We start from the raw sequence: 57,671 nt of genomic DNA, 5'->3' as shown, positions 1-57,671 counted from the left end.
GTCGAGCAGGCCCGGCAGGGCCGGCCGCGGGCCGTCGCCCGGCTGATCACGCTGGTCGAGAACGCCGCCCCGCAGCTGCGGGAGGCCATGGCCGCGCTCGCGCCGTACACCGGCCAGGCGTACACCATCGGCCTGACCGGCTCGCCGGGAGTCGGCAAGTCCACCTCCACCTCGGCGCTGGTCTCCGCCTACCGACGGCTCGGCAAGCGGGTCGGCGTCCTGGCCGTCGACCCGTCCTCGCCGTTCTCCGGCGGCGCGCTCCTGGGCGACCGGGTCCGGATGCAGGACCACGCCACCGACCCTGAGGTGTTCATCCGCTCGATGGCCACCCGCGGCCACCTCGGCGGGCTCTCCTGGACGGCCCCGCAGGCGCTGCGAGTACTCGACGCGGCCGGCTGCGAGGTCATCCTCGTCGAGACCGTCGGGGTCGGGCAGTCCGAGGTCGAGATCGCCGCCCAAGCCGACACCACCGTGGTGCTCCTCGCCCCCGGAATGGGCGACGGCATCCAGGCCGCCAAGGCCGGGATCCTGGAGATCGGCGACGTCTTCGTCGTCAACAAGGCCGACCGGGACGGCGCCGACGCCACCGCCCGGGAACTCAACCACATGCTGGGCCTCGGCGAGGCCCGCGAGGCGGGCGACTGGCGCCCGCCGATCGTGAAGACCGTCGCCGCCCGCGGCGAGGGCGTGGACGAGGTGGTCGAGGCGCTCGAGAAGCACCGCGCCTGGCTCGAGGAACACGGCGAACTCGCGGTCCGGCGCCGCCGCCGGGCCGCCGAGGAGATCGAGGCCATCGCCCTGGCCGAACTGCGGGCCCGCATCGGCGACCTGCGCGGAGACCGACACCTGGCCGCCCTGGCCGAACGCGTCGCCAACGGCGAACTGGACCCGTACGGTGCAGCCGACGAACTCGTCGCGGGCCTGACCACGAGCTGAGTCGGTCCTTTCGCCGCGGTTTCACGTCGCCGCCCCGCCGGACGGGTCCGGCGGGGCGGCTGTGGTGCCTACGGGCGGCCGCGGAGGCCGCGGAGGTGTTCGGCGATGGGGGCGAGGGCCGCGAACATGGCGTCCAGCTGGTCCGGGGTGAAGCGGTCGATGAAGTGGGCCCGGACGCTGCGTACGTGGTCCGGGGCGACGCGCTGCATGGTTTCCCAGCCCTGCTCGGTGAGGTGGGCGTAGAGGCCGCGGCGGTCGCCGGGGCACTCCTGGCGGAGGACCAGGCCGGCGTTCTCCATGCGGGTGATCTGGTGGGAGAGGCGGCTCTTCGACTGCAGTGTGGCGGTCGCGAGGTCGGTCATCCGCATGCGGCGGTCGGGGGCCTCGGAGAGCACGACCAGGATCTCGTAGTCGTTGATCGCCAGGTTGTGGGGCTGGAGTTCGCGGCTGAGCTGGTAGTCGAGCAGCTTGGCGACCTCCAGATGGGCGCGCCACATCCGCTGCTCCCTGGCGGTCAGCCAGGGAGTCTCCTCCTCGGGCTGCGACGGAGGGTTGTCCGCAGTGTCGATTGTGTGCGTATCCATGGGATCCAGCATAGCCGATTTAGTTCAATCTTGTACAAGTTTACAGGCCGAAACGCCGACCGAGGTCGCCCAGGTTACCCAGACCCGGCATGTTGGGGTTGCCGCCGCCGTGGCCGGCCGTGCCCGGCTGGGACGGCACCCCGCCGACCGGGACGCCCGCCTCGGCGCCGACGTGGCCGACCGCCCGATCCGCCATCAGTTTCTCGCTGGACTGCAGCAGTACCTGCCCGGCGCCGATGAACTCGAACTGGTGCTCCTCGCCGGAGGCGCCGCCGATGCCGGTCAGCCGCCGGATGCCGCCGATCAGTCCGTGCATGTAGTCGTGGTCGTAGTGGTGGCACGGCGCCGGGCAGTCCGCCCAGCCGACCAGGGCCTGCGGGTCCACCCGGATCGGCGGCTCGACGAAGTGCACCGGCCCGTTGGAGGCGGCGACGAAGCGGCCGGTGCCGAGCAGGGTCAGGAAGCCCGGGATGATCGACTGCTTGAGCCGCAGCGTCGGGTCGAAGGCGAGCAGGTTGCCGGAGCGGACGGTCAGGTTGCCGTCCTCCAGGTCGTACGAATTGAGGTCGAACGCCCGGTCGGCCAGCAGCAGCTTGCCGCGGCCCTCGGCGACCACCCAGTCCGACGCGTGCATCGGCGAGTTGAAGTGCTGCCCGAGCATCCGGTCGACCATTCCGGCGCCGACGCCCTTGAAGGTGATGTCGCCGTAGTAGGCGATCATCTTGCCCTTCTGCAGGAAGTAGGACCCGTTCAGCTCAACCGAGAAGGCGTACGGGTTGACGTTGTCGTTGACCGGCAGGCTGTAAACGTCGTGCACCACCGGGCCGGCGCCGCCCTGGGTGGTCGGCAGCGGGGCGATCGGGCCGCCGAACTGCTCTTGGGCGTAAGGCTGTTGGGGTGGCTGCGGGGGCTGGTTCGGCTGCCCGGGCGGGGGCGGGGGCGTCGGGTACCCGCCCTGCTGCGGGTGGCCGCCCGGCGCCGGGTAGCCCTGCTGCGGGCCGTGGTTCGGCGGGGGAGGCGGCGGCATGACGAAGCCGGGCTGGGTGGGCTGGTCGTGCGGCGACGACCCGTACGGGGGCTGCGGCGGGTAGGACATCAGAGCTTCTCCTCGCTCGCCTGGACGTACACCGCGCCCTGCCCGGACAGCTCCAGCTGGAACGCCTCGCCCGAACCGCGGCCGATCATGTCGCGCCAGCCGAGCGCGGTGGACAGCTTGTTGCGCACGTCGCCGCGGTGCGCCACGTACGCCTGCGGGTCTACGTGCACCGACTGGCCGGGGACGATCGGCAGCTCGAAGACGCCGCCGTGGGCCATCACCGCGACGGAGCCGTTGCCCTCCAGCTTGGTGGTGAACAGGCCCTGCCCGGTGACCTGGCCGCGGACCATGCCCATCACGCCGCCCTGCGCGCCCATGAACATGGTGGACTGCCGCAGCGTGCCCTCGAAGGCGAGCAGCCGGTCCGCCTCGACGTACAAGGTGTCGCCGAACAGGTCGATCACGTGGACGTGGTGGCCGCCGTGGCCGAACATCACCCGGCCCTGGCCCTCGACGCTCATCAGCGGGGTGTCCTCGTTGGCCACCCGGCGGCCGATCATCGACATCACGCCGCCCTGCCCGCCGGTGATGTTCGGCGTGAAGCGGACGTCGCCGCTGTACGCGAGCATCGCGCCGCGCTGGCTGAACAGCCGCTGCCCGGGCACCACCTGGGCCTCGATCATCTTGCCGTTGATCTTCGTGAAGCCCATCAGACGTCACCACCGATGGTGATCTTCTCGGAGGGCTGGACGTACACCAGGCCGTCGCCGGTGAACTCGACCTGGACGGCCTCGCCGCCGCCCTCGCCGATCACCGTGGTCCAGCCCGCGCCCGATTTCAGGCTGCGGTGCAGGTTGCCGGTGTGCGCCACGTACGCGCCCGGGTCCACGCGCAGCGGCATGCTCTTGTCGACCCGCAGGATGATGGCGGGCCCGTTGGAGGTGAGGGCGGCCCAGCCGTGGCCCTCCACCTTGGTGGTGAAGAGGCCGTTGCCGGAGGACATGCCGTTCAGGCCGGTGAAGCTGGTGCCGGTGTGCAGCGTGGACTCGGTGCAGAGCAGGTTGTCCGCCTCGACGTACAGCGCTTCGCCGTTCAGCCTGACCAGGTTGATCTCGGTGGCCTTGTCGGCGAAGTAGCAGGTGCCCTGGCCCTTCACCTCCATGACGGTCATCTTCTCGCCGGTCAGCCGGCGCGCGACCATGCCGCGCAGGCCGTCCCCACCGCCGGTCAGCTTCTTGAAGGTCATCTGCCCGGTGTAGGCGACCATCGAGCCGTGTCTGGCCTTGACGGCGTCGCCGCCCAAGTCGACGGCGAGCACTCGCGATCCCTGGAGTCTGAACTGTGCCACGGCCGCAATCTAGCCGCTGCGGCCGTGGCCCGGGGAGGGTTCGGGGCCAAACCGGTACGGGGCTGCGACAAACGGGCCCGGTCAGCGCCGGGCGTGCGCCCCGTGCCGGTCAGCTCCGCGCGTGCGCCCCGTGCCCGGCGCGCGGGATCGTGCCGGCCGACTGCTCGACCTCCAGCAGCGAGGCCGAGTGGCGCTCCGCCTCGAAGGCCACCACGCCGCCGCGCAGCCCGAACAGGCGCTTGGAGAGCATGATCCAGAGGACCGCCGCGATGTTCAGCAGCAGGGTGCAGATCTTCACCGCGCTGACGTGGTGGCTCAGCTCGTAGCCCTCCAGCGGCAGGAAGGCCGCGGTGGCGACCACCGTCAGGTACTCGGCCCAGCGCTTGTTCAGCCAGAGGCCGACCGCCTCGACGATCTCGATCAGGGCGTACGCCAGCAGCGCGCCCGCGACGATCAGCAGGGTGCTCTTCTTGAAGTCGAAGGTCTTGCGGATCGTCTCGACGATCGGGGCGTGCTCGAGGTCCCAGTGGAAGTGGTCGGTGACCGGCCTGAAGACCGTCAGGTTCTGGTCGAAGACCCGGTGCACCGCGTCCTGGCTGTTGGAGAACTTCCACACGGCCCAGGCGATCACGATGATCAGCAGCCCGCGCAGCACCCGCTCGATGGCGAGGAAGCGCAGGATGAAGAGGTCCCGCAGCGCCTTGCCGCGCGGCACCAGCGGCGCGTTCCCGGCGGGGCCGGAGCCGTGCGGGGCGCCCAGTGCGAAGTCGCCGCAGCGCAGGCAGCGCCAGGCGTCGCCGAGGGCGGTGGCGGCGTGCAGCCGGGAGGCCAGCTCGGGCTCGGTGGGTGCGTAGGTGACGTGGCCGCGCTTGGCGCAGGTCCGGCGGTCCCAGTCGCGCTTGAACATGTGGTGACTACCCCCGTGGCGTGATGCTTCCGGCGCCCGGATCGGTGGGCGCGCGGGCAGCAGGATAGGGGTTCCCGGTGACGGGCGGTCGCGCTCGGTCGTGTTCCGGCACACAGCTGTGACAACGCGGCGGGGCCGCGGCGCCGGTGGGGGCGGGTGCGGTGGCGGCGGCGTGGGCGGGGCTGTGAGATCGGGCACGGAGTTCGCCCCCGGCCGGGGACTCGGACATGTGCTCGGTGATAATGACCGGAAGGCTTGTGAGTCGCTTCACAAGCGCGCCCACGCCTCCGACCCCCGTATTGAGGTATCCCACGTGAACAGCAGCGCCGTCCACCGCCTGCGCCTGGTCTCCGGCCCCGAAGGGGTCTCGTTCATCCTGCTGCTGATCTGCTCGGTGCTGAAGCGGACGACCTCCTTCGACGCCGTCCCGGTGATGGGCATGGTCCACGGGATCCTGTTCATCCTGTACGCGATCTTCTGGATCCAGGCCTGGCAGACGCAGAAGTGGGACGCCAAGCGCGGCATCCTGCTGTTCGTCCTCTCGGTGCTGCCCACCGGCGGCTTCTTCGCCGAGCGGATGCTCGGCCGCGAGGAGCGCGGAGAGCTGAAGCCCGCCACCGCCTGAGCCCAGCCTTGAGTCGCAGCCCTGAGCCGCAGCCGTGATCCGCAGTCGCGATCCGCAGTCGTGATCCGGGGCGCGGACGGTCGACAGGCTGCCACGGCCTCCTCTCCCAAAGGGCCGCGGCAGCCTGTCGCCGTTTCTTACCGGGGGTGGCTCGCGCCGGGGGCGGCTAGTTGACGTTCACGCCGCTCCAGGCTGCCGCGACCGCCTTGTACTCGGTGCTGGTCGCGCCGTACAGGTCGGTGGCGGCCTTCAGCGTCGCCGTGCGGGCGGCCTTGTAGTTGGTGGTGGAGGTCATGTAGACGGTCAGGGCGCGGTACCAGATGGCCGCCGCCTTGGTCCGGCCGATGCCGGTCACCGTCGAGCCGTTGGAGGTCGGGCTGTTGTAGCTGACCCCGTTGATCACCTTGGCGCCGCTGCCCTCTGAGAGCAGGTAGAAGAAGTGGTTGGCGACGCCTGAGGAGTAGTGGACGTCCTTGTTGCCGACGGTGGAGGACCAGTAGTCGGCCGAGGCGCCGTCCTTGGACGGCTTGTCCATGTAGCGCAGCGGGGTGCCGTTGCCGTTGATGTTGAGCTTCTCGCCGATCAGGTAGTCCGGCGGGTCGGAGGGCAGGTTGGCCGACCACTCGACCATGGTGCCGAAGATGTCCGAGGTGGCCTCGTTGAGGCCGCCGGACTCGCCCGAGTAGTTCAGGCCGGCGGTGGCGGAGGTGACGCCGTGGCTCATCTCGTGGCCGGAGACGTCGATGGCGGTCAGCGGGTGGGTGTTGCCGGAGCCGTCGCCGTACGTCATGCAGAAGCAGGAGTCGTCCCAGAACGCGTTGACGTAGTTGGTGCTGTAGTGGACCCGGCTGGCGGCGCCGACGCCGTTGTTCTTGATGCCGCTGCGGCCGAAGGTGTTCTTGTAGAAGTCCCAGGTGGCCGCGGCGCCGAACTGGGCGTCCACGGCGGCGGATTCGCGGTTGGACGGCGAGCCGTTGCCCCAGGAGTTCGTGGTGTTGGTGAACAGCGTGCCGCTGCCCGAGGTGCCGCCCTTGAGGTCGGTGGTGGACTGGTTGCCCCGGGTGGCGTCCTTGAGCTGGTAGTTCGAGCCGCTCTGGGTGGTGGTCAGCGTGACGGTGCCGACGTTGACGCCCTTGCCGGTGCCGGTCGCGGTCTGCACGTGCTCCTGGCTGGAGAGCACCTGGCCGGTGGCGGCGTCGGTGACGACCTCCTGGCGGCTCGGGGTGCCGTCCGCCCGCTCGCCCGTGACCGTCGTGCGGTGGGCCAGGCGCGGGGCGCCGTCGGTGGCCCAGACGACCAGCTCGGTCGCGTCGGCGCCGTCGACCCGGGTGAGCGCGGCCTCGTCCTCGTCGGCGGCGGTGCCGACCGTCGCGCGCACCGCGGCGGTGGCCCGCTCGGCGGCCTGGCCCGCAGCGAGGCCCGGGGTCAGGTCGGGCACGGACAGCCGGCCGGCGAAGGCGCGGTCGACCGAGCCCACCGAGCCGTCGGCCTTCTGGTGGACGACCAGGTCGCCGCCGATCACCGGCAGGCCGGCGTAGGTCCGCTCGTACCGAAGGTGGCGGGTGCCGTCCCGGTCCACCACCACGTCCTTGGGGACCAGCTTCTCCTGGCCGCCGAGGGCGAGGGCCTGGGCGACCGGGGCGCTCTGGCCGGCGGCCAGCGCGAGCAGCGCGGACTGCTGCTGCTCCGGTGCGGGGGCGGCGGCCTGGGCGGTGGGGACGGCGGCGATCTGGACGACGCCGGCCAGCAGGGCGGTGGCGGAGAGTACGGCTCCGACAGTCAGCTTTCGCTTCACGTACGGGGGTTCCTTCCACGAGACCCGCGGGTGCGTGCGGGTGCGCCGCGTACCGGGGCGCCGGGGTTGGCGCCGTGGGGCGGTAGGGCGCGGACGTGCCGGTCCCGTGCGGTTCCTGACGCTCCGCCGGAATGGGTGGGGGTGGCGGAGGTCGGACGGGACTTGGTCAGAAGCATGACAATTTCTGGCAGGGATGGACAGGCCGCGTCGGGGGATTGGCCAGGAACCGCCAGTCCCGGTACGGATGGTTCGGCTGCCGTCGGTTGCCCGGTATGGGCGGTTCGTCCTGCCTGGCGGAACCCCGCCAACCGGGCCGACGTGGCAGCTCAACGGCCCTGGCCCGGAACGGGCGGACGCCCGGGGCCTGCCCTCCGACGGGGCCCCGGGCGTCCGGATCGCTTGCGCGGTAGGTCAGTTGACGTTGACCGCGGTCCAGGTCGCGGCGACGGCGCTGTACTCGGCGCTGCTCGCGCCGTACAGGTCGGTCGCCGCCTTGAGGGTGGCGGTGCGAGCGGCCGCGTAGTCGGTGCTGGAGGTCATGTAGGTGGTCAGCGCCTTGTACCAGACCTGCGCTGCCTTGTCCCGGCCGATGCCGGCGAGGGTGGAGTTGTTGTAGGTCGGGCTGTTGTAGTTGACGCCGTTGATGGTCTTGGCGCCGCTGCCCTCGGCGAGCAGGTAGAAGAAGTGGTTGGCCACACCGGAGGAGTAGTGGACGTCCAGGTTGCCGACCGAGGACGACCAGTAGTCGGCCGAGGCGCCGTCCTTGGACGGCTGGTCCATGTAGCGCAGCGGCTTGCCGTCACCGTTGATGTTGATCAGCTCGCCGATCAGGTAGTCCGGCTTGTCGGCGGGCAGGTTGGCGTAGAACTCGACCATGGTGCCGAAGATGTCCGAGGTGGCCTCGTTGAGGCCGCCGGACTCGCCCGAGTAGTTCAGGCCGGCGGTGGCGGAGGTGACGCCGTGGCTCATCTCGTGGCCGGCCACGTCCAGCTCGGTCAGCGGGTGGGTGTTGCTGGTGCCGTCGCCGTAGGTCATGCAGAAGCAGGAGTCGTCCCAGAACGCGTTGACGTAGTTCTTGCCGTAGTGGACCCGGCTGGCGGCGCCGACGCCGTTGTTCTTGATGCCGCTGCGGCCGAAGGTGTTCTTGTAGAAGTCCCAGGTGGCCGCGGCGCCGAACTGGGCGTCCACGGCGGCCGACTCCGCGTTGGAGGCCAGACCGTTGCCGAAGCTGTCGGTCGAGTTGGCGACCAGGGTGCCGGAGCCGGAGGTCCTGCCCTTCAGGGTGTAGGTGGCCTGGCCGCCGCGCGAGGCGTCCTTCAGCTGGAAGCTGGTGCCGCTCTGGGTGGTGGTCAGCGGGACGGTGCCGACGAAGACGCCCTTGCCGGTGCCGGCGGCGGTCTGCACCTCCTCGTGGGTGGAGAGCACCTGGCCGCTCGCCGCGTCGGTGACCAGCAGCTGACGGCTCGGGGTGCCGTCGGCGCGCTCGCCCTCGACGGTGGTGCGGTACGCCAGGCGCGGGTTGCCGTCGGTGGCCCAGACCACCAGCTCGGCCTTGCCGGTCTGGTGCACCGCCGTCAGCGGCGCCTCGTCCGCGTCGGCGGTGATGCCGACGGTGGCCTGCACGGCGCCGGTCGCCTGGGCGGCGGCCTTGTCGGCGGGGATCTGCGGGGTGAGGCTCGGCGGGGCGATCGTCGCGCCGGTGGCCTTGTCGACGGAGGTGGTCGAGCCGTCCGCCTTCTGGTGCACGACGAGGTCGCCGCCCAGGACCGGGAGTCCGGCGAAGGTGCGCTCGTAACGGAAGTGACGGGTGCCGTCGGCGTCCACCAGGGCGTCCTTGGCGACGAGCTGCTCCTGGCCGCCCAGGGCCAGGGCGTGCGCCACCTTGCCGGCCTGGCTGTTCGCCAGGGCGATCAGGTCGGCGGTCCGGGAGTGCGGGGCCGGGTCCGCGATGGCCGCGGTACCGGCCTGGACAACGCCGGTGAGCAGGGCGGTGGCGGAGAGTACGGCGACTGCGGCGAGCTTTCGCTTCACGGACGAGTCCTTCCGGGAAACCGCGTGTGGGCGCGGTCGCGCCGCGTCCCGGGGGCCGGGGTCGGCACCTGAGGGGCAGGACGGGCACTGACGTGCAGGACCCCGAGCGGTCGAGCGGCTGGCCACCGGTGGGTGGGGGTGGTGGCTGCCGGACGGGGTTGGCGGAAAGCATGACAATCAAGCAAATCAAATGACAGGTCTTGCTCATGAATTGGCCAAGTCCCGCCAGGATGAAGGATTGTGAACGGATGGACGAAAGGGATGAATCACCCCGCCTTTCAGCGGGTTACGGTCCGAATCGAGGCCCACTGGCCCGCGGTTGACGCGATCGGCGGTCAACCCCGGTGTGCCGCACGCGTGTTGCCGCCAGTTCACGCTGGCGCAATGTCCTGGTATGGACCTGGCAGTCCGATTGGCGGGATCCCGCCACGTGTTGCGCTTGTCCACCATCAGGACGGCTGGTAGCACGCGTCCCATCCGCCGGTACGGTAAGGAGGTGGCCAAGCCCCTCGCTCTCGACTTCGACCCGATCGCCCGCGCCGACGAGCTGTGGACCCGCCGCTGGGGCGGAGTCCCCTCGATGGCGGCGATCACCTCGATCATGCGCGCCCACCAGATCCTGCTGTCCCGGGTGGACGCGGTGCTCAAGCCGTACGGGCTGACCTTCGCCCGCTACGAGGCGCTGGTGCTGCTGACCTTCAGTCGGACCGGTGAGCTCTCGCTCTCCAAGATCGGCGAGCGGCTCATGGTCCACCCGACCAGCGTGACCAACACCGTCGACCGCCTGGAGCGGGCCGGCCTGGTCGCCCGCCGCCCCAACCCGCTGGACGGGCGCGGTGTGCTGGCCGCGATCACCGAGCGCGGCCGCGGGGCGGTCGAGGAGGCCACCCGCGAGCTCATGGCGATGGAGTTCGGGCTGGAGGAGTACGGCCCCGAGCAGTGCCGCCAGGTGTTCGAGCTGCTCAAGCCGCTGCGGATCGCGGCCGGCGACTTCTCCGAGCCGGACGAGGGGGCTGCGAAGGAGCAGGCGTGAGGGCGGCTACCCTCGTGGGAGCGGTGCGCGGATCCGGGCGTACCGGCCGAAAATGCCGAGCGAGGCGAGGAAGAGTATGAAGGCGACCCCCCTGCTGGGCTGGTACCGGGCCCTGGCCATTGCGACCGGTGTGGCACTGCTGGTGTTCTGCGGCTTCATGGTCGCGAAGTACGGCTTCAGCACGGCCGAGGACGTGACCACCTACGTCGCGATGCTGCACGGCTACCTGTACATCGGGTACTTCGTGGTGACCTTCCTGCTCGGGCAGAAGCTGAAGTGGCCGCTCGGCCGACTGGTGCTGACCCTGGCGGCGGGCTGCATCCCGTTCCTCTCCTTCGTCTTCGAGCGCAAGGTGGCCGGCGAGGCCGCCGCGAAGCTGGCGGCGGGCACCGGCGCCCGCCAGCCGGCCGGCGTCTGAACCGGGAGCCCGCACGAGGGCCCCTCCCCCGGTCGGCGGTTTCTAGGGGCCCTCGGCGTTTCGCGGGGTGGGCCCTCGGTGCTCGTGGGCCTCGGCCGTTCGCGAGGCCCTCGGCGTTCGTGGGCCACCGGGGCGGTTTCCCGGTCTTTCGCGGCCGTCATCCGTCGACAAGTACTAGGACGTCCGAGTAAATTAGTAGGACGTCCTAATAGCTGTGCCGCCCCGTCGCCGTGGCGGCCGTACGGAGCGGAGTTCGGGCCATGGACGCCGAGGAGATCGAGCGCGGACGGCAGCGCTGGCAGCAGCGGTACGACAAGGCCCGCCGGCGGGACGCGGACTTCACCACGCTCTCCGGCGACGAGGTCGAGCCGGTCTACGGCCCGCCCGCCGGGCAGGCCTACGAGGGCTTCGAGCGGATCGGCTGGCCGGGCGAGTACCCGTACACCCGCGGCCTGCACCCGACCGGCTACCGGGGCCGCACCTGGACCATCCGCCAGTTCGCAGGCTTCGGCAACGCGCAGCAGACCAACGAGCGCTACCGGATGATCCTGGACGCGGGCGGCGGCGGCCTCTCGGTCGCCTTCGACATGCCCACCCTGATGGGCTACGACTCGGACGACCCCAAGTCGCTCGGCGAGGTCGGCCACTGCGGCGTGGCCATCGACTCGGCCGCCGACATGGAGGTGCTGTTCAAGGGCATCCCGCTCGGCGAGGTCACCACCTCGATGACGATCAGCGGCCCGGCCGTCCCGGTCTTCTGCATGTACCTGGTCGCCGCCGAGCGCCAGGGCGTCGACCCGGCGGTGCTCAACGGCACCCTGCAGACGGACATCTTCAAGGAGTACATCGCGCAGAAGGAGTGGCTCTTCGCCCCCGAGCCGCACCTGCGTCTGATCGGCGACCTGATGGCCTACTGCGCCGAGGGCATCCCCGCGTACAAGCCGCTGTCCGTCTCCGGGTACCACATCCGCGAGGCCGGGGCGACGGCCGCGCAGGAGCTGGCGTACACCCTCGCGGACGGCTTCGGCTACGTCGAGCTGGGCCTGTCCCGGGGCCTGGACGTGGACGTCTTCGCGCCCGGCCTGTCCTTCTTCTTCGACGCGCACCTGGACTTCTTCGAGGAGATCGCCAAGTTCCGCGCCGCGCGCCGGATCTGGGCCCGCTGGATGCGCGACCGCTTCGGCGCGAAGACCGACAAGGCGCAGTGGCTGCGGTTCCACACCCAGACCGCCGGCGTCTCGCTCACCGCGCAGCAGCCGTACAACAACGTGGTCCGCACCGCCGTCGAGGCGCTGGCCGCGGTGCTCGGCGGCACCAACTCGCTGCACACCAACGCCCTGGACGAGACCCTGGCGCTGCCCTCCGAGCAGGCCGCCGAGATCGCCCTGCGCACCCAGCAGGTGCTGATGGAGGAGACCGGCGTCGCCAACGTGGCCGACCCGCTGGGCGGTTCCTGGTACGTCGAGGCGCTGACCGACCGGATCGAGCAGCAGGCCGAGGCGATCTTCCAGCGGATCCTGGACAAGGGCCGCGAGGACCACGAGATCGGCCCGATCACCTCCGGCATCCTGCGCGGCATCGAGGAGGGCTGGTTCACCGGCGAGATCGCCGAGGCGGCTTTCCAGTACCAGCAGTCGGTGGAGAAGGGCGACAAGCGCGTGGTCGGCGTCAACTGCCACCCGGGCAGCGTCACCAAGGAGCTGGAGATCCTGCGGGTCAGCCACGAGGTCGAGCGCGAGCAGGTGCGCGTGCTGGGCGAGCGCAAGGCGGCCCGGGACGAGGCGGCCGTGCGGGCCGGGCTGGACGCCATGCTGGCGGCGGCGCGCTCCGGCGAGTCGATGATCCCGCCGATGCTGGACGCGGTGCGCGCCGAGGCGACGCTGGGCGAGATCTGCAACGCGCTGCGGTCGGAGTGGGGGACGTACCAGGAGAACGCGACGTTCTGACCGCGCTCACCGCCCCGAGCGCCCCGACCGCCTGGAGCACCTGGAGCGCCCCGGGCGCCCGGAGGTGAGTGGGCGAGGGGGCGAGCGGACGAGCCGCAGCCGCCCGTACGGAGTCGTCCGTACGGGCGGCTGCGTCGTGTTCTCAGCAGGTGGTGAGCGGTCCCAGCAGCAGGTCGGTGAAGCGGCGGGTCCAGTCGGGGGTGATCGGCTCGCCGCTGACCAGGACGCGGTGTTCGACGGTGCCCGCGATGGTGTCGAAGATGATGTCGACCTCCTCGCGGGCGGACTCGGCGTCGGTGTCCGCCTCGAGTTCGCCGCGCGCCTGTGCGGCCGCCCGGCCCTGGCGGACCAGCCGCTTCTGCGGGTCCACGATGGCCTCGCGGATCCGGCGGTGCAGCTGCCGGTCGCGGATGCCCTCGGCGAACAGCGCGAGCAGCGAGGCCTGGGTCTCGGGGCGGGCCAGCAGGTCGGCGAACTGGGCCACCACGGCCTCGATGTCGGCCCGCAGGCTGCCGAGGTCGGGCATCACCAGGTCGTCGAAGAGGGTGGCGACGGCGTCGACCACGAGCTCGTTCTTGGACGGCCAGCGGCGGTAGAGGGTGGTCTTGGCGACTCCGGCCCGGCTCGCCACGTGGCCCATGGTCATTCCGCCCCAGCCGAGTTCGGCGAGGGCCTCGCGGGTGGCGTCGAGGATCGCGCGGTCGGCGGCGGCACTGCGCGGGCGGCCCTTGGCGCGGGCGGCGCCGGCGGCCTCGGGGGCCGGGCTCGCCGGGGCCGTGCACGGGGGGACCGTGCTCTCCGGGCTCGGGTGGGGCTGGGGGGCCGGCACCGGGCCTCCTTGCGCTTTACTGGTAAGTAACTTGGGCGGGGCTGGTAACGGTAGCGACTGTTGGCCGATTCGGGCAGCCGGGCCACCCGGGAAAGTGGGGCAGCTCACGTCCCCGAACCGTCGGTGGGGCTTGCGGCCGGGGCACCGGATCCAGTTACGCTACGACTCGTAGCGAAAGAGTAGGAAGGCCAGTGACAACCAGGCGCCGCAACCGTGGGACGGGAGCGGCGCGGGCGCGGGTGGGGATCCGCGCCGAACGGTCCAGGCTACCGGGGGACGGGTACGACGCCCGGGAACCCGCGCCGCGCGGCCCGCGCGGAGCGACTTTCTCGGGGATGGTGCCCGCGAGCAGCGCGGACGGGGGAGGATAGTGCCATGCAGCCACGGAATTCGCGTCCCAACAGCTCCGCCCTGCGCGGCGCGGTCGACCTCGCCGCAGTGAAGGCGGCCGGCGAGGCCGCTCAGAAGGCCGAGCAGGCCAGGGCCGAGCGGGCCCGCCAGACGGCCGCCGCCGAAGCGGCCGGTGTCGCCCCCGCCCAGCCCGCGCACCCGCTCGTCATCGACGTCACCGAGGACACCTTCGAGACCGAGGTCGTCCAGCGCTCCACCGAGGTGCCGGTCGTCATCGACTTCTGGGCCGAGTGGTGCGGCCCCTGCAAGCAGCTCAGCCCGGTCCTGGAGGACCTGGCCGAGGAGTACGCCGGCCGCTTCGTGCTCGCCAAGATCGACGTGGACTCCAACCAGCTGCTCGCCCAGCAGTTCGGCATCCAGGGCATCCCGGCCGTGATGGCCGTGGTGGCCGGCCAGCTGGTGCCGCTGTTCCAGGGCGCGGAGAGCGCCGCCAACATCCGCAAGGTGCTGGACCAGCTGATCCTGGTCGCCGAGCAGCGCTTCGGCGTGGCCGGCGGCGCGGCCGCCCCGGGCGAGGCCCCGGCCGCCGCCCCGCAGCGCCCCGAGGACCCGGCGCTGGCCGCCGCGCACGACGCGCTGGACGCCGGCGACCTGGGCGGCGCCATCCAGGCGTACAAGAACGTGCTGACCGAGGAGCCGGGCAACACCGAGGCCAAGCTGGGCCTGGCCCAGGCCGAGCTGCTGCAGCGGATCGAGGGCCTGGACCTGCAGGCCGTCCGGGCGGCGGCCGCCGCCGACCCGAAGAACGTCGGGATCCAGCTCCAGGCGGCCGACCTGGACCTGGTCGGCGGCCACGTCGAGGACGCCTTCGGGCGTCTGGTGGACACCGTCGGGCGGACGGCCGGCGAGGACCGGGACATCGCCCGGCTGCGCCTGCTGGAGCTGTTCGAGGTGATCGGGTCGGACGACCCGCGGGTCACCGCGGCTCGTACGGCGCTGGCGCGCGTGCTGTTCTGAGCCCGGTTCGGACGCCGCGCGCGTCCGGTTCGGGCCTGGTTCGGGCCTGATGTCGACCCGGGTCGGGCGCGGTTTCGGCCGCCGGCTGGCACGGTGGATGACCTGCGGTGTCGCCAGGTGATTTGCCGACAATCCGGTCAACCGGACAGAGGTTTACCAAATCTTGATTTCACCCGTGGGTGGTCACCGTACGTGACCACCCACGGGTGTTTCGTTAGTGTTTCCGGCAAATTTCGCCGTCACGTTTCCTTCAAGGCGTCACACACGGTGCAAATCGGGCTCAGTTCATGATCGACGCCGCTCAATGTTGCATTACCCGTCAGTAAGGCACCCCTTGTGCTTCGCCCGGGATTCAAGCAGCATCGGCGTCGCCCGGTCCCAGACTCCACACCCTCCGACAGTCCGTCGGTGACGCGGAGCGCGGGATCCCCACCGGGCGATCCGCCGACCCCGGTCGGCGGTAGGGAGGGCAGGGGGGTATCCGCGGTCCCACGGCGGTTCCTGTCCTTCGACCGGCCGCGCGGCCCTGCGCGGTCGCTGGTTGTCGCTCGGGGGTGATCGCCGATGTCGTCGGTCCTGCCCGCCGCCCCACAAGGTCGGCCGGCGCTTGGCCGGGAGGGCCGCTGTACGCGGGCCACTCCCGCGTCCGCCGACGCCCAAGGCGCTCTCCGCTACCGAGGACGTAGCTCTCTCCCATCCCAGGCCCCCACCGGCGCGGGACGCGCCGCCGGGGAGCCGGAGATGTACGTCCTAGAAGGAGGACTCGCATGTCCAAGACCTACGGCAAGACCCGCTGGAAGCGCTTCGCCCTGGTGATGGTGCCGAGCGTCGCGGCCACCGCGATGGTCGGCGTCTCGATCGCCAACAGCGCGCTCGCCGCCTCGTTCAGCATTTCCGGCCAGCAGTTCAAGGTCAGCACCGACCAGCTGCACGGCACCAACTTCGCCCAGTTCGGCTCGGTCGACATCGAGGCGAACGGCAAGCCGCACCCGGTCGCGGTCTCGGCCTTCGACCACGCCGACATCACCAACCTGTGCCAGTCGGTGGTGACCGACCTGTCCGCGTTCGGACTGGGCAAGATCACCCTGCAGCTGCACGCCGGCACCGAGGCGGGCAAGCCGGTTCAGGCCGACAACCTGCTGATCGACCTGGAGCAGCTGAAGGCGGACGCGACCTTCACCGACATCAACATCGGCCAGGACGCCTCCACCCTCTCCGGCTCGGCCACCCAGGGCTGGACCCCGCACCCGGGCGTCACCAAGGCGGGCGGCGGCGCCGGCCTGCCGACCGGTGCGGTCGGTTTCGCCCAGGCCGCCAAGAAGGCGGACCTGAGCGGCGTTCAGCAGGTCGCCCGGGCCACCTCGGCCGGAACGTTCAAGCTGAACGGCCTGAACCTCGCGCTGAAGAGCGGCGACGGCGCGGGCAACGAGTGCTTCTGAGCCTCGCCTGACGGCATGGCCGCCCGGCGCGCCTGACGGCGTGCCGGGCGCAGTGCCCGATCGACGGGTCCACCCGGAGCCGGGGGCGGCGGACCACCGCCGTCCCCCGGCCCACCCCCAATTGTTCGTCCCTCGTAGCGACATCGAGGAGCTGCACCATGTCCAGCGCAACGGTCGAACCCCGGACCGGCCACCAGAACCCGATCGGGTGGCTCTGGCGGCACTTCCGTGATTTCCGCCGCACCAGGCCCTTCTGGGGCGGCCTGCTGGCCATGATCGCCGGCGTCCCGATCCTCTACTTCCCGTACGCGCACCTGACGTTCGGTGGCCTGACCATCGCGATGTCCACCACGGCCGGCGCCGGATCGCTGATCATCGGCGTCCTGATGATCATCCTCGGTCTGACCGCCTGGTTCCAGCCCGCCGTGCGGGTCTTCAGCGGCATCGCCACCATCCTGCTGACCCTGGTCTCGATCCCGGTGTCCAACCTGGCAGGCTTCGGGCTGTCGCTGCTGCCGGGCCTGATCGGCGGCGGGCTGATGGTCTCCTGGGCGCCGATGCCGGAGCCGAAGGCCGATTCGGCGGCCAGGGGCGGACGTCGCCGGGCCAAGGGCGCCGACGTTGCTACGTCGGGTAACGCGGTGGCGGAGAGTGTCGCCACCGAGCAGGCCGTCGAGCAGGCCGTCGAGGCGCCCGCAGCGGCGCCCGCCGAGACCGTGGCGGAGACCGCCGCCGAGGCGCCCGCAGCGGCGCCCGCCGAGACCGTGGCGGAGACCGCCGCCGAGGCGCCCACCGCCCAACTGCCCGCCCAGGGCGCGCCGCAGGAGCCGGCCGCCGAGGCCGCCGAGCCGACCGCCAAGCCCACCGTCCCGAAGCAGACCGGCGCTGCCGATCCGGAGGGGGCGCGGTGACCGGCCCGGCCGAGCAAGCCGACGGTACGGCCGTCCCGGCGCAACGCTCAGGCCGGCACGCGGCCCCGCGCACGCCCGTACGGGTCCGGCTGAGAGGCCGCGCGCTGGCGATGGCCGCGGTGCCGACCGCGCTGCTGATGGCCGCCGCCTACACGCCCAACCCGGCGCTGGCCGAGTCCGCGGCGGGCAAGCCGTGCGGCAACGCGCCGGTCGCCGTGCCGGACGTCGCGCCGGTCGAGACGCCCGTCCCCAAGACCGAGCTGCCCGAGCCGCCGCCGGGCCCGACCACCGCGCCGACCACGGCACCGGGGACGCCCACCTCCGGTCCCTCGACCGGGCCGAGCTCGGTGCCGACCCAGGCCCCGACCCAGGCCCCCACTCACGCTCCGACCGCCGCGCCCACCTCGCCGGTCAAGCCGCCGTCCGCCGCGACGCCCGCCACCCAGCCGCCCGCCGCCCGCGCGGCCGCGCAGCCGCAGGCCGCGGCCGCCACCACAGACGCGGTCGCGCCGAGCACGGTCCAGCAGGGCGCCGGAAGCGGTCCGGGCCTGGCGACCCAGGCCGGGCTGATCGACGACATCGTCGGCGGCATCAACCACCTGCTGAACCCGAGCGCCTCGCCGAGCCCGAGTCCGACCCAGGCCCCCAAGCCCGGCACCACTCCGGCCCCGGCCACCACCCCGGCGCCGGCCACCACTCCGGCCCCGCGCGACGGCACCCCGGCCCAGCCCGCGCCCGTCCAGCCGCAGGCCCAGGGCGCCGCGTCGCCGGCAGCCCAGCCCTCGGGCGGCGCGCCCTCGCCGGCCGCGACGCCGAGCGGGAAGGCGAGCCCCAAGGCGACGCCCTCCACGGGCGCCTCGCCCTCAGCGGGCGCCTCCGGTACCGCCTCGCCGACCGCGGGCGCCACCGGCACCCCGTCCGCCTCGCCCACCGCCAACCCCAACTGCGCTGTGGACGCCCGGAGTCTGACCGCCGGCGCGGCCGCCGCGGGGCAGGTCGTCCCGGAGCAGAACTGGACGCTGCAGACCAGCCGGCTCGCCCTGCACGGCGCGGTCTTCCACGGCGTCTACGACGTGAAGACCCCGACGAGGACCAAGCGGGTGCTGAAGTTCGTCGTCGACAGCGTGGACATCGACGATCTCGACATGTCGACCCTGGAAAGCAACGGCGTGACCTTCCACGTCCAGGGCGCCAAGGGGTCCACCTCGACCATGCGCAACGGCCCGGTCACCATGTACGTGGAGCGGCTGTCCGGCCACCTCTCCAAGCTGCTCGGTCTGCCGATCCCGATCGACCTGGGCGAGATCACCCTCACCCCGGACACCCTGCCGCGCTGGCTGTACGACCTGATCGGCGCCATCCCGATCCCGCTGGACCTGGAGCTGACCGGCGTCACCGCCAAGCAGGCCGGCCAGTTCGGCGGCACCCTGCACATCCCGGGGATGCACTTGTTCAACGACAACGCGCCCTACAGCGACAAGTAGGAGCAGTGACAAGCAGGAACAGCGAGAAGTAGCCGACGCCGTAACGCCCGTGGGGCGGCCCTCCGCACAGGAGGACCGCCCCACGGGCGTTCTTGCGGCCTACGGCCCGACGCTCACTCGCCCCGGCTGCCCAGGTGGTGCACCTGCACCATGTTGGTGGTGCCCGGGATGCCGACCGGGACACCGGCGGTGACGATCACGGTCTCGCCCTCGGCGAGCCGGCCCAGCCGCAGCAGCTCACGGTCGACCTGGGCGACCATGGCGTCGGTGGTGGCGACCTGCTCGGTCACGTACGCCTCGACGCCCCAGCTCAGCGAGAGCTGGTTGCGGGTCGCGGAGTCGGGGGTGAACGCGATCACCGGGATCGGCGAGCGGTAGCGGGACAGCCGGCGCGCGGTGTCGCCGGACTTGGTGAACGCGACCAGGGCCTTGCCATCGAGGAAGTCGCCCAGCTCGCACGCGGCGCGGGCGACCGAGCCGCCCTGGGTGCGCGGCTTGCGGCCAGGGTTGAGCGGCTGCAGGCCCTGGGAGACCAGCTCCTCCTCGGCCTTCTCGCAGATCCGGCTCATGGTGCGGACGGTCTCGACCGGGTACTTGCCGACGCTGGACTCGGCAGAGAGCATGACCGCGTCGGTGCCGTCCAGGATGGCGTTGGCGACGTCGGAGACCTCGGCGCGGGTCGGGCGCGAGGCGTGGATCATCGACTCCATCATCTGGGTGGCGACGATGACCGGCTTGGCGTTGCGGCGGGCCAGCGTGACCAGCTGCTTCTGGACCAGCGGCACCCGCTCCAGCGGGTACTCCACGGCGAGGTCGCCGCGGGCGACCATGATGGCGTCGAAGGCGAGGACGATCTCCTCCATGGCCTCGACGGCCTGCGGCTTCTCGATCTTGGCGATGACCGGCACCCGGATGCCGACCTCGTCCATGACCTCGTGGACGTCCTTGATGTCGTCCGCGTTGCGGACGAAGGACAGGGCGACCATGTCGACGCCCAGGCGGAGCGCGAAGCGCAGGTCGTCCTTGTCCTTCTCGGACAGGGCGGGCACGTTCACGGCCGCGCCGGGCAGGTTGATGCCCTTGTTGTTCGAGAGCACGCCGCCCTCGACCACCACGGTCTTCACCCGCGGGCCGTCGACGCTGACGACCTCCAGGGCGATGACGCCGTCGTTGATCAGGATCGGGTCGCCGGGCTTCACGTCGCCGGGCAGGCCCTTGTAGGTGGTGCCGCAGATGTACTGGTCACCGGGGACGTCCTCGGTGGTGATGGTGAACTCGTCGCCGTTGTCGACGGTCACCGGGCCGTTGGCGAAGGTCGCCAGACGGATCTTCGGACCCTGGAGGTCGGCAAGGACGCCGATGGCCTTGCCGGTGTCCTCCGAGACCTGGCGGACCTTGCGGTACCGCTCCTCGTGGTCCGCGTGGTTGCCGTGGCTCATGTTCAGTCGGGCGACGTTCATGCCCGCTTCGACGATGGCCTTCAGCTGTTCGTAGGAGTCCGTCGCCGGACCCAGGGTGCAGACAATTTTCGCTCGGCGCATATCGATCAGTCTATCCGTTCGTGTTATGCGTGCATTCGGTGCGGACCGGGAGGAATCGCCAGCGAATCGTTTCGAGGAGTGAGACGATTTCGTGTCATTCCTCGGACTGTCGGTGTTCCCGGTACACCAGCGCGAAGGCCTGCCGGGCGATCTCCAGCTCCTCGTCGGTGGGCACCACGGCGACCGTCACCCGGGCGTACGCGGGCGAGATGATCCGGGCCTCGCCGGAGCGCACCGAGTTCAGCTCCGGGTCCACGGCGATGCCCAGTTCGTCCAGCCCCGCGGTGGCCGCGGCGCGCACCGGCGCCGCGTTCTCCCCGACGCCCGCGGTGAACGCGATCGCGTCCACCCGGCCGAGCACCGCGTAGTAGCCGCCGATGTACTTGCGCAGCCGGTGGATGTAGCTGTCGAAGGCGAGCTTCGCGTCCGCGTCGCCCTCGTCGGCGCGGCGCAGGATCTCGCGCATGTCGTTCTCGCCGCACAGGCCGCGCAGGCCGCTGCGGCGGTTGAGCAGGTCGTCGATCCCGTCGATCGACAGTCCGCCGACCCGGTGCAGGTGGAACACCACGCCGGCGTCGATGTCGCCCGAGCGGGTGCCCATGACCAGGCCCTCCAGCGGGGTGAGGCCCATCGAGGTGTCCACGCAGCGGCCGCCGCCGACCGCCGAGGCGGAGGCCCCGTTGCCCAGGTGCAGCACGATCACGTTGACCTCGGCCGGATCCTTGCCGAGCAGCCGGGCGGTGGCCCGCGAGACGTACTGGTGCGAGGTGCCGTGGAAGCCGTAGCGGCGCACCCGGTGCTGGTCGGCGACGTCCTTGTCGATCGCGTACCGGGCCGCGAACTCGGGCATCGAGGCGTGGAAGGCGGTGTCGAACACGGCCACCTGCGGCAGGTCGGGGCGCAGTGCCCGGGCCACCTCGATGCCGGTGATGTTGGCCGGGTTGTGCAGCGGCGCGACCGGGATCAGCCGGCGGATCTCCTTGAGCACCTCGTCGGTGATCACGGTCGGCTCGGTGAACCGCAGGCCGCCGTGCACCACCCGGTGGCCGATCGCGGCCAGTTCGGGGGAGTCCAGCCCGAGGCCGTCGGCGGCCAGTTCCTCGGCGACGGCCTTCAGCGCGGCGGCGTGGTCGGGGAAGACCTGCGCGGTCTCGCGCGCCTCGCCCCCGCGCGGGGTGTGCACCAGGCGGCCGGCGCCCTCGCCGATCCGCTCGACCAGCCCGGCGGCCAGCCGGGATCCGTCCAGCATGTCGATCAGCTGGTACTTCACCGACGAGGATCCGGCGTTCAGAACCAGAACGCGGGTGCCTTCACTCATGCGCCGGGCTCCTTGTGGTCCTGGGACTGGATGGCGGTGATCGCGACGGTGTTGACGATGTCCTCGACCAGCGCGCCGCGCGAGAGGTCGTTGACGGGCTTGCGCAGCCCCTGCAGCACCGGGCCGACCGCGACCGCGCCGGCCGAGCGCTGGACGGCCTTGTAGGTGTTGTTGCCGGTGTTGAGGTCCGGGAAGATCAGCACGGTCGCCCGCCCGGCCACCGGCGAGCCCGGCAGCTTGGTGGCCGCGACGTGCTCGTCCACCGCCGCGTCGTACTGGATCGGGCCCTCCACCAGGATGTCCGGCCGCAGCTCGCGGACGAGCTCGGTGGCCTTGCGCACCTTGTCGACGTCCGCGCCGGAGCCGGAGGTGCCGGTGGAGTACGAGAGCATCGCGACCCGCGGCTCCACCCCGAACTGGGCGGCGGTGGCGGCGGCCTGGATGGCGATGTCGGCCAGCTGCTGGGCGTCCGGGTCGGGGTTGACCGCGCAGTCGCCGTACACCAGCACCTTGTCGGCCAGGCACATGAAGAAGACGGAGGAGACGATCGAGGCGCCCGGCGAGGTCTTGATCACCTCGAAGGCGGGCCGGATGGTGGCCGCCGTGGAGTGCACCGCGCCGGACACCATGCCGTCCGCGATGCCCTCCTGGACCATCAGGGTGCCGAAGTAGGAGACGTCGGTGACCACGTCGAGGGCCAGCTCGACCGTCATGCCCTTGTGGGCCCGCAGCTTCGCGTACAGCTCGGCGAACTGGCGGCGCAGCGGGCTGGTGGCCGGGTCGACGATCCGCAGCTGCGCGCGGTCGGCGCCCGGCTCTCCCCCGGCCCGGCGGCCGGGAGGTGCCCCTGCCTCCGGCAGCTCGATGCCGAGCCCCGCGGCCTTGCGGCGCACCGCGTCCGGCTCGCCGAGCAGGGTGAGGTCGCAGATGTTGCGGCGCAGCAGGATCTCGGCGGCGCGGAGCACCCGCTCCTCGGTGCCCTCGGGCAGCACGACGTGCCGGCGGCCGGCCCGGGCGCGCTCCAGCAGCGCGTGCTCGAACATCATCGGGGTGACCCGCTCGGACCGGCCGACCTCGATCCGGTTGGTCAACTCGGCGGTGTCAACGTGCAGTTCGAACAGGCCGAGGGCGATCTCGGCCTTCCGGGGGCTGGCCGAGGTGAGCTTGCCCTCCAGGTGGGTCAGGGTGGCGGCGGTGGGCCAGCTGCCCTCGGGGACGACCGCGACCGGGGTGCCCGGGGCGAGCCGGGCGGCCAGCGCCAGCACGTTCGGGCCGGGGTGCTGGCCGAGCGTCAGCAGCACGCCGGCGATCGGCGGGGCGCCGGCGGCGTGCGCGGCCAGCGAGCCGATCACCAGGTCGGCACGGTCCCCTGGGGTGACGACCAGCGCGCCCTCGGTCAGCGCGTCCAGGAAGGTCGGCAGCATCGCGCCGCCGAAGACGTAGCCACGCACGTCCCGGGCCAGGCCGGCCGCGTCCCCGAGCAGCACCTCGGCGCCGGTCGCCTCGACCAGCTGGGCGACGGTCGGCGCGGCCAGCGCCGGCTCCTCCGGGATGACGTAGGCGGGGATCGGCAGCTTCTCGGTGAGCGTGCGCTGGATCCGCTGCTTGCCGCCCGGGGCGACCCGGTTGGCGATCATCGCCAGGGTCTCGCAGCCGAGGTCGGTGTACGCCCGGTGCGCGTTGCGCACCTCGGCGATCACGGCCTCCGGGTCCTCGGCGTGCCCGCCGACCACCGGCAGCACGGCGGCGCCGAACTCGTTGGCGAGGCGGGCGTTGAAGGCCAGCTCGTCCGGGATGTTGGTGTCGGCGAAGTCGGTGCCGAGGACCAGCACCGCCTGGCAGCGCCGCTCCATCGCGCGGAACCGGTCGACCAGGACGGAGACCAGTTCGTCCTGTCCCTGGGCGGCCTGCAGCGCGGCGGCCTCCTCGTAGGTGAGGCCGTACAGCTCGGCGCCGGGCCGGTCGATCCGGTAGCGGCCGCGCAGCAGCTCGACCACGTGGTCCGTGCCCGGCTGCCCGGGTGCGGCGGCGTGCACCAGCGGGCGGAAGACCCCGACCCGGTCCACCTGGCGGGTGAGCAGCTCCATGACCCCCAGTTCGACCGCCTGCCGGCCGTCCCCCCGGTCGATCCCGGTCACGTACACGCTGCGCGCCACGCGGATGTCTCCGTCCCGTCGTCTCGGTGGGTGGTCATCTCGACCATACCTTCGCACCCCGAACGGACGTCGGCGAGCAGAGGTGCCGAGCGGAGGTGCCGAGCGGAGGCAAGGGTGATCGGGTCGCTCGACGCGCTGCACCTGGCCGGCGCGGACCCGTTCCGGACCGAGCTCACCGACTTCGTCACCTACGACCGGGAGCCGGCGCACGCCGCCGACGAGCTCGGCTTCCCGGTTTCGGCCCCGACCGCCTGAGGGCGTCCGGTGCCGGGCGTGAGGCCCGGCACCGGACCGGGCTCAGCGGGCCGGGCGGAGCCAGAGGGTGGCGAGCGGGGGGAGGATCAGTTCGGCGGAGCGGGGCTGGCCGTCCCACTCCACCGGGTCGGCCTTGACCGGGTGGGAGTTGCCGATGCCGCCGCCGCCGTACTCCTCGGCGTCGGTGTTCAGCACTTCCTCCCACAGCTGGTCGCGGCCGGCGAGGCGGGGCAGGCCGACCCGGCGGGCGTGCCGGACGACCGGGGAGAAGTTGCAGACCGCGACGAGCGGGGTGCCGTCGGCCGCGTAGCGGACGTAGGAGAGCAGGTTGTCGTCGGCGGCGCCGCCGTCGAGCCAGCGGAAGCCGTCCGGGGTGGTGTCCAGCTCCCACAGGGCCGGGGTGTCGAGGTAGTGCCGGTTGAGGTCGCGGACCAGGCGGCGCACCCCGAGGTGGTCCCGGTGGGCCGGCCACTGTTCGTCGAGCACCCACCACTGCGGGCCCTGCTCGTGGTCCCATTCCGCGCCTTGGGCGAACTCCTGCCCCATGTACAGCAGTTGCTTGCCCGGGTGGGACCACATGAAGCCCAGGTAGGCGCGGTGGTTGGCGCGCTGCTGCCACCAGTCGCCGGGCATCTTGGAGACCAGGGACTGCTTGCCGTGGACGACCTCGTCGTGCGAGATCGGCAGGATGTAGTTCTCCGAGTAGGCGTACACCATCGAGAAGGTGATCTCGTTGTGGTGGTACTTGCGGTGCACCGGCTCCTTGGACATGTAGACCAGCGAGTCGTGCATCCAGCCCATGTTCCACTTCAGCCCGAAGCCGAGGCCGCCGGCGTCGGTGGGGCGGGTGACCCCGTCCCAGGCGGTGGACTCCTCGGCGATGGTGATCACGCCGGGGCAGCGCCGGTAGACGGTGGCGTTCATCTCCTGCAGGAAGGAGGCCGCGTCCAGGTTCTCCCGGCCGCCGTACAGGTTGGGCGTCCAGGCGCCGCCCTCGCGGGAGTAGTCGAGGTAGAGCATCGAGGCGACGGCGTCCACCCGCAGGCCGTCGATGTGGAACTCCTCGCACCAGTAGACCGCGTTGGCGACCAGGAAGTTGCGCACCTCCTTGCGGCCGTAGTCGAACTCCAGCGTCCCCCAGTCGGGGTGCTCGGCGCGCAGCGGGTCGGCGGGCTCGTACAGCGGCTCGCCGTCGAAGCGGGCGAGCGCGAAGTCGTCCTTGGGGAAGTGCGCGGGCACCCAGTCGACGATCACGCCGATGCCGTGCCGGTGCAGGGCATCCACCAGGTACCGGAAGTCGTCCGGCCCGCCGAGCCGGGCGGTGGGGGCGTAGTAGCCGGACACCTGGTACCCCCAGGAGCCGCCGAAGGGGTGCTCCATCACCGGCATCAACTCCACGTGGGTGAAGTTCAACTCCTGGAGGTAGCGGGGGAGTTCCTCGGCGATGGCGCGGTAGTCGGTGAGGTCCGGGCGCCAGGAGGCCAGGTGCAGCTCGTACACCGACATCGGCGCCCGGTGGTGCGTGGTGCGGGCCCGGCGGGCCATCCACTCGTCGTCCTGCCACACGTAGGCGGAGGAGGTGACCACCGAGGCGGTGCCGGGCGGGCACTGGGCGGCCCGGGCCAGCGGGTCGGCCTTGTCGAGCACCCAGCCCTGCCGGGTGTGGACCTCGTACTTGTACGTGGTGCCCTCGGCCAGGCCCGGGACGAACAGCTCCCAGATCCCGGACGAGCCGAGCGAGCGCATCGGGTGCCCGGTGCCGTCCCAGTGGTTGAACTCGCCGATCAGCCGCACCCCGACGGCGTTCGGCGCCCAGACCGCGAACGCGGTGCCGGCCACGCCGTCGACGGTCCGCACGTGCGAGCCGAGCGCCCGCCACAGCTGCTCGTGCCGGCCCTCGGAGATCAGGTGCAGGTCCAGGTCGCCGAGCGTGGGCGGGGTGCGGTAGCCGTCCTGCTGACGCAGCGGCTCGCCGTCCGGGTAGGTCACCAGCAGGGAGTAGTCGGGCAGTTCGCGGCCGGCCACCAGGCCGGTGAACAAGCCGCCCTGCTGGTGGGTGAGTTCGGCCGGGCCCTGGGGGGTCTCGACGACCACCCGCTCGGCGAACGGGCGCAGCACCCGGATCGCCGTGCCGCCGTGCACCGGGTGCGCGCCGAGCAGCGCGTGCGGGTCGTGGTGGTGCCCGCTCACCAGCCGGTCCACCTCGGACGGCGGCAGCGGCGCCTCGGGCAGGCGCAGGACGGTGGCCCGCCCGCTGGAGACGGGGGCGTCTGCCGGAACGTCCGAAGGAGCGGGGGCCTCGCGTTCCCGAGGTGCGGAGGCGCCGACCAGGAAGGTGGCCGGAACTGTGCGGTTGGGGCGGCCGGTCGGGTCGAGCGGCGTCACGGCGTGGTCCTCCTGCGGCGGGGGGGGGGGTGGGCGAACTCGTGGCGGGCGGGCGGGACGGGGAACGCGGGGTCAGACGGACAGGGCGAGCCGGTTGATCGCGGCCAGCGGGATCGGCAGCCAGCTCGGCCGGTGCCGGGCCTCGTACACCACCTCGTACACCGCCTTGTCGATCTCCAGCGCCCGCATCAGCTCCGGCGAGGCGGCCGGGTCGGCGCCGCCCCCGGCGGTGTAGCCGGCGCAGAAGGCGGTGCGGTTGCGCTGGGCCCAGGCGGCGGCGAGATGGGCCAGTTCCGGGTCGACCGGGCCGCCGGCCAGCAGGTGGGCGGCCGCGTAGTCGAAGGAGCGGAGCATCGCGGCGACGTCGCGCAGGGCGGGCTGCGGTTCGCGGCGCTCGTTGACCGACTTGGCCGGCTCGCCCTCGAAGTCCAGCAGCACCCAGCCGTGGGGAGTCCGCATCGCCTGCCCGAGGTGCAGGTCGCCGTGGATGCGCTGCACCGGCAGGCCGTCCGGGTGGGCGTCGGCGAGCTGTTGGAAGGCGGCGCGCAGCGCGGACCGGAAGCGCAGCAGTCCGGGGACGGCGGCGACGGCGCTGTCCAGCCGGTCGGCCATCGTGGTGGCCAGCCGACCGGTCTGGGCGCGGTCGAGCCGGGCGACCGGCATCGAGCGGGCCAGTACCCGGTGCACCTCGGCGGTGGCCCGGCCGAGCCGGTGCGCCTCGATGGCGAAGTTGCCGGGGGAGCGGTCGCCCTTGAGCCGGCCGACCTGGTCGAGGGCGAGTTCCCAGCCGTCCTCGGCGTCCGGCAGGTAGCGCTGGAGCAGGCCGAGGGTGGCGGGTTCGGCGCGTTCCATCCGGCTCTCGAACCAGGCGGCGACCCGGGGGATGCGGGTGGAGCCGGCCCGGGAGAGGGCGAGCGAGAGTTCGAGGTCGGGGTTGGTGCCGGGGTGGATGCGGCGGAACAGCTTGAGGATGTACGAGGTGCCGAAGATGACCGAGCTGTTGGACTGCTCGGCGGTGGAGGCGCGGCCGGGGAGGTTGGCGGGCAGACCGGAGCCGGGGGTGCGGCGGAAGGACAGCGAGCCGAAGCGGTCACCGGTGGCGAGGTGCTCCAGCAGGCGCCCGGTGAGTTCGCCGTCGTGTACCGCGTCGTAGAGGGTCGCGCCGTCGTACGGGCCCTGGCTGAGCCGGCCGAGCACCGCGCCGGGCCCGATGTCCCCGAGCCCCTGGGAGCGGATGCCGAGCAGCAGCTGGTAGATGTCGCCGTGCGGGGCGCCGGCCGTGGTGGCGTGCTCGACCCGTAGCAGCAGGTGCAGCAGGGCCGGGTCGCCGACCTGCAGCGGGGTGCCGACCACCGGCGTGAGGCCGGTGATGGGCCGTCCCTTCCCGGCGTACCAGCGCTGGGTGGGCAGCCACGCGGCGATCAGCGGCAGTGCTGCCTGGACGAGCTCGCTGACCCCCAGGGTGGTTCTCCGGGCCCCGGAGCCCCGCGCGCCGGTCGGCGCGGTGGAGCCGGCCGGGGCGTCGTGCTGCACATGGGCTTGAGAGCGGGAGGTTTCGGACATGACTCCCTTTCCCCGGAAGCACGCGGACTGCCCGACGGGTCGTGGCCGGGTCCGTCAGTCTTCCGGATTTCGGCGGCGCGGCGGTCGCGGCACGCGAGTTTGGCTCGGGTGTCACGCCTTCGTGTGGGTGGCCGTTGGGCTGTTCTCCGTACGCGGTGGTGCAGAGAACTCCGGGGGCGCTGGGGTTCAACTGGCGCCCCCGGAGGGTCTGGTGGTGCTGACGTGGTGCGTGCGGCGGGGTGCGGCGGATCGTTACTTCGACCGCCTGGTCCCGCTCAGGCGCGGGGGCTGCCGGAGCTGGAACCAGTAGAAGCCGTGCCCGGCCAGGGTGAGCAGGTAGGGCCACTCACCGATCGACGGGAAGCGCACCCCGCCGATCAGTTCGACCGGGTACCGCCCGCCGTACTGCCGCAGGTCCAGCTCGGTCGGCTGCGCGAACCGCGAGAAGTTGTTCACGCACATGACCAGGTCCCCCTCGTACTCGCGCACGAAGGCCAGCACGGCGGGGTTGCTGGACGGCAGTTCGGCGTAGCTGCCGAGGCCGAACGCCGGATTGAGCTTGCGGATCTCGATCATGCGACGCGTCCAGTGCAGCAGCGAACTCGAACTGCTCTGCTGCGCCTCGACGTTGGTCACCTGGTAGCCGTACACCGGGTCCATGATGGGCGGCAGACTGAGCCTGCCCGGGTCGGCGGAGGAGAAACCCGCGTTGCGGTCCGGGGTCCACTGCATCGGCGTGCGCACGCCGTCCCGGTCGCCGAGCCAGATGTTGTCGCCCATGCCGATCTCGTCCCCGTAGTAGAGGACCGGCGAGCCGGGCAGGGAGAACAGCAGGGCGGTGAACAGCTCGATCTGGTTGCGGTCGTTCTCCAGCAGCGGGGCGAGCCGGCGGCGGATGCCCACGTTGGCGCGCATCCGGGGGTCCTTGGCGTACTCCGCGTACATGTAGTCGCGCTCCTCGTCGGTGACCATCTCCAGGGTCAGCTCGTCGTGGTTGCGCAGGAAGATGCCCCACTGGCAGCCGTTGGGGATCTGCGGGGTCTTGGAGAGGATCTCGGACACCGGGTAGCGGGACTCGCGGCGCACCGCCATGAAGATCCGCGGCATCACGGGGAAGTGGAACGCCATGTGGCACTCGTCGCCGCCCGAGGTGAAGTCGCCGAAGTAGTCGACGACGTCCTCCGGCCACTGGTTGGCCTCGGCGAGCAGCACGGTGTCGGGGTAGTCGGCGTCGATCTCCTTGCGGACCCGCTTGAGGAACTCGTGGGTCTCCGACAGGTTCTCGCAGTTGGTGCCCTCGCGGGCGAAGAGGTACGGCACCGCGTCCAGCCGGAAGCCGTCGATGCCGAGGTCGAGCCAGAACCGCAGCCCGGCGATCATCTCGTCCTGGACCCGGGGGTTGTCGTAGTTGAGGTCCGGCTGGTGCGAGAAGAAGCGGTGCCAGTAGTACTGCTTGCGGACCGGGTCGTAGGTCCAGTTGGAGGTCTCGGTGTCGACGAAGATGATCCGGGCGTCCGGGTACTGCTTGTCGTCGTCGGCCCACATGTAGAAGTCGCCGTACGGCCCGTCCGGGTCCGTCCGGGAGGCCTGGAACCACGGGTGCTGGTCGCTGGTGTGGTTCATGACGAAGTCGATGATGATGCGCATGCCGCGGGCGTGCGCGGCGTCGACGAACTCCATGAAGTCGGCGAGGTCGCCGAACTCCGGCAGCACCGAGGTGTAGTCGGACACGTCGTACCCGCCGTCGCGCAGCGGCGAGGCGAAGAACGGGGGGAGCCAGAGGCAGTCGATCCCGAGCCACTGGAGGTAGTCGAGCTTGGCCGTGAGCCCCTTGAGGTCCCCGACCCCGTCGCCGTTGCTGTCCTGGAAGGACCGCACCAGCACCTCGTAGAAGACCGCACGCTTGAACCACTCGGGGTCGAGCTTCTTCTTCGAGGTCTCGGGGAAGGTGTCGGGGACGGGCTCGTTCACTGTCACGCTGGGTTCCTCCGAACCGTGAGGAGGTGAGCCGGCTCGGCTGAGGGATCGAGCCGGACGTAGTTGCGCCGGCCCCAGGTGTAGACGGCGCCGGTGAGCTCGTCGTGCACCGCGTACGGGCCGTCGCCGTCGAGCGTGACGGTGGCCTCCTGCACGTGGTGCGGGTCGAGGTTCACCACGGTGATGACCTGGTCGGTGAGGCCCTCGGGGGTGGTCGCGGTCTTGGAGTAGGCGAGCACCTGGTCGTTGTCGGTGGGGTGGAAGCGCAGGTCGCGCAGCTGCTGCAGGGCGGGGTGGCGCCGGCGCAGCCGGTTCAGCACGGTCAGCAGCGGGGCGAGGGTGTCGGTGCGGGTCCAGTCGCGCGGGCGCAGCTCGTACTTCTCCGAGTGCAGGTACTCCTCGGAGCCCGGGTGGGCCGGCTCGTTCTCGTACAGCTCGTAGCCGGCGTAGACGCCGTAGCTGGGGGAGAGGGTGGCGGCGAGCACGGCGCGGATCGCGAAGGCGGCGCGGCCGCCGTGCTGCAGGTAGGCGTGCAGGATGTCCGGGGTGTTGGCGAAGAAGTTGGGGCGCATGTAGGCGGCCGCGTCACCGGTGAGCTCGGTGAGGTACTCGGTGAGTTCCTGCTTGGTGGTGCGCCAGGTGAAGTACGTGTACGACTGGTGGAAACCGATCTTCGCCAGGGTGTGCATCATCGCCGGGCGGGTGAAGGCCTCCGCCAGGAACACGACATCCGGGTCGGTGCGGGCGATGTCGGCGAGCACCTTCTCCCAGAACAGCACCGGTTTGGTGTGCGGGTTGTCGACCCGGAAGATCCGCACGCCGTGGGACATCCAGAATCGGAGGAGCCTGAGGGTTTCCTTGACGATTCCATCCATGTCCTGATCGAAGTTGATCGGATAGATGTCCTGGTACTTCTTCGGCGGGTTCTCGGCGTAGGCGATGGTGCCGTCCGCGCGGTGGCTGAACCATTCCGGATGCTTGTTCACCCAGGGGTGGTCGGGGGAGCACTGGAGGGCGAAGTCGAGCGCCACCTCCAGGTGCAGCGCCTGGGCCTCGGCGACGAAGTGGTCGAAGTCCTCGATGGTGCCGAGGTCGGGGTGGACCGCGTCGTGGCCGCCCTCGGGTGAGCCGATCGCCCAGGGCGAGCCGACGTCGTGCGGACCGGTCGTCAGGGTGTTGTCCGGGCCCTTGCGGAAGGCTCGGCCGATCGGGTGGACCGGCGGCAGGTAGACCACGTCGAAGCCCATCGCGGCGATGGCGGGCAGCCGTTCGGCGGCGGTGCGCAGGGTGCCCGGGCGCGGCGCCTCGACGCCGCTCGGGTCCACCGCGGCGCCCTCCGAGCGGGGGAAGAACTCGTACCAGGAGCCGAACAGCGCGCGCTCCCGGTCCACCTGCAGCGGCAGCGGGCGGGAGGCGCTCAGCAGTTCGCGCAGCGGGTGACGGGTCAGCAGCTCCAGCACCTCGGGGGCCAGGGCGGCGGCCAGCCGGGACAGCGGCGGCATGGTCGAGTCGCGCAGCGCGTCGGCGGCGGCCAGGACGTCGGCGCGGCCCTCCTTCTTCGGCACGCCGGCCGCGGCCTGCTCGAACAGCCGGGCGCCCTCCTCCAGGACCAGCGCGGTGTCGATCCCGGCGGGCAGCTTCACCGAGGCGGTCCTGCGCCAGGTGGCGATCGGGTCGCTCCACGCCTCCACCAGGTACGACCAGCGGCCGGGCGCGGTCGGCGTGACGTACGCGCCCCAGCGGTCGGTGCCCTCGGCGAGCTCGCGCATCGGCGTCCAGGGGCCGCTGCGGCCGCGCGGGTCGCGCAGCACCACGTTGGCGTTGACGGCGTCGTGGCCCTCGCGGAAGACGGTCGCGGTGACCAGGAAGGTCTCGCCGGCGACCGCCTTGGCCGGGCGGCGGCCGGAGTCGACGAGGGGACTGACGTCCAGGACGGGGATGCGGCCGATCACGGTGTCGCTCTCTGTCTTGCGGGCGGAGGGCTTGGCAGCGGACTTGGCAGCGGGTTTGGCGGCACCCTTCGCGGCGGTCGCCTTCGGGGCGGTCGCTTTCGCAGCGGTCGCCTTCGGAGCGGCCGCCTTCTTCGCGGCGGTCGTCCGACGCGGTGCGGGGTCGGCCCCGTCGCCGGCCTTCGGGGTGGCGGCCGACGCGGTGGCGGTGGTGCGGCGCGTGGTGGTGCGCCTGCGGGGTGCCGCGGTCCGGTCCTCCTCGGCCCCGGGTTGTGGGGCCGCTGCGGAGGGCTGTACCGCTGAGGGCTGTGCTGCTGAGGGCTGCTCTGCGGGGGGTTGGGATTCGGAGGATCCGGTACGGACCGCCCCGGCCGCCCTGGGTGCGGGCATCGCCGGATCTGTCCGAGTGTCAGAATCCATCCGTCCGGCGGATTCCGCGACCGCTGTGTCGAGGGTTTCGGCCACAGGTGTGGACTGGTCCCGCGTGTCGCCGTGCATGCCAAGCTCCTGCCCGAGATCGGCGGCAGCTCCCGCGGGCCGGGGTCGGGCCAGGGGAGTACCGGGAGGACTGCTGGGTGGGGAGGACGTGCGACCGGAGCCTGCCCGCGCCGCTGTCCCCGGCAACCTGCCCGGCGCCCGCCGAGTCGGTGGCGGGACGCCCCGGAGCCCGTGCGCGTCCCGGCGCGCGCCTCCGGGGGCACGCCCCCGGGCGGCCCGGTCCACCCGTGAACGAGCAGGCCGGGCACAAGGACACGCGTCGACGAGCGGTGATCGCCGAATGGGCTAAAGAGGACGGGAACAGCCAACGCGAAAAAGGATTCGGACGTGCTGCTTCGAGGGGGACGCCACCCGTCGCCGTACTCCCCACAGCATCAACGACCTTCGGTCATCCTCGCATCGGCGACAAGGTTTTTGCACCGGTACGACAGGAGTTTCGGACCTTCTCCCGAGCGGATGCGCCATCGGAAATGGATTCGTACCGCAGAGTTCACGTATTGGTAGCGCGGCCCCCGGAAAAGTGCGCCTCGCGCGCCCCCCGTGCAGACCAATGCGCCGAATGCGATCTCATCAATAGGCCGAACGGATGCCCAATAGCCCACTTGACGCACTGTCGGGCCGACCGCCGCGGCTACGCTTCACGCCGTGAAGGCAATCCGCAGATTCACCGTCCGCACCGTCCTGCCCGAACAACTCCAGCCGTTGCACGAGCTGGCCCTCAACCTGCGCTGGTCCTGGCACCCCGAGACCAGGGACCTCTTCCGGTCCGTGGACCCGGAGGTCTGGGCCGCGACCGGCGAGGACCCGGTGCGCCTGCTCGGGGAGGTCCCGGCCGCCCGGCTCGCCGCGCTCGCCGCCGACCGGCGGTTCCTGCGCAGACTCGGCGACCTCGCCGACGACCTGCGCGACTACCTGACCGGCCCGCGCTGGTACCAGGCCCGGCAGCAGGAGACCGGGGCCGCCCCACTGCCCGCCGCGATCGCCTACTTCTCGCCCGAGTACGGGATCGCCGCCGCGCTGCCCCAGTACTCCGGCGGGCTCGGCATCCTGGCCGGCGACCACCTCAAGGCCGCCAGCGACCTCGGCGTCCCGATCATCGGCGTCGGGCTGTTCTACCGGCACGGCTACTTCCGGCAGTCCCTCGGCCGGGACGGCTGGCAGCAGGAGCGCTACCCGCTGCTGGACCCGGACGAGCTCGCCGTCAGCCCGCTCCGGGAACCCGACGGCACCCCCAGCCGGGTCGACCTCGTCCTGCCCGGCGGCCGCACCCTGGCCGCCCGGATCTGGAAGGCCCAGGTCGGGCGGGTGCCACTGCTGCTGCTCGACTCCGACATCGAGGCCAACTCGCCCGCCGAGCGCGACGTCACCGACCGGCTGTACGGCGGCGGCAGCGAGCACCGGCTGCTCCAGGAGATGCTGCTCGGCATCGGCGGCGTACGGGCGGTGCGCGCCTACTGCCGGCTCACCGGGCACCCCGCCCCCGAGGTCTTCCACACCAACGAGGGCCACGCCGGCTTCCTCGGCGTCGAACGGATCCGCGAGCTGGTCGCCGAGGATGCGGCCGGGCTCGACTTCGCCGCCGCCCTGGAGTCCGTCCGGGCCGGCACCCTCTTCACCACCCACACGCCCGTCCCGGCCGGCATCGACCGCTTCGACCGCGAGCTGGTCGCCCGCCACTTCGGCGGCGACACCGCGCTGCCCGGCGTCCCGGTCGACCAGGTGCTCGCGCTCGGCGCCGAGACCTGGCGCGGCGGGGACCCGAAACTGTTCAACATGGCCGCCATGGGCCTGCGGCTCGCCCAGCGCGCCAACGGGGTCTCCACCCTGCACGGCGAGGTCAGCCGCTCGATGTTCAACGGCCTCTGGCCCGGTTTCGACCCCTCCGAGGTGCCGATCACCTCGGTCACCAACGGCGTGCACGCCGCCACCTGGATCGATCCGGCGGTGGTCCGGCTCGGCGCCGCCGAGATCGGCGCCGAGCGCGCCGAGGAGGCGATGACCACCGGCGAGGCCACCCGCTGGACCGGCCTGGAGGCGATCGGCAACACCGAGATCTGGGACCTGCGCCGCACCCTGCGCGCCCAGCTGGTGGACGAGGCCCGCCGTCGGCTGCGCGCCTCCTGGCACCAGCGCGGGGCCGGCGAGGCCGAGCTCGGCTGGGTCTCCTCGGTGCTCGACCCCGACGTGCTCACCATCGGCTTCGCCCGCCGGGTGCCCTCGTACAAGCGGCTCACCCTGATGCTGCGCGACCCGGAGCGGCTGCGCTCCATGCTGCTGCACCCCACCCGGCCGGTGCAGATCGTGGTGGCCGGCAAGGCTCACCCGGCCGACGACGGCGGCAAGCGGCTGATCCAGCAGATGGTCGCCTTCGCCGACGACCCGGCCGTCCGGCACCGGATCGTCTTCCTGCCGGACTACGACATGGCGATGGCCCGGCACCTCTACCCGGGCTGTGACGTCTGGCTCAACAACCCGCTGCGCCCGCTGGAGGCCTGCGGCACCTCCGGGATGAAGGCCGCGCTCAACGGCTGCCTCAACCTGTCCGTCCTGGACGGCTGGTGGGACGAGTGGTACGACGGCCGCAACGGCTGGGCGATCCCCACCGCCGACGAGAGCGGCGGGGTGCTCGACCCGGACAGCGGCGAGGCCGAGCGGCGCGACGACATCGAGGCGGCCGCCCTCTACGACCTGATCGAGGACCAGGTCGCCGCCCGGTTCTACGACCGGGACGCGGACGGGCTGCCGCACCGCTGGATCGCCATGGTCCGGCACACCCTGGTCACCCTCGGGCCCAAGGTGCTCGCCGGGCGGATGGTCCGCGAGTACGTCGAACGGCTGTACGCCCCGGCGGCGCTGGCCCAGCGGGAGCTGGCGGCGGGCGAGCGCGCGGCGGCGAGCGGGCGAATGACAGCGCGGGAGCTGGCGGGGTGGAAGGCGAAGGTCCGGGAGGCCTGGTCGGCCGTCCGGGTCGAGCACGTCGAGGCGGACTGCCCGGCCGAGGCCCAGGAGCTGGGCAGCTCGCTGGCGCTGCGGGTGCAGGTCGCGCTCGGCACGCTGGATCCGGATGACGTCGAGGTCCAGGTGGTCTCCGGCCGGGTGGACGAGTCGGACGGCATCTCGGACGCCTGCCTGCTCGCCCTCAAACCGGTCGGCGGGCCCGACCTCGACGGCCGCACCCGCTACGAGGGCGCGCTGGAGCTGTGCCGGACCGGCCCGTTCGGCTACACGGTCCGCGTGCTGCCCGCGCACCCGCGGCTGGCCTCCCCGGCCGAGCTCGGGCTGGTCGCCCTGCCGGCCGAGTCGGCCGGGATGGACGCGGGGCTGCTGCGCTGACGGCGCGCCGGATGACTGCCGCCCGTCCGCCACGGACGGCAGTTATCCGGTTGCCCCGCGTGTCGGGCAGGGGGAGCGTGATGCTCATGATGCGAACCGTCCGCGCGGCCGACCTCGCGGCGCTCTCCGTCGTCCTCGTGGCGTGGCCGGCCCAGGCCGCCACCGGCCCGCTCGCGGCGCCCCGGCGACCGCGCGGCTGTCCGTCGAACTCTGCCCGCCGCAGGGCCCGGTGGTCCCGGGGGAGACCGGGATCCTGGAGGTGCGGGTCACCAACCGGGGCCCGGCGGCCACCAGCGACACGTTCCACCAGGGGCGGCCCGGCCGGGTGCGTAACGGCGCACCCGGACGGGCACATTCAGGGGTCGGGGACCGGGTCCCCTCGGACCGGCCGGGTCCCCTCAGACCAGGCTGTCCCGCCAGGCCCGGTGGAGGGCGGCGAAGCGACCGGCGCCGTCGATCAGCTCCTGCGGGGAGCCGTCCTCCACGATCCGGCCCTGGTCCATCACCAGGACGCGGTCGGCGATCTCCACGGTGGAGAGGCGGTGCGCGATGATCACCGCCGTCCGGCCGGCCAGCACCGTGCGCATCGCCCGCTGGACGGCCTGCTCGCCCGGAACGTCCAGGGAACTGGTCGCCTCGTCCAGGATCAGCACCGCCGGGTCGGCCAGCAGGGCGCGGGCGAAGGCCACCAGCTGGCGCTGGCCGGCCGAGATCCGGCCGCCGCGCTTGCGCACGTCGGTGTCGAAGCCGTCCGGCAGCTCGGCGATGAACCCGTACGCGCCGATGTCACGCGCGGCCTGTTCGACCTCCTCGCGGGTGGCGCCGGGGCGGCCGATCGCGATGTTCTCGGCGACGGTGCCGGAGAACAGGAAGGACTCCTGGGTCACCATCACCACCCCGCGCCGCAGCTCGGGGGTGGCCAGCTCGCGCAGGTCCACGCCGTCCAGCCGGATCCGGCCGTCGCTCGGGTCGTAGAAGCGGGCCAGCAGTTTGGCGAGCGTCGACTTGCCCGCGCCCGTCGCGCCGACCACCGCGACCGTCTGCCCGGCCGGGATCAGCAGGTCGAAGGGCGCCAGCACCTCCCTACCGGTGGGGTAGGCGAAGCGGGTCCGCTCGAAGGACACCTCCCGGCCCTTGACCGTGATCCGCCCGCTCGCGGCCTGCGGCAGCTCCTTCGGCTCGGCCGGTTCGGCGACGGTCGGCTCGTGGGCAAGCAGGCCGGCGATCTTCTCCAGCGCGGCGGCGGCCGACTGGTAGCTGTTCAGGAACATCGCCAGCTGGTCGATCGGGTCGTAGAGCCGGCGCAGGTAGAGCACGAAGGCGGTGAGCGCGCCCACCTCCAGCGTGTCGTCCACGACCAGGTAGGCGCCGAACAGCACCACGCCGGTGACCCACAGGTTGGCGGTGGCCCGGGAGAGGCCGACGTAGCGGGCGATCTCCAGCAGGCCGTCCGCGGTCGCGGTGGCGGACTGCCGGTTGACCAGCGCGAACGCGGCGTCGTTGGCCTTCTCACGGCGGAAGGCCTGCACCGGGCGGATGCCGTTCATCGTCTCGGTGAAGCGGACGATCAGCGAGGCGGCCGAGGTGCGGGAGCGGCGGTAGACCCGGCGCGAGCGGCTGCGGAAGGAGCGGGCGATCAGCGCCAGCGGCACGGCCGACACCAGCGAGACCAGGCCGAGCCGCCAGTCCAGCACCAGCAGCAGCACCGAGATGTAGCAGACCGACAGGAAGACCGTCAGCAGCTCCTGCAGACCCTCGGAGAGCAGCTCGCGCAGCGCGTCGATGTCGCTGGTCGCCCGGGAGATGATCCGGCCCGAGGTGTAGCGCTCGTGGAAGTCCAGGCTCAGCCGCTGGGCGTGCCGGAAGATCCGGCCGCGCAGCTCCAGCAGGATGTCCTGGTTGACCCGGGCGCTGATCTTGATGAACGCCCACTGCAGCACCGGGCTGAGCAGCGCGCAGAACAGGTACGCGGCGATGACCGCGACGAGCGGGCCGGAGTCGTGCTCGCGCAGCGCCGGGATGGCGCGGTCCATGGCCACCGCGACCAGCAGCGGGCCGGACTGCAGGGCGGCCTGCTGGACCAGGATCACCACCATCGCGACGGTGATCCGGGCCCGGTGCGGGCCGAGCAGCGAGCGCAGCAGCGCCCGGGGCGCGCCGGGCGGGACGGGGATGTCCTCCTCGTCGGCCGGGGGCGGGGGCAGTTCCTCCTCGGCGGACCGGGCGGCCGTCGCGGGCTCGCCCTTCGCGGGGTCGGCCTTCGTGGGATCGGCGGTCGTGGTCACGGGGCTGCACTTCCTTCGGGCACGAGGGCGGCCTCGCCCGACATCAGTTCGCGGTAGTGCGCGCAGTCGCGCAGCAGCTCCTGGTGGGTGCCGACGGCCTCGATCCGGCCGTCCGCCAGCACCGCGACCCGGTCCGCGAGCAGCACGGTGCTGGGGCGGTGGGCGACCACCAGGGCGGTGGTGGTGCCGAGGACCTCGCGCAGTGCCCGCTCGACCAGGGCCTCGGTGTGCACGTCCAGGGCGGAGAGCGGGTCGTCCAGCACCAGGAAGGCCGGGTCGCCGACCACCGCGCGGGCCAGCGCGAGGCGCTGGCGCTGTCCGCCGGACAGGCTCAGGCCCTGCTCGCCGACCTCGGTGTCCGCGCCCTCGGGGAGCTTGTCCACGAAACCGGCCTGGGCGGTGGCGAGCGCGGAGCGCAGCTGCTCCCCGCTCGCGCCCGGGGCGCCCATCAGGACGTTCTCCCGGACGGTGGCGGAGAACAGGGTGGGCTCCTCGAAGGCGACCGCGACGAGTTCGCGCAGCCGCTCCCGGGGCAGGTCGCGCAGGTCCCGGCCGTCCAGCGTGATGGTGCCGGCGGTGGCCTCGTACAGCCGGGGGAGCAGCGCGGTGAGCGTGGTCTTGCCGCTGCCGGTGGCGCCGACCAGGGCCATCGTCTCGCCGCTGCGGATGTGCAGGTCGATGCCGGTCAGCAGGTCGGGGCTGCCGGCCGGGGCGTCGGGGTAGCGGAAGCGGACGCCGGTGAAGCGGATGCCGTCCCGGGCGCCGAGCCCGGTGGCGGTGCCCGGGTCCGGGGTGTCCGGCTCGTCCAGCACCTCGAAGAAGCGGTCGGTGGCGGTGGCGGCCTCGTTGGCGTAGGCGAGCAGCCAGCCGAGCGACTCCACCGGCCAGCGCAGTGCGAGCGCGGTGGAGAGGAAGGCGACCAGGGCGCCCGCGCTCAGCTCGTCGTGCGCGACCAGGTAGGCGCCGGCGGCGAGGGCGCAGCCGAGGGCGATCTCGGGCAGGCCGACGATGACGGACCAGAGGTTGGCGAGTAGGTGGGCCTTGTGCAGCTCGGTGCGGCGCAGCTCCTGGGACTGGGCGCGGAAGCGCTCGGCCATCGAGCGGTGACGGCCGAAGGCCTTGAGGATCCGGATGCCGAGGACGGACTCCTCGACCACGGTGGCGAGGTCGCCGTTCTGGTCCTGGGCGAGGCGGGAGGCGCCGGAGTAGCCGGACTCGAAGCGCCGGGTGAGCAGGAACAGCGGGACGACGGGCACCAGGGCGATCAGCGCGAGCCGCCAGTCCTGGGTGAACATCACCACCGCGCCGGCCAGGAACATCACCGAGTTGACGATCAGGAAGACCAACGGGAAGGCCAGGAACAGCCGCATGGTGTACATGTCCGCGGTGGCCCGGGAGAGCAGCTGGCCGGAGCCCCAGCGGTCGTGGAAGGAGACCGGCAGCCGCTGGAGCTTGGCGAAGAGGTCGCCGCGCATGGCCGTCTCCAGCCCGGCCAGCGGGCGGGCCAGCACCACCCGGCGGGTGTAGAAGAGTCCGGCCTCGAAGAGCCCCAGGAGGAGCAGCAGGCCGACCAGCGGCCGGAGGGCGGCCAGGTCGTGCGTGGCGAGCGGGCCGTCCACGATCCGGCCGAGGAGCACCGGGACGGCGAGCGTGCTCAGCATGCCGAGCGTGGCGGCCGTCACCGAGACGGCCAGCCGGCCGCGGACGGCGCGCGCGTACGGCCACAGGCGCAGCAGCGAGCGGACCGTGGAGCGGGGGCGCGCGGTCACGGTCCCGTCGGCGGGCGGGTTGTCGGTGTCATGTCGGTTCTCGGCCATCGCGGTGAGGGTAGGCGGAGAGGCCGTCACTTCTCATCCGGTTTTTCGCCCCTGTCGGTGCTGTCCGGCGAGAACCGGCCACTCGGACGGGTGGTGCGCGGGCGGACGCGGGGCGTGTGCGGCGGTTCGTGCAGGGACGAATGCGCCGGGCGCCTCTTGCGAGCCCCACCCGATCGGCCGATGGAATCTCCTGACGGATGTTCATTGATACGTGAGTGACAGGAGTGTGCACATGACGGTGGAAACCGAACCCACCGCGGCCCCCGGCCCAGGCCGCGCGACCGTGGAAGTCCGGGCCCAGCTCAGCCTCAGCACGACCGCGGCGCGGAACCTGGCGACCACGACCAAGTCGAAGCCGCAGATGCAGGAGATCACCTCCCGCTGGCTGCTGAAGATGCTGCCCTGGGTGCAGGTCAGCGCGGGTACCTACCGGGTCAACCGCCGCCTCAGCTTCGCCGCCGGGCGCGGCCGGGTGGGCTTCGCCAAGGCCGGTTCCACGGTGAGCGTGGTCGCCCCCTCGCTGCGCGAGGTGCCGGCGCTGCACGGTTACGAGGACGACGCGGTCCTGGAGGAGTTGGCCCGCCGGTTCGTGCAGCGGGACTTCGCGGTGGGCGACGTGCTGGTGCAGGAGGGTGCGCCGATCGAGGAGGTGTTCCTCGTCGCGCACGGCAAGGTGGACCGGATCGGCACCGGCAAGTACGGCGAGCAGACCGTGCTCGGCTCCCTCGCGGACGGCGACCACATCGGCGACGAGGCGCTCACCGAGCCGAACGGCACCTGGCCGTACACCGTGAAGGCGGCGACGTCGGGTGTCGCGATGGCGTTGCCCTGGGCGGCCTTCCAGGAGCTGGTCGACCGCTCGGACTCACTGCGCGAGCAGCTGCTGGGCTTCGCCGCCGACGCCGCGCAGGCCCAGAACGAGCACGGCGAGGCGCGGATCGACCTGTCGGCCGGCCACGAGGGCGAGTACGAGCTGCCCGGCGCGTTCGTGGACTACGAGCTGAGGCCGCGCGAGTACGAGCTGAGCGTCGCGCAGACCGTCCTCAAGGTGCACACCCGGGTCGCGGACCTCTACAACAAGCCGATGAACCAGACCGAGGAGCAGCTGCGGCTGACCATCGAGGCCCTGCGGGAGCGGCAGGAGCACGAGCTCGTCAACAACCCGGAGTTCGGCCTGCTCGCCAACACCGACTTCGACCAGCGGATCCAGACCCGCTCCGGGGCGCCCACCCCGGACGACCTGGACGAGCTGCTGAGCATGCGCCGGGACACCGACTACCTGTTCGCCCACCCGCGGGCGATCGCCGCCTTCGAGCGGGAGTGCAACAAGGTCGGTGTCTACCCGGCCACCGTCGACGTCCTCGGCAAGCACCGGCCGACCTGGCGCGGGGTGCCGATCTTCCCGTGCAACAAGATCCCGGTGTCCGACCAGCAGACCAGCGCGTTCATCGCGATGCGGGTCGGCGAGGACAACCAGGGCGTGGTCGGGCTCACCCAGATCAACATCCCGGACGAGGTCGAGCCGGGTCTGAACGTCCGCTTCATGGGCATCGACGAGAAGGCGGTCGCCTCCTACCTGGTCAGCACCTACTACTCGGCGGCGGTGCTGGTGCCGGACGCGATCGGCGTGCTGGAGAACGTCGAGCTCGGGCACGCCCGGGGCTGAGCCCGGGCCCCTAGGCCCCGGGGGCGGGCGCGCGCAGCAGCTGCAGTGAGCGCCCGCCCAGGACGACGGCGCCGTGCGGGTACGGCTCGCCCGTGCCTCCCGCCGCCCCGGGCGTGCCTCCCGCCGCCCCGGCCGTGCCGACCGGAGCCTCGGCCGTGTCGATCACCGTCTCGTACGGGGCCTCGGGCGCCGCCCAGGGCTCGCCGGGCAGGGTGAACACCGTGGCCTGGTGGCCCGCGTTGAGCAGCAGCAGGAAGCTGTCGTCCCGCAGCGGCCGTCCGGTGTCGTCCCGTTCGGACATCGCGGTGCCGGACAGCAGCATGCCCAGGCAGGCGGTCGGCGCGAACCAGTCGGCCTCGGTCATCTCCTTGCCCAGCGGGGTGAACCAGGCCAGGTCGGGCTGGCCGCCGGGGGTGGCGGCCCGGCCCGAGAAGAACGCCCGCTGCCGCAGCACCGGGTGGGAGCGGCGCAGCCGGATCAGCCGGGCGGTCAGCTCGGTCAGCTCCCGCCAGCCGGGCTCCGCCAGCAGTGACCAGTCCAACCAGCTGACCTCGTTGTCCTGGCAGTAGGCGTTGTTGTTGCCGCCCTGGGTGCGGCCCAGCTCGTCCCCGGCGGTGAGCATCGGGACGCCGGCGGAGAGCAGCAGGGTGGCCGTCAGGTTGCGCAGTTGGCGCAGCCGCAGCGCGCGGACCGCCGGGTCGGCGGTCTCGCCCTCGGCGCCGTGGTTCCACGAGCGGTTGTCGTCGGTGCCGTCGCGGTTGGCCTCGCCGTTCGCCTCGTTGTGCTTGCGGTCGTAGGAGACCAGGTCGCGCAGGGTGAAACCGTCGTGCGCGGTCACGTAGTTGACGGAGGCGTACGGGCGGCGGCCGCCGCGCTGGTAGAGGTCGGAGGAGCCGGAGAGGCGGTAGCCGAGCTCGCGCACGTCGGGGCGGGCGCCGCGCCAGAAGTCCCGTACGGTGTCGCGGTACTTGTCGTTCCACTCGGCCCACAGCGGGGGGAAGCCGCCGACCTGGTAGCCGCCCGGGCCGACGTCCCACGGCTCGGCGATCAGCTTCACCCGGCTGAGCAGCGGGTCCTGGGAGACGGCGGCGAGGAACGGGTGGTCCATGTCCACGTCGTCGCCGCCGCGCGGGCCGCCGCGGGCGAGGGCGGCGGCGAGGTCGAAGCGGAAGCCGTCCACGCCCATCTCGGCGACCCAGTAGCGCAGCGAGTCGGTGATCAGCCGGATCACCTGCGGGCGGCGGGTGTCCAGGGTGTTGCCGCAGCCGGTGTAGTCGGCGTAGCCGCGCGGGCGGTTCGGCGGAAGGCGGTAGTAGGCGGCGTTGTCGATGCCGCGCAGCGAGAGCATCGGGCCGAGCTCGCCGGCCTCGGCGGTGTGGTTGAACACCACGTCCAGGATCACCTCGATCCCGGCGGCGTGCAGGGCGCGGACCATCCGCTTGAACTCGCCGACCTGGCCGCCGCGCGAGCCGGAGGCGGAGTAGCCGGCGTGCGGGGCGAAGTAGCCGACCGTGTTGTAGCCCCAGTAGTTGACCAGGCCGCGCGCCTGGAGGTGGTCCTCGGTGGCGTACTGGTGGACCGGCAGCAGCTCGACGGCGGTCACGCCGAGGCGGGTGAGGTGGGCGATCGCGGCGGGGTGGGCGAGGCCGGCGTAGGTGCCGCGCAGGTGCGGCGGGATCTCGGGGTGGCGCATGGTGAAGCCGCGCACGTGCAGTTCGTAGAGGACCGTCTCGGCCCACGGGGTCTTCGGGCGGTGGTCGTCGTACCAGTCGTCGTCATCGTGGACGACCACGGCTCTGGGCACGTAGGGCGCGGAGTCGCGGTTGTCCCGGACGGTGTCGGCGACATCGGCCTCCGGCCAGTTGCGGACGGCGGCGCAGGCGGCGTCGTGCGAGGTGTAACAGCCGTCGACGGCGCGGGCGTACGGGTCCAGCAGCAGTTTGGCCGGGTTCCAGCGGGCGCCGGTCCACGGGTCCCACCGGCCGTGCACGCGGAAGCCGTAGCGGGTGCCGGGGCGCACGCCGGGGAGGAAGCCGTGCCAGATCTGGAAGTCCTGCTCGGTGAGGCGGTGCCGGCTCTCCCGGCCGTCCTCGTCGAAGAGGCACAGCTCGACGGCCTCGGCGCCGGCCGCCCAGAGCGCGAAGTTGGTGCCCCGGCCGCCGACTTGGTCGGTCCGGAAGCGGGCGCCGAGCGGCTGCCAGCTGCCGGGCCGCGGTGGCTCGGCTGATGGCTCGACGGTGTGCGGGCCGCCGTCCGGCCTTACCCCGGCTTCCAGCTCCTGCCCTGACGCCATGGCCGTACCCTCCCTGGGTGGGGTGTCCCGGACCCCGTTCACTTCCTCTTTCCCGGATTGCGCAGATCGGAAGCCGCTGAACGGGGGCTTACCGGCGGATGGCGGGCAGGGGATCGCCGGTGGATGGCGGGATTCCGGGCCGCTCGGCGTGTCCCCGGGTCGGCGCCCGTCGTTGTTCCGGGCGTCGGACGCGAACAGTGGGAGGCCCCGGGATGCGGCGCCGAGGACGGGTGTGGGCGCGGGGCGCGGCGGTGGTGGCCTGCTGTCTGGCCGTCCTCACGGGCTGCGGCAGTGGCGGCTCCCCGGCCGCGCCCGACGGGGACGCGGTCGGCTCCGGGGCGCTCACGGCGCCCCCGGCGGAGGCGCCGTCCCGGGCGGTGCTCACCGTGCAGCCGGCCGACGGCGCGCAGGACGTGCAGCCGGAGGGCACGGTCCGGGTGGGGGCCGCGCAGGGCCGGCTGGTGTCGGTCCGGCTGGCCGACGCCAAGGGCACCGAGGTGCCCGGCACGATCACCCCGGACGGCGCGGGCTGGGGGCCCGACGGCCCGCTGCCGCTGGGCACCGCGTTCACCCTGGACGCCGTCGCCGAGGACGACCAGGGCCAGAAGGCCGCCCAGCACTCGGCGTTCTCGACCGTCGCCCGGGCGCACACCTTCGTCGCCTTCTTCACCCCGGAGGACGGTTCCACGGTCGGCGTCGGCATGCCGGTCTCGCTGCGCTTCAGCCGCCCGATCGCCGACCGGGCGGCGGTGGAGAAGGCCGTCCAGGTCAGCGCCGACCCGCCGGTGGCGGTGGCCGCGCACTGGTTCGGCAACCAGCGGCTGGACTTCCGCCCGCAGCAGTACTGGGCGGCCGGCACCAAGGTCTCGGTGGCGCTGCGGCTGAAGGACGTGCAGGGCGCGCCGGGCGAGTTCGGCAGCCAGAGCCGGGACCTGCGCTTCACCGTCGGCCGGGCGCAGGTCTCCACCGTGGACCTGGACGCGCACACCCTGACCGTCCGGACCGGCCAGGGCGGCAAGGTGGTGCGGGTGCTCAAGGTCTCCGGCGGCAGCCCCGACCACTCCACCTACCGGGGGGTGATGGTGGTGTCGGAGAAGTACAAGGTGACCCGGATGAACTCGCAGACCGTCGGCATGGGCGACGAGTACGACATCAAGGACGTCCCGCACGCGATGCGGCTGACCACCTCCGGCACCTTCCTCCACGGCAACTACTGGGCGGACCCCAAGGTGTTCGGCACCGCCAACACCAGCCACGGCTGCATCGGCCTGGCCGACGCCAAGGGCGGCACGAGCAAGGACACTCCGGCGGGATGGCTGTTCGAGCACACCATCGCCGGGGACGTGGTGGAGGTGAAGGGCCCGTCCGGGGACTTCGTGCCGCCGCAGAACGGCCTGAACGGCTGGAACATGCTCTGGGAGCAGTGGGTGGCCGGGAGCGCGCTGCGCTAGCCGGTCCCCGTCCGGCCGCCGTTCCGCTCGCCCTCCGCCCGCCCTTCCTTCACCCGCGGCCGTCTTCACGGCCGGTTCACTCCCGCTCCACCCGACTCCCCCGGGGATTCGCTCGGACGGCCCGGTTATTCTGCTCCGACGCGTCCGCAGCCGGGCGCGAAAGATCGGCGCCCGGTGCAACTCATGGGGGCACTCAACGCGTCAAGAGAGTGAATACCGGGAGGGGAGAAACCGTGAAGACGGGTAAGACGGTCGGCGCCGCGATACGTACCACCAGCCGCTACGGCCGCAGGGGTGCGATGGCGTTGGTCATGGGTGGGGTGTTGCTGCTCACCGCGGCCTGCAACGACGACAAGGGCAGCGGCTCAGGGGGATCCGGCGGGGGCAACGCGGCCGGCGCGCCGGCCTCGGCGGACGCGGGCGGTTCGGGGACGCCGAAGACCTCGGCCGCGGTGATCGCCGTCGAGCCGAAGGACGGTGCCCAGGACGTCCAGCCGACCGGGCTGCAGGTGTCCGTCTCGAACGGCAAGCTCACCACGGTCGAGGTGACCGACAAGGACGGGAAGCCGGTCGAGGGTGCGATCGCCCCGGACGGCACCGGCTGGAAGCCCGCGGCGGCGCTCGCCGTCGGCATGGCGTACAAGGTGAACGCGCAGGCCAAGGACGGGGCGGGCCTGGTGGCCGCGTCCACCACCTCGTTCACCACCCTGACGCCGGACAAGAAGATCTCCACCAACGACAACATCAGCGATGGTGCCACCTACGGCGTCGGCATGATCGTCTCGGTGGAGTTCAACAAGCCGGTCAAGAACAAGGACGCCGTCCTCAAGGGCATCACCTTCGAGACAGGCAACAACACCGTGGTGAAGGGCCACTGGTTCGGCGACAAGCGGGTCGACTTCCGCCCGGAGCAGTACTGGGCGCCGGACACCAAGGTGACCGTCAAGTACCGGTTGAAGAACGTCGAGGTCGCCCCGGGCATCTACGGCGACGTGGACAAGGACGAGCCGTTCACCATCGGCCGTTCGCAGATCTCCACCGCGGACGCCAAGTCGCACCAGATGACCATCGAGCGGAGCGGCCAGAGCACCACCGTGCCGGTCACCCTCGGCGCGGACGCCACGCCGTCCTGGGGCGGGGCCATGGTGGTCATGTCCAAGGAGAAGGTCACCCGGATGAACTCGCAGACCGTCGGCCTCGGCGGCGAGTACGACATCCAGGACGTGCCGCACGCGATGCGGCTGACCACCTCCGGCACCTTCGTGCACGGCAACTACTGGGCGAATCCTTTCGGCAAGTCCAACGCCAGCCACGGCTGCGTGTCGATGCAGGACGTCAAGGGCGGCAGCGACACCTCGGTGGCGGGCAAGTTCTTCAACGACTCGATGGTCGGTGACGTCATCAAGGTCGTGAACACCAAGGAGAAGACCGTCGACCCCTCCAACGGGCTCGGCGGCTGGAACGTGGACTGGGCCAACTGGTAGGCCCTACCCGGAGGTTGGCCCGGCTAGTCCGGGCACTCCGGTGAGTTTGTCGCCGAGCGGTCCGATCCTCACCCGTTGGGGTCGGGCCGCTCGGCTTTCCGGGGCGCGAGTCCCGCGCATGTCGCAACCTTTCCGATGGCCGGGTGCGTGTATCCGGTCGGGTCCGTCGCAGGTCCGTCGTAGGACCGTCGCGGGTTCACGGGGAGTTCGGGGAGTCCAGAGAGAGGGAATCGACGTTGAGGTCGATACGCAGAGTGGTTACCGCCGGCCTGGTCGGCGGGGCGATGGCGCTGACGGCCGCCTGCGGCGGTGGCAGCGGCGGCAGTGGGGGCGGCAGCGCGGCCAAGGCCGACCTGGGGGCCGGTGCGGCCGCATCCAAGCCCGCGGCGGCGCCCACCGGCACGGCGCCGAAGGTCTCGAAGGCCGCGGTGAGCATCGAGCCCAAGGCCGGCTCGGTGGACGTGGCACCGAACGCGATCAAGGTCGGTGCGACGGGCGGCAAGCTCACCACCGTCAAGGTGAGCGACCGGACGGGCCAGGAGGTCCCCGGCACCATCTCCGCCGACGGCGCCTCCTGGACCCCGTCGGCCGCCCTGGCGGTGGGCACCGCCTACCAGGTCAGCGCGATGGCCGCGGACGCCGACGGCGCGGTCGCCACGGCCGACAGCAACTTCACCACGCTGACCCCGACGGCGCTCGCCAAGGCCTCGGACAACGTGGACAACGACGCCACGTACGGCGTCGGCATGATCGTCTCGGTGAACTTCAGCAAGGACGTCAAGAACAAGGACGAGGTCCTCAGGGGCATCACCTTCCAGGCCGACAACGGCACCGTGGTCAAGGGCCACTGGTTCGGCGACCGCCGGCTGGACTTCCGCCCCGAGCAGTACTGGGCGCCCGGCACCAAGGTGGTCGTGCACTACCGCCTCAAGAGCGTCGAGATCGCCCCCGGGGTGTACGGCGGTGACCGGGACGAGCCCTTCACGATCGGGCGATCCCAGATTTCGACGGTTGACGCCGCCGCGCACAAGATGACGGTCGTCCAGAGCGGGCAGTCCAGCGACATCGACATCACCGCCGGCTCGCCCGAACACGCGACCTGGAACGGCACGATGGTCGTCATGGCCAAGGAGGGCGTGGTGCGGATGCAGTCCAGCACCCTGCCCGGCATGACCGGTGTGCCGTACGACCTCCAGGTGCCGCACTCGATCCGGCTCACCGACAGCGGGACGTACGTGCACGGCAACTACTGGAGCAACGTCTTCGGTGAGGACAACGTCAGCCACGGCTGCGTCGGGCTCAAGGACGTCAAGGGGGGCGGGGACAGCACCTCGATGGGCAAGTTCTACAGCGGCTCGATGGTCGGGGACGTCGTGGTCGTGAAGAACTCGACCAAGAAGGAGACGCTCGACCCGTCGAACGGGCTGAGCGGCTGGAACGTGCCGTGGGGCTCCTGGTAGGAGCGGTCGGGGGGTCAACTCGGACTTGACGGAAGTCGGTTCGGGTCGGCCCCCTCTTGCATCCGGCATATGCCGATTCGGGGGAGATCGTTTGCTCATTGTCCGTACGCGCCTGCTTGCGTTCCGCAATGATGGTCCGCATGGCGGGTTGGGGCGAAACAGATCAGTCATCAGTTCCCGGGGCCGGCACGGTCGCCGAGGCGTCCTGGACCGACGTCCAGCGGTCGCTCTCGGCGCTGGAGCGGCTCAGCTCCGAGGAGCTGGAGGAGATGTATTCCGGCAGGCTGTGCGATCAGTCCTCGCCGAACGAGGTACGGCTGCCGTCCCGGCCGGAGTCGGGCCCGGTGGCCCGCCGGCTGGTGCTGTCCGTCCTGGAGTCCTGGGACCTCCACCCGTACCTGGAGGCCGGTGAGTTGCTCACCAGCGAGCTGGTGGCCAACGCGGTGCGGCACGCCGCAGGGCGCACCATCGGCCTGCACGTCAGCCGCAAACCGGGCTGGCTGCGGGTCGAGGTCCGCGACTCCTCCCGGGCGCTGCCCTGCATGATCCTCGCCGAGCCCAGGCCGGTGAACGAGCGCGGCAGGGGGCTGAAGATCGTCGACGACCTCTCCGACCGCTGGGGCGCGGACCTGCTGCCCCGGGGCAAAGGGGTCTGGTTCGAGCTCAAGGTGCGCGAGCGGCCCTGAATTCGGCGGGCCGGCACTGGATCGCGGGCCCTGAAGTCGGCCGGAAAACACGCAGGGCCCCCGAGAGCGCCGTGGTCCGGCGGATGGGGGCCCCTGCAAGTCATCGCGCCGGCCAAGGGGGTGCGTGCCCGCGCGATGGGCGTCGGCAGTGCCAGGTCGGGCCCGCCGAAGTTCGATGCCTTGACTATCGCATGGATCTCAGCATGTGGGCAAACCGGACGGCTTGGAATGCAAGGTTTGTAACCTAGTTCACCTTTGGATTTTGCATAGGTTAACGCCGTCACCTGTGAATATTCATGATCGCGATGATGTGCTCACCGCTTGGCGGGCACGGGCGGCGTGTGTGCGGACGGCCGCGGGGGAGAGATGCCGACGGGGCGGCGGCGGTGCCGCGGGGATGCCACGGCAGGCGCGGCAGAGGCCGCCCAGGAGGGCGTGCGGGCGGCAGGGGGTCCGGCAGTCGGTGCACTCGATGATGCGGGTGGGTTGCGGTTCGGGGCGCGAGCGCTCCGGGGGCATCTTGTCGAGCAGGCGGCGGCGGGTGAACGCCACCGGGCTGTGGACGCCCTCCGGTGGCAGGCCTGCGGTGAGAGCGGCCGTGAAGAGGGCCAGGGTGGCGCCCCGGGCCAGCCACTCGGCGGCCAGTGGTTCCAGGGCCGCGCAGTCGGCGCCGGAGAGCGGGAGACGGGCGTCCGCGATGCCGAGGCCGGCGAGCGCGGCGTAGGCGGGGGAGACAGGGGAGGCGCGTCGCTCCTTCGGGGGATCGGGCGCGTTGTCCGTTGACTCCCGGGGGCTTTCGCCGGTGGCGATGAAGTGGTTCCACCAGGCGTCGCTGCGGGGCGTCCGGGAGAAGTACGTCCGGAACACCCACTGGGGGCGGTCGGCGTTCACGCGCTCGCGGACGCGGCGCAGGTGACCTGCGGCGGAGAGGTTGTTGAGCGCCGTGCGGCAGGCCATCTGGCCGTAGTGCGGGTTGATGGCGGCGAGCGTTTTGACGTCCATGGCGGCGCCGTCGGGCAGGTGGTCGATGAGCGAGGCGAGATACGCCTCGCGCGCCGGAAGATCCGCGAAGTAGCGCGCGGAACGGGGAAGTTGCCCCGGCGCGGACTGCTTGCCGTACCCGGGGGAGGCCATGGCGGTAGAGTCGTGGGTAGCCACAGGATCGAACCCTCTTCGATCGTGCCGGTCAGACCCCCGTTCGGTGTTGGAGCACCGGCGGGGGTCGATTCATTACTGCGCACGCTACACGGAGGAACCGACGGTGGCGCAATGATGGCGATAAGTCATATCTGCTGCTCACAGGGGTGGTTGGTAGGTGGTTACCCACCCATTCAACTAAAGGGTCACTCGGCTTCGGCGGCTTGAGCTTCGGGGGCGAAGGAGACGAACGCGGACCACGCCTCGGGGGAGAAGGCGAGGGTCGGGCCGGCCTTGTCCTTGGAGTCCCGGACGTGGATGGCGGAGGGGCAGGACGCGACCTCGACGCACTCGCCGCCGTCCGGGGTGCTGTAACTGGACTTGACCCAGGAGATGGCCACCTCGACGCAGTTGCCGCCTTCGTAGTCGCTATAGCTGGACCGGAACCACGGCCTTGTGGTGTTCACAATTGCTCCAGTGTCTTCCTGATGAGCTGTGCCGAATCCTGAACATTGAGGGCTTGCGCGCGGATCATCGCGTGGCGTCGGCTGAGCTCGCCTACGAGGCTCGGTTCCGAGTGGAGTGCATTCGTTCCGTGCGTCTCAACGTACGCGTAGTGCTCGTTGTTGATCGTTTCCATGATGGCCAGCGATCCGGAGAGCCCGGAAGGGATCGCGTGCCCGACCGGCACGACCTGGGTTCGAACGTTGCGCGAATGCTCGTCCTCGAGCAGCCGGTGTAGTTGTCGCTTCATGATTTCCTTGCCGCCGACGCAGGTGTGGAGAGCGGCTTCGTAGATGGTGAAGCTGAACAGCACTGTAGGCAGCTTGAGTCGCTCTTGTCGCTTGAGGCGGACTGCAAGGTTCATGTCCACGGTGGCGTCATCCACTGGCGGCATGGTGTGGCTCAGGAGCGTCATCGCATACTCCTTGGTTTGCAACAAGCCTGGGATGTAGAGGGGTTCATAGGAATAGAAAGCCGCCGTTTCCTCCTCGACCTCGCGATAGCTGTCGCTGCGAGCAGGCCTGTCTTCGGGAACAAGGTAGGGGTGGGCGGCCAGCAGCATTCCTCTCGCATTGCACAAATCATCTGCGGCCTGAAGCAACTTGAGCGACGGCTTCCGCCTTCCCGCCTCCATCGACCGCACGCTCTCGATGTCGTAGTGGGCCGCCTGACTCAGCTGCTCCCGGGTCACGCCCGCCCGTTCACGCCACCGCTTGACCTGGTCGCCGCAGTACTTCCACGACATCGGGTTCTGCTTCGGCGTGCTCATCTGCCGTGGCCCCTCCCTGCCCTGGTCAAAGGGCGGTTCAAGCTCGCGCTGTACCAGCGGTGTAACTCCTGAGGCTATGCCCGTCTGTCGACCCTTGAAGGGTGAAGTGGCCGAACTCAGCCCTTGTGAGTGAAGCCGTCCGTACACCCCCTCAAGGAATCTGATGCTCACTCAGCCCGTCGACGCCGTCGAGTGGATGTTCCCCCGCCTGCCCCGCAGCGCCGGCCGTGCCCGGATCCGCTTCCTCCGGATGGCCTTCGAATGGGAGGTGCCCGTCGACTCGGCGGAGACCGCGCTGATCCTCCTCAGTGAACTCGTCACCAACGCCTGCCGCCACGCCCGGTCCCCGCGTGACCGGATGATCGGCGTCCGAGTTCTCCTTCCCACCTCCTCCCTGCTCCGCATCGAGGTCTCCGACGCGAACCCCGAGCTCCCGACCCTCCGCCACGCCACCCCGGAAGACGAGTCCGGCCGGGGCCTCGAACTCGTCGCGGCGCTCGCCACCTCCTGGGGCGCCCACCCCCGGGGTGAGGGCTACATCGGCAAGACCACCTGGTGCGAACTCGCCCTCCCCACCCCGGCCAACCCGCACGACTGACCACCCCGCCACCCGCGCGGGAAGTCGGCCCAGCCGACTTCCCACGCGGGTACCATCGACCCGTGAACCTGTACTGGCACGTCGTACTGCCGCCGCTCAGCGCCTGACGGGCGCGCGCTCCGGTGGCTTGATCCCCTGCGACCCCGGCTCGGCCTGATGGCGGCCGCCGTGGGCTGATGGCGTGCGTCCGTTCTCGGAACCAGTTTCCCGATGGTCTTCGACGACGGAGTTCACGACTGTGCCGAATCGCTTGTTCTCGCCTGCCCGTCCCCTGCCCAAGGCTCTCCGTCGCGCCCGCCCCCGCGCGCTCGGCGGCCCAGTGCCGATACTGCTCGCCGCCGTGCTCTGGGGCACGACCGGGACGGCGGCTTCGCTGGCTCCCGGGGGCGCCCCGGCGGCGGGGATCGGGGCTGCCGGGCTGGTGCTCGGCGGGCTGCTGCTGTTCCTGTCCGACCGCTCAGTCCGCACCCTGCCCCGGGCGTGCGGGCCGCGCGAGCGGTGGCAACTCGCGCTCGGCGCGGTCGCGGTGGCGGGGTACCCGGTCACCTTCTACCCGGCGGTGAGCCGGACCGGGGTGGCGGTGGCGACGGTGATCGCGCTGGGCAGCGCGCCGGTGTTCACCGGGCTGCTCGGGTGGCTCGCCCGGCAGGGGCGGCCGGGTGGGCGCTGGGCCGGGGCCACCGCGATGGCCGTCCTCGGGTGTGCGGTGCTGGTGCTGGGGCCCGAACTCGCCGGGGGCGGCGCCGCGGTGGACGCCCTCGGGGTGCTGCTGGCGGTGCTGGCCGGGCTCTCGTACGCCGTGTACTCGCTGGTCGGCGGGCGGCTGATCGCGGCGGGGCGCCCGTCCGGCGGGGTGATGGGGGCGATGTTCGGCGGGGCGGCGCTGCTGGTGCTGCCGGTGGTGGCCCTCGGGCCGGTGGGGTGGCTGCTCTCGGTGCGGGGCGCGGGGATCGTGCTGTACCTCGCCGTGGTCACCACCTGGCTCGCGTACCGGCTGTTCGGTCACGGCCTGCGGCACGCCACCGCGCAGACCGCCACGACGCTGACCCTCGCCGAGCCCGCCGTCGCCGCCGTGCTGGGCGTGGCGGCGCTGGGGGAGCGTCTGCCGGCCGTCTCCTGGTGCGGGCTCGCGGTGCTGGCCGGCGGGCTGGCCTTCCTCGCGCTCCCCGCCCGCCGGTAAGCGCATTGCCGCAGCACGGGAAGTCGGACCGGCGGACTTCCCGTGCAGCGGGGGGTCAGATGCCGAAGTGGGCGGTGATGCCGTCGAGGACGCAGTCGAGGCCGGTCTCGAACTGCCAGTCGGGGTCGTCCTTGCGGGTGGCCTCGTACAGGTAGCGCTCGTAGCCGGGGTAGCGGCCGGTGTTCATCAGCCAGGTCATCCGCGGGGCGAGGCCGGCCCGGGTCTGGTCGCCGTCGGACCAGCCGTGCTCCCGGCGCAGGTTCTCCAGGGCGACCTCGGCGGCGACCGAGCCGTGCACGTAGCCGCTGACGGCGCGGAACACCGCCATGGTGGTGTCGGCGTCCAGGCCGTGCCCGGCCAGGGCTGCGAACGCGCGCTCGGGGACGGCGAGTTGGTTGGGGGTGAGGGAGAACGGGGTGGCCGTCCGGACCGTCCACGGATGGGCCAGGGTCATCGCCCGCAGGTGGACGGCCAGCGAGCGCATGGCGTCCCGCCAGCCGTCGGCCGGGGTGTCCAGGGGGAGTTGGCCGTACACGAAGTCGACCATCAGCTCGATGAGTTCGTCCTTGCCGGAGACGTATCGGTAGGCGGCCATGGGGGCGACGCCGAGCTCTCCGGCCAGGCGGCGCATGGTGACGGCGTCCAGGCCCTCGGCGTCGGCGATGGCGACCGCGGCCTCGGCGATCCGCTGCGGGGTCAGTGTGGTGCGCGGCGCGGGGGCCGGACGGGCGAGGCGCTCCCAGAGTGAGGCCTGGGCCTTGTCGTCGGCACCCGCGGGGGTGCCCCCGGCGGGTGCCTGCTGAGCGGGCATGGGGCGGGCTCCTTCCGACTGCGGTGTTCCTCACCGTACCACCCTGGCGTGTACGGCGTATCTGAAGCGTACGTCGTATCTGCAGTGGACGGCGTACGCGCCAATGTGTACGTTGTATCTGTCAGATACGCCGTACACATCGCCGTACACGACGTCGCGCCATCCATCACATCCCGGAGGGGGACTCCCATGTCCACGGAGCAGAATCTGCAGATCGCGGTCATCGTCGGCAGCACCCGCGACGGCCGCTTCGGCCCGGTCGTCGCCGACTGGCTGCTCGGTCACCTCGACGCCCGCGGCGACGCGACCACCGACCTGGTCGATCTGGTGGAGACCCCGCTGCCGACCACCCTCCCGTCCTTCGGCGGCGAACCGTCGCCGGGCGACGCCGAGTTGCTGGCCGCCGTGTCGCCCCGGCTGGAGGCCGCCGACGCCTTCGTCATCGTCACGCCCGAGTACAACCACAGCTTCCCGGCCGCGCTGAAGAACGCCATCGACTGGCACAACCGGCAGTGGCACGGCAAGCCGATCGCCTTCGTCTCCTACGGCGGCCTCTCCGGCGGCCTCCGCGCCGTCGAGCAACTGCGGGTGGTCATGGCCGAGTTGAACGCGGCGACGATCCGCAACACGGTCAGCTTCCACGGCGCCGCCCACTGCTTCGACGCCGACGGCAAGGCCATCGACCCCGCCGCCGACGCCGCCGCCAAGACCATGCTCGACCAGCTCACCTGGTGGGCGCAGGCGCTGCGCAACGCCCGGCAGGCCCACCCGTTCGCGGCCTGAGCCGACCGGCGGCGGACGACGGTTCGGGGGGTCAGGATCGGCGGGGTCCGGGGTCGGCGGGCGGGGGTCAGCCGGTGGCCGCCGGGCACTGGGCGGTGAAGCAGAAGCCGGTGAGCTCCGCGTCCCGGAGGGCCTGGAACAGGGTGGGCCAGTCGCCCTCGGGGCCGGCCACGATGACGGCGTAGGCGGCGCCGTTCGGGCCGACGAGGATGTGGTCGACCACATGCCGGACGGTGCCGGAGGCGGCATGGGCGTAGGCGTATTCCAGTTCGGCGGTGCCGCCGGCGGTCTGTTCCAGACGGATGCGGTGGTAGCCCGGCAGTTTGGTCAGATCGACCTCGGTGGCAGTGGCCTCCTCGTACGGCGGCTTGTCACTCATCGCGAAGACCTGGATCAGGCTGGCCTTGTCCGGGGACCGGTAGAACGTGGAGTTGTTGGCCTCGTCCCGCTGCCACCCGTCCGGGACGAGGAGGGTGAACCCGTTCGGGTCCTGGACCCGGTTGAGGTGCAGCCCGGTGGGGGTCGGCGCGGGCGCCGGGGTGGTGGGCGTGGGCGAGGGCGTGGCGGAGGGTGACTTCGAGGCCGTGGGGGACGACGAGGGGGAGCCGGACGCCGTGACCGGTGGCGTGCCCGTCAGGGTCGCCGCACCGGTCGGCTTGCTCCCGCCCTCGTGCCGCGTCAGCAGGTACCCGCCGCCGCCCGCGAGCACGCCGAGGAGCGCCCCGGCGAGGGCGGCCACCAGCACCCGCCGGGACCGCCGCGTTCCGGCGGACGGCGGGCGCCCCGGTCGAGGGGCGCGCGGTGTGATCAGCGGTGGTGTGATCAGCGGTGGCGCGACCGGAGGCGGCCCGACCGGAGGTGCGAAGGGCGGGGCCGTCGGCGGAGGGGGCGTAGGCGTGGCCGGGGGAGCCGCCGGAGGCGGCGGCGTGGCCGCCCTGCCCGCCGGCAGGTGGTCCACCCACTGCTGGCCGTCCTTGTCCCAGTACTTGCCCGTCATCCCTGCTCCCCCTGTGCTCCCCGGTCCCCGCTCAGTGCAGGAACTGCTCGATCGCCTCGACGACCGCCAGCGCCGAGGCGAGTCCGGAGACTACCGTGGTCGAGCTCCGCAGGAGGTCGCGGAGCCGTTCCAGCCGGGTGCGCGGAGCCGTGCCGGTCTGTTCGAGAGCCGTACCGACGGCGTCCAGCTCCTGCTCCACCTCGGCCACGCCGTTGCCCTCGACCCGGGTGAACATCGGCAGGTGGCCCCGCAACTCGTGGACCGCCGCGAGCAGTTCACGGGCCAAGGCGTCGAGGCGGATCGAGGCGTCGACGGCCGTCGAGTCCTGACCGGTGGCGACCGCCCCGCCGGTCATCGCGCCGATCGAGACCCCGCCGGGCACCGGGGCGGGCACCGTCAGACCGCGCAGGTCCGGCAGTGGGGCGGGCGCCCCGGCCCGCTGCGAGCGGTCCTCCGCCCGGGTGCCGGAGCCCGCGGCGACGGCCCCGCCGGTCATCGCGCCGATCGACACCCCACCGTTCGAGGCCCCATTGCCCGACACCCCGCCGCTCGCCGGTGCCGGGGGAGTGCTCTCCTCGTCCTGCAGCACGTCCTGCTCCTCGTTCATCGGAATCTCAACTCCCTGTCAGGGACGCGAATCCGCGTCGCTAGGAGGGCTTCCCGCCGGACGGCGGAGCCGCCACTGCGCCCGACTGCGCCGTGCCCCCGTTGGTGGCGACGGCGCCGCCGCTCATCGAACCGATGTGGACCCCGCCCTCCATCACCTGGATCACGGTCTGCTCGAAACGGTCGGTCTCGTACCCCGACCGCTCCAGCGCGACCCGCACGCCCTCGATGATCCGCTCCTCGATCGACTTCAAGTACCGTATGACGTCCAGCTCCTGGAAGATCGAGATGGTCGACGTGGTGGCGGCCTCGCGCAAGGAGACGACCGGGCGGGCGGCCACCACCAGCTGGTCGTCGTCATCCGTGCCGCCCGTGGCCCGGCGTCCGCCCGGGCGAAGCAGCGAGCGGAGCGCGGCCGGCCCGGCGGTGAACGCGGACATCGCCGGGCCGCGGCGTCCCGGTCGGGTGCCCTGCTGGGCCACCGCGTCCGCCAGTAGCTCGTAGTCGCGCCGGACCGGCCCGAGCACGTGCGGGACGACCTCCACCATCAGCAGGTTCCCCTGGGTGTGCACCCGCAACTGCACCGTCAGCACCACCTGTTCGTCCCAGGCGCCGACCCGGACCCGCAGGAAGTGCCGGCGCCGCTCGCCGCCCTCGTCGACCGCCTCGGCGATGTGCCGGGCGATCTCCTCGGGCCCGCGCGGGACCTCGCCGCGCGCCGGACCGTACGGGAGGTAGACGACGTGCTCGATCTCCAGGTCCCTCAGGCGGTCCAGGCTGGTGTCGGCGGCGGCCTGCCGCAAGGCGGCCAGGCGCGGGATGACCAGGTCGAGAACGGCCCTGGCGGTCAGGCCCTCCTCGGCGGCCGCCGGGGCGTCCTTGCGGCGCCTCAGCTCCAGGGTGAACCGCCAGACGCTGAACGGGAATCCGGCGCCGAGGAAGGGATCGGCCGGATCGTAGACGACGAGCTGCGAGTACTGCTCGTCGGCGATGGCCCGCTGCAGCGCCGGGTAGCGCGGCCGGGCCGGCAGCCGGCGCGGATGCTTGGGGAAGTTCTCGCGGGTCAGTTCCCTGCGGAGGACCTGGGCGACGTGTAGGCGGTGCCAGCCCACTGTCGCGGCGAGCGCCAGCGGGAACAGCGTGCCCTCCCAGGCCCCCTCCTTCAGTGTGGCCAGCGCCAGTGCCCAGTAGAGGATCTGGGCGATCACGGCGAGGACGGAGAGGAGCCCGCCGGCGGCGCGCCGGGCCTCGAACGCCCGGGAGCCGCCGGGCGTGGTGGGGGCGGCTGGTGCGTAGAGCGCGTACTCCCGGACCTCCGCGGGCTTGGCGTACCAGGACAGCAGGCAGACCAGGGCGTACAGGACGGCGAAGGTCGCCATGAACGGTGGCATGTAGTGCGAGAGCACGCCGAACACGGTGTCGGCCGCCGACTCCTGGCCGTACGGATCGTCGCCGTAGTACCCGCCGGTCAGTCCTTCC

The 57,671-nt window shown here is 71.9% G+C and carries 44 protein-coding genes (2 of these 44 cut by a window edge); 19 read left to right on the top strand and 25 right to left on the bottom strand.

Annotated elements, in window-relative coordinates; genetic code table 11:
* A protein-coding gene (gene meaB / locus ACIBEC_RS05510; protein ID WP_360498665.1) for a methylmalonyl Co-A mutase-associated GTPase MeaB crosses the window boundary here: on the top strand, positions 1-936 show its 3' portion. The gene continues 21 nt to the left of window position 1, outside the view; the window shows 936 of its 957 coding nt (coding positions 22-957); its start codon lies beyond the left edge, outside the window; the stop codon is at positions 934-936.
* A 68-nt stretch (positions 937-1,004) separates the two neighbouring features.
* Here meaB and ACIBEC_RS05505 read toward each other — a convergent pair whose 3' ends face one another.
* The 5 genes from ACIBEC_RS05505 to ACIBEC_RS05485 all read right to left on the bottom strand — a co-directional run bounded on the left by ACIBEC_RS05505 (position 1,005) and on the right by ACIBEC_RS05485 (position 4,811).
* The gene (locus ACIBEC_RS05505) at positions 1,005-1,520 is read right to left on the bottom strand and encodes a MarR family transcriptional regulator (protein WP_360498667.1); all 516 of its coding nucleotides are present in this window, start codon (positions 1,518-1,520) and stop codon (positions 1,005-1,007) included.
* Between the two features lie 40 nt (positions 1,521-1,560).
* Positions 1,561-2,370 carry an AIM24 family protein gene (locus ACIBEC_RS05500; RefSeq protein WP_360498813.1) on the bottom strand — a complete coding sequence of 270 codons (810 nt, stop codon included), beginning with the start codon at positions 2,368-2,370 and terminating at the stop codon, positions 1,561-1,563.
* 245 nt (positions 2,371-2,615) lie between these two features.
* A complete protein-coding gene (locus tag ACIBEC_RS05495) occupies positions 2,616-3,266 on the bottom strand; it encodes an AIM24 family protein (RefSeq protein WP_360498669.1) in 651 nt (216 codons plus the stop codon).
* Positions 3,266-3,904, bottom strand: a complete 639-nt coding sequence (locus tag ACIBEC_RS05490) for an AIM24 family protein (protein WP_360498671.1) — start codon at positions 3,902-3,904, stop codon at positions 3,266-3,268. Before ACIBEC_RS05490 ends, ACIBEC_RS05495 begins: the two co-directional genes overlap by 1 nt.
* A gap of 109 nt (positions 3,905-4,013) precedes the next feature.
* The gene (locus ACIBEC_RS05485; protein WP_360498673.1) at positions 4,014-4,811 is read right to left on the bottom strand and encodes a DUF2127 domain-containing protein; all 798 of its coding nucleotides are present in this window, start codon (positions 4,809-4,811) and stop codon (positions 4,014-4,016) included.
* A gap of 313 nt (positions 4,812-5,124) precedes the next feature.
* Between ACIBEC_RS05485 and ACIBEC_RS05480 the strand changes: the two genes are divergently transcribed.
* Positions 5,125-5,436 carry a DUF3817 domain-containing protein gene (locus ACIBEC_RS05480; protein WP_360498675.1) on the top strand — a complete coding sequence of 104 codons (312 nt, stop codon included), beginning with the start codon at positions 5,125-5,127 and terminating at the stop codon, positions 5,434-5,436.
* A 166-nt stretch (positions 5,437-5,602) separates the two neighbouring features.
* Here ACIBEC_RS05480 and ACIBEC_RS05475 read toward each other — a convergent pair whose 3' ends face one another.
* Positions 5,603-7,231 carry a M4 family metallopeptidase gene (locus tag ACIBEC_RS05475; RefSeq protein ID WP_360498677.1) on the bottom strand — a complete coding sequence of 543 codons (1,629 nt, stop codon included), beginning with the start codon at positions 7,229-7,231 and terminating at the stop codon, positions 5,603-5,605.
* Between the two features lie 411 nt (positions 7,232-7,642).
* The gene (locus ACIBEC_RS05470) at positions 7,643-9,262 is read right to left on the bottom strand and encodes a M4 family metallopeptidase (RefSeq protein WP_360498679.1); all 1,620 of its coding nucleotides are present in this window, start codon (positions 9,260-9,262) and stop codon (positions 7,643-7,645) included.
* Between the two features lie 496 nt (positions 9,263-9,758).
* On the opposite strand from ACIBEC_RS05470, the gene ACIBEC_RS05465 reads away from it, so the two are divergent.
* From ACIBEC_RS05465 to ACIBEC_RS05455, 3 genes are all read left to right on the top strand, one after another.
* On the top strand, positions 9,759-10,295 hold the full coding sequence (locus ACIBEC_RS05465; RefSeq protein WP_360498681.1) for a MarR family transcriptional regulator: 537 nt from the start codon (positions 9,759-9,761) through the stop codon (positions 10,293-10,295).
* A gap of 76 nt (positions 10,296-10,371) precedes the next feature.
* The gene (locus ACIBEC_RS05460; RefSeq protein ID WP_360498683.1) at positions 10,372-10,713 is read left to right on the top strand and encodes a DUF3817 domain-containing protein; all 342 of its coding nucleotides are present in this window, start codon (positions 10,372-10,374) and stop codon (positions 10,711-10,713) included.
* A gap of 260 nt (positions 10,714-10,973) precedes the next feature.
* The gene (locus tag ACIBEC_RS05455) at positions 10,974-12,659 is read left to right on the top strand and encodes a methylmalonyl-CoA mutase family protein (protein ID WP_360498685.1); all 1,686 of its coding nucleotides are present in this window, start codon (positions 10,974-10,976) and stop codon (positions 12,657-12,659) included.
* A gap of 142 nt (positions 12,660-12,801) precedes the next feature.
* On the opposite strand, the gene ACIBEC_RS05450 is transcribed toward ACIBEC_RS05455, so the two are convergent.
* Positions 12,802-13,488, bottom strand: a complete 687-nt coding sequence (locus ACIBEC_RS05450; protein WP_396287743.1) for a TetR/AcrR family transcriptional regulator — start codon at positions 13,486-13,488, stop codon at positions 12,802-12,804.
* A gap of 375 nt (positions 13,489-13,863) precedes the next feature.
* Between ACIBEC_RS05450 and ACIBEC_RS05445 the strand changes: the two genes are divergently transcribed.
* The 4 genes from ACIBEC_RS05445 to ACIBEC_RS05430 all read left to right on the top strand — a co-directional run bounded on the left by ACIBEC_RS05445 (position 13,864) and on the right by ACIBEC_RS05430 (position 18,690).
* Complete coding sequence (locus ACIBEC_RS05445; protein ID WP_360498687.1) at positions 13,864-14,856, top strand: tetratricopeptide repeat protein; 993 nt, start codon at positions 13,864-13,866, stop codon at positions 14,854-14,856.
* Between the two features lie 767 nt (positions 14,857-15,623).
* Positions 15,624-16,295: a DUF6230 family protein gene (locus tag ACIBEC_RS05440; RefSeq protein WP_360498689.1), complete on the top strand. Its 672-nt coding sequence runs from the start codon at positions 15,624-15,626 to the stop codon at positions 16,293-16,295.
* A 158-nt stretch (positions 16,296-16,453) separates the two neighbouring features.
* Positions 16,454-17,206 carry a DUF6114 domain-containing protein gene (locus ACIBEC_RS05435; RefSeq protein ID WP_360498691.1) on the top strand — a complete coding sequence of 251 codons (753 nt, stop codon included), beginning with the start codon at positions 16,454-16,456 and terminating at the stop codon, positions 17,204-17,206.
* Positions 17,203-18,690 carry a hypothetical protein gene (locus ACIBEC_RS05430; RefSeq protein ID WP_360498692.1) on the top strand — a complete coding sequence of 496 codons (1,488 nt, stop codon included), beginning with the start codon at positions 17,203-17,205 and terminating at the stop codon, positions 18,688-18,690. The genes ACIBEC_RS05435 and ACIBEC_RS05430 overlap by 4 nt, the downstream gene beginning before the upstream one ends.
* A gap of 113 nt (positions 18,691-18,803) precedes the next feature.
* On the opposite strand, the gene pyk is transcribed toward ACIBEC_RS05430, so the two are convergent.
* The 3 genes from pyk to pta form a co-directional block, all read right to left on the bottom strand.
* Positions 18,804-20,231, bottom strand: a complete 1,428-nt coding sequence (gene pyk, locus ACIBEC_RS05425; RefSeq protein ID WP_360498694.1) for a pyruvate kinase — start codon at positions 20,229-20,231, stop codon at positions 18,804-18,806.
* Positions 20,232-20,325: 94 nt separating this feature from the next.
* Complete coding sequence (locus ACIBEC_RS05420; RefSeq protein WP_360498696.1) at positions 20,326-21,549, bottom strand: acetate kinase; 1,224 nt, start codon at positions 21,547-21,549, stop codon at positions 20,326-20,328.
* Positions 21,546-23,705: a phosphate acetyltransferase gene (gene pta / locus ACIBEC_RS05415; RefSeq protein WP_360498698.1), complete on the bottom strand. Its 2,160-nt coding sequence runs from the start codon at positions 23,703-23,705 to the stop codon at positions 21,546-21,548. Before pta ends, ACIBEC_RS05420 begins: the two co-directional genes overlap by 4 nt.
* Before the next feature lie 114 nt (positions 23,706-23,819).
* Between pta and ACIBEC_RS05410 the strand changes: the two genes are divergently transcribed.
* Entirely contained in the window at positions 23,820-23,960 is a 141-nt protein-coding gene (locus tag ACIBEC_RS05410; RefSeq protein WP_360498700.1) for a hypothetical protein, read from the top strand.
* A 42-nt stretch (positions 23,961-24,002) separates the two neighbouring features.
* Here ACIBEC_RS05410 and glgB read toward each other — a convergent pair whose 3' ends face one another.
* The 4 genes from glgB to ACIBEC_RS05390 form a co-directional block, all read right to left on the bottom strand.
* Positions 24,003-26,345 (bottom strand): 1,4-alpha-glucan branching protein GlgB, encoded by a 2,343-nt coding sequence (glgB, locus tag ACIBEC_RS05405; RefSeq protein WP_396287742.1) that lies wholly within the window; start codon positions 26,343-26,345, stop codon positions 24,003-24,005.
* 72 nt (positions 26,346-26,417) lie between these two features.
* The gene (locus tag ACIBEC_RS05400; RefSeq protein ID WP_360498702.1) at positions 26,418-27,908 is read right to left on the bottom strand and encodes a phosphotransferase; all 1,491 of its coding nucleotides are present in this window, start codon (positions 27,906-27,908) and stop codon (positions 26,418-26,420) included.
* A gap of 252 nt (positions 27,909-28,160) precedes the next feature.
* Positions 28,161-29,885, bottom strand: coding sequence for a maltose alpha-D-glucosyltransferase (gene treS / locus ACIBEC_RS05395; RefSeq protein WP_360498703.1), 1,725 nt, complete (start codon positions 29,883-29,885; stop codon positions 28,161-28,163).
* Positions 29,882-31,837, bottom strand: a complete 1,956-nt coding sequence (locus tag ACIBEC_RS05390) for an alpha-1,4-glucan--maltose-1-phosphate maltosyltransferase (protein ID WP_360498819.1) — start codon at positions 31,835-31,837, stop codon at positions 29,882-29,884. The genes treS and ACIBEC_RS05390 overlap by 4 nt, the downstream gene beginning before the upstream one ends.
* A gap of 1,140 nt (positions 31,838-32,977) precedes the next feature.
* On the opposite strand from ACIBEC_RS05390, the gene glgP reads away from it, so the two are divergent.
* Positions 32,978-35,665 carry an alpha-glucan family phosphorylase gene (gene glgP / locus ACIBEC_RS05385; protein WP_360498705.1) on the top strand — a complete coding sequence of 896 codons (2,688 nt, stop codon included), beginning with the start codon at positions 32,978-32,980 and terminating at the stop codon, positions 35,663-35,665.
* Positions 35,666-36,063: 398 nt separating this feature from the next.
* Here the strand turns inward: glgP and ACIBEC_RS05380 are convergent, their stop codons facing one another.
* Positions 36,064-37,869, bottom strand: coding sequence for an ABC transporter ATP-binding protein (locus ACIBEC_RS05380; RefSeq protein ID WP_360498821.1), 1,806 nt, complete (start codon positions 37,867-37,869; stop codon positions 36,064-36,066).
* Between the two features lie 77 nt (positions 37,870-37,946).
* The gene (locus ACIBEC_RS05375) at positions 37,947-39,767 is read right to left on the bottom strand and encodes an ABC transporter ATP-binding protein (RefSeq protein WP_360498707.1); all 1,821 of its coding nucleotides are present in this window, start codon (positions 39,765-39,767) and stop codon (positions 37,947-37,949) included.
* Between the two features lie 232 nt (positions 39,768-39,999).
* Between ACIBEC_RS05375 and ACIBEC_RS05370 the strand changes: the two genes are divergently transcribed.
* A complete protein-coding gene (locus ACIBEC_RS05370) occupies positions 40,000-41,433 on the top strand; it encodes a family 2B encapsulin nanocompartment shell protein (protein WP_360498709.1) in 1,434 nt (477 codons plus the stop codon).
* 10 nt (positions 41,434-41,443) lie between these two features.
* Here the strand turns inward: ACIBEC_RS05370 and glgX are convergent, their stop codons facing one another.
* Entirely contained in the window at positions 41,444-43,726 is a 2,283-nt protein-coding gene (glgX, locus tag ACIBEC_RS05365) for a glycogen debranching protein GlgX (protein WP_360498711.1), read from the bottom strand.
* A 212-nt stretch (positions 43,727-43,938) separates the two neighbouring features.
* Between glgX and ACIBEC_RS05360 the strand changes: the two genes are divergently transcribed.
* From ACIBEC_RS05360 to ACIBEC_RS05345, 4 genes are all read left to right on the top strand, one after another.
* Complete coding sequence (locus ACIBEC_RS05360) at positions 43,939-45,177, top strand: Ig-like domain-containing protein (RefSeq protein ID WP_360498713.1); 1,239 nt, start codon at positions 43,939-43,941, stop codon at positions 45,175-45,177.
* Positions 45,178-45,410: 233 nt separating this feature from the next.
* A complete protein-coding gene (locus tag ACIBEC_RS05355) occupies positions 45,411-46,661 on the top strand; it encodes an Ig-like domain-containing protein (protein ID WP_360498715.1) in 1,251 nt (416 codons plus the stop codon).
* 254 nt (positions 46,662-46,915) lie between these two features.
* Positions 46,916-48,121: an Ig-like domain-containing protein gene (locus ACIBEC_RS05350; RefSeq protein WP_360498717.1), complete on the top strand. Its 1,206-nt coding sequence runs from the start codon at positions 46,916-46,918 to the stop codon at positions 48,119-48,121.
* A 140-nt stretch (positions 48,122-48,261) separates the two neighbouring features.
* A complete protein-coding gene (locus tag ACIBEC_RS05345; RefSeq protein ID WP_360498719.1) occupies positions 48,262-48,807 on the top strand; it encodes an ATP-binding protein in 546 nt (181 codons plus the stop codon).
* Positions 48,808-49,101: 294 nt separating this feature from the next.
* Here ACIBEC_RS05345 and ACIBEC_RS05340 read toward each other — a convergent pair whose 3' ends face one another.
* From ACIBEC_RS05340 to ACIBEC_RS05330, 3 genes are all read right to left on the bottom strand, one after another.
* Positions 49,102-49,941, bottom strand: coding sequence for a hypothetical protein (locus tag ACIBEC_RS05340; protein ID WP_360498721.1), 840 nt, complete (start codon positions 49,939-49,941; stop codon positions 49,102-49,104).
* Positions 49,942-50,150: 209 nt separating this feature from the next.
* Positions 50,151-50,411 carry a DUF397 domain-containing protein gene (locus ACIBEC_RS05335; protein ID WP_360498723.1) on the bottom strand — a complete coding sequence of 87 codons (261 nt, stop codon included), beginning with the start codon at positions 50,409-50,411 and terminating at the stop codon, positions 50,151-50,153.
* Positions 50,408-51,217 (bottom strand): helix-turn-helix transcriptional regulator, encoded by an 810-nt coding sequence (locus ACIBEC_RS05330; protein WP_360498725.1) that lies wholly within the window; start codon positions 51,215-51,217, stop codon positions 50,408-50,410. The genes ACIBEC_RS05335 and ACIBEC_RS05330 overlap by 4 nt, the downstream gene beginning before the upstream one ends.
* Positions 51,218-51,380: 163 nt before the next feature.
* Between ACIBEC_RS05330 and ACIBEC_RS05325 the strand changes: the two genes are divergently transcribed.
* Complete coding sequence (locus ACIBEC_RS05325; protein WP_360498727.1) at positions 51,381-51,815, top strand: ATP-binding protein; 435 nt, start codon at positions 51,381-51,383, stop codon at positions 51,813-51,815.
* Between the two features lie 238 nt (positions 51,816-52,053).
* Complete coding sequence (locus ACIBEC_RS05320) at positions 52,054-52,995, top strand: DMT family transporter (protein WP_396287741.1); 942 nt, start codon at positions 52,054-52,056, stop codon at positions 52,993-52,995.
* Positions 52,996-53,050: 55 nt separating this feature from the next.
* Here the strand turns inward: ACIBEC_RS05320 and ACIBEC_RS05315 are convergent, their stop codons facing one another.
* Complete coding sequence (locus ACIBEC_RS05315; RefSeq protein WP_360498730.1) at positions 53,051-53,806, bottom strand: TetR/AcrR family transcriptional regulator; 756 nt, start codon at positions 53,804-53,806, stop codon at positions 53,051-53,053.
* 189 nt (positions 53,807-53,995) lie between these two features.
* Here ACIBEC_RS05315 and ACIBEC_RS05310 point away from each other — a divergent pair, with 189 nt between their 5' ends.
* Positions 53,996-54,589, top strand: a complete 594-nt coding sequence (locus ACIBEC_RS05310) for an NAD(P)H-dependent oxidoreductase (RefSeq protein ID WP_360498732.1) — start codon at positions 53,996-53,998, stop codon at positions 54,587-54,589.
* Between the two features lie 67 nt (positions 54,590-54,656).
* On the opposite strand, the gene ACIBEC_RS05305 is transcribed toward ACIBEC_RS05310, so the two are convergent.
* The 3 genes in view from ACIBEC_RS05305 to ACIBEC_RS05295 are tightly spaced (at most 40 nt apart) and all read right to left on the bottom strand, a layout consistent with a single transcriptional unit that may run on beyond the window.
* Positions 54,657-55,586 carry a hypothetical protein gene (locus tag ACIBEC_RS05305; RefSeq protein ID WP_396287740.1) on the bottom strand — a complete coding sequence of 310 codons (930 nt, stop codon included), beginning with the start codon at positions 55,584-55,586 and terminating at the stop codon, positions 54,657-54,659.
* 31 nt (positions 55,587-55,617) lie between these two features.
* Complete coding sequence (locus ACIBEC_RS05300) at positions 55,618-56,193, bottom strand: hypothetical protein (protein ID WP_360498736.1); 576 nt, start codon at positions 56,191-56,193, stop codon at positions 55,618-55,620.
* Between the two features lie 40 nt (positions 56,194-56,233).
* Positions 56,234-57,671: the 3' portion of a hypothetical protein gene (locus tag ACIBEC_RS05295; protein WP_360498737.1), read on the bottom strand. The gene runs 392 nt beyond the window's last position; the window shows 1,438 of its 1,830 coding nt (coding positions 393-1,830); the start codon falls outside the window, past its right edge; it ends in the stop codon at positions 56,234-56,236.

The sequence above is a fragment of the Kitasatospora sp. NPDC051164 genome (genome assembly GCF_044455625.1).
Taxonomy (GTDB): Bacteria; Actinomycetota; Actinomycetes; order Streptomycetales; family Streptomycetaceae; genus Kitasatospora.
Note: the sequence above shows the minus strand (reverse complement) of the source record. Positions and strands in the feature narration are given on the sequence as shown.

Coding starts and splice junctions, on each gene's coding strand:
- ACIBEC_RS05440 (WP_360498689.1), top strand. CDS start 15,624: ATGTCCAAGACCTACGGCAAGACCCGCTGGAAGCGCTTCGCCCTGGTG.
- ACIBEC_RS05305 (WP_396287740.1), bottom strand. CDS start 55,586: ATGACGGGCAAGTACTGGGACAAGGACGGCCAGCAGTGGGTGGACCAC.
- ACIBEC_RS05325 (WP_360498727.1), top strand. CDS start 51,381: ATGCTCACTCAGCCCGTCGACGCCGTCGAGTGGATGTTCCCCCGCCTG.
- ACIBEC_RS05445 (WP_360498687.1), top strand. CDS start 13,864: ATGCAGCCACGGAATTCGCGTCCCAACAGCTCCGCCCTGCGCGGCGCG.
- ACIBEC_RS05340 (WP_360498721.1), bottom strand. CDS start 49,941: ATGGCCTCCCCCGGGTACGGCAAGCAGTCCGCGCCGGGGCAACTTCCC.
- ACIBEC_RS05370 (WP_360498709.1), top strand. CDS start 40,000: ATGACGGTGGAAACCGAACCCACCGCGGCCCCCGGCCCAGGCCGCGCG.
- ACIBEC_RS05420 (WP_360498696.1), bottom strand. CDS start 21,549: ATGAGTGAAGGCACCCGCGTTCTGGTTCTGAACGCCGGATCCTCGTCG.
- ACIBEC_RS05315 (WP_360498730.1), bottom strand. CDS start 53,806: ATGCCCGCTCAGCAGGCACCCGCCGGGGGCACCCCCGCGGGTGCCGAC.
- ACIBEC_RS05455 (WP_360498685.1), top strand. CDS start 10,974: ATGGACGCCGAGGAGATCGAGCGCGGACGGCAGCGCTGGCAGCAGCGG.
- ACIBEC_RS05495 (WP_360498669.1), bottom strand. CDS start 3,266: ATGGGCTTCACGAAGATCAACGGCAAGATGATCGAGGCCCAGGTGGTG.
- ACIBEC_RS05330 (WP_360498725.1), bottom strand. CDS start 51,217: ATGAGCACGCCGAAGCAGAACCCGATGTCGTGGAAGTACTGCGGCGAC.
- ACIBEC_RS05345 (WP_360498719.1), top strand. CDS start 48,262: ATGGCGGGTTGGGGCGAAACAGATCAGTCATCAGTTCCCGGGGCCGGC.
- ACIBEC_RS05485 (WP_360498673.1), bottom strand. CDS start 4,811: ATGTTCAAGCGCGACTGGGACCGCCGGACCTGCGCCAAGCGCGGCCAC.
- ACIBEC_RS05300 (WP_360498736.1), bottom strand. CDS start 56,193: ATGAACGAGGAGCAGGACGTGCTGCAGGACGAGGAGAGCACTCCCCCG.
- ACIBEC_RS05435 (WP_360498691.1), top strand. CDS start 16,454: ATGTCCAGCGCAACGGTCGAACCCCGGACCGGCCACCAGAACCCGATC.
- ACIBEC_RS05375 (WP_360498707.1), bottom strand. CDS start 39,767: ATGGCCGAGAACCGACATGACACCGACAACCCGCCCGCCGACGGGACC.
- glgX (WP_360498711.1), bottom strand. CDS start 43,726: ATGGCGTCAGGGCAGGAGCTGGAAGCCGGGGTAAGGCCGGACGGCGGC.
- ACIBEC_RS05360 (WP_360498713.1), top strand. CDS start 43,939: ATGCGGCGCCGAGGACGGGTGTGGGCGCGGGGCGCGGCGGTGGTGGCC.
- pyk (WP_360498694.1), bottom strand. CDS start 20,231: ATGCGCCGAGCGAAAATTGTCTGCACCCTGGGTCCGGCGACGGACTCC.
- ACIBEC_RS05400 (WP_360498702.1), bottom strand. CDS start 27,908: ATGTCCGAAACCTCCCGCTCTCAAGCCCATGTGCAGCACGACGCCCCG.
- ACIBEC_RS05505 (WP_360498667.1), bottom strand. CDS start 1,520: ATGGATACGCACACAATCGACACTGCGGACAACCCTCCGTCGCAGCCC.
- ACIBEC_RS05460 (WP_360498683.1), top strand. CDS start 10,372: ATGAAGGCGACCCCCCTGCTGGGCTGGTACCGGGCCCTGGCCATTGCG.
- ACIBEC_RS05310 (WP_360498732.1), top strand. CDS start 53,996: ATGTCCACGGAGCAGAATCTGCAGATCGCGGTCATCGTCGGCAGCACC.